This is a genomic window from Actinoplanes sp. NPDC049316, from assembly GCF_040677315.1.
Lineage (GTDB): Bacteria > Actinomycetota > Actinomycetes > Mycobacteriales > Micromonosporaceae > Actinoplanes.
The window spans coordinates 1-56,078 of sequence record NZ_JBFAQM010000023.1; the positions used below are offsets into that span (position 1 = coordinate 1).

Genomic DNA, 56,078 nt, shown 5'->3' on the forward strand with positions numbered 1-56,078 from the left:
GGTGGGCCTCGACCGGGGTCTCATCACCCACGTGATGCCCGAGTTCGCCGCCGCGCAGGGTGGCGCGACCGCCGCGCAGGCCGGCGCGACCGCCGCCGACGGTGACTTCGAGCTGCCCGTGGGCCGCCCGCCCCGCGCCCTCACCCTGCCCGCGCTCGTCGCGGAGCTGCGTACCGTCGTGGTCGCGCCCGATGCGACGCCCGCCCGGCGCCATGCCGCCGCGGCCGAGCTGGCCCGGCTCGCCCAGGCCGGGGTCCCGGGCGCCCACCCCGACGAGTGGTGGGGTCTGCGGCCGCTCTCCGACGACCGGCCGCTGGCCGACGATGGCGAGCCGGTCAAGGTGACGCCGTCCGCGATGGAGAGCGCGCTGCGCTGCAGCCTGCGCTGGCTGCTGGAACGTCATGGCGGTGCCGCGCCGGCCGGGCCCGCTCAGGGGGTCGGCAACCTGGTGCACGCCGCGGCGATGCTGGCCGAGGATGCGAACGCCGACCGGGAGCGGCTCGTCGAGTACGTGTCGGCGCGGTTCGACGCCATCGAGCTGGCGGCGCGCTGGCTGGCGGGGCCGGAGCAGGAGCGGGCCCAGGGCATGGTCGACAAGCTGTTGCGCTGGCTGGCGCGCAACCCGCGGCGGCTGCTGGCGATCGAGCACGAGTTCACCGTGCGGCTGGACGACCCGAAGCGGCCCATCCAGCTCACCGGGCGGGTCGACCGGCTGGAGGTGGACGAGCAGGGCCGGCTGGTCGTCATCGACCTGAAGACCGGCAAGAGCACCGCGGTCACCGCCAGTGAGGTGGAGGAGCACGCGCAGCTCGCCGGATATCAGGCCGCCGTGGACGCGGGCGCGTTCGACGACCTGGCCGAGGGCGCGGGCAGCGGCGGGGCGGCGCTCGTGCAGCTGGGTCCGGCCAAGGAGGCGCGCGAGCAGATGCAGGTGCCGCTGGCCGAGGCCGACGACCCGCAGTGGGCGTACGCGATGGTCCGCCGCACCGCCGACACCATGGCCGCGGCCACCTTCTCGGCCGTCGCGAACGCCAAGTGCCGGGTCTGTCCGGTCCGGACCAGCTGCCCGGTCAGCGGCCAGGGCCGTCAGGTCGTCGAGCCCGGCCCGCCGGCCGCGGACCAGCGAGGGTAGAAACCGTCCACGATGACCCAACCGAGCCTCTTCGCCGACGCCGAGCCCAGGCCGCGCCGGCGCGCCGACTCCGGTCCGCGCTACACCCCGCTGGAACTCGCCCGGCTCCTGCGTCTGCACGCGCCGACCCCGGAACAGGCCGCGATCATCGCGGCCCCCGTCGAACCCGTCCTGGTCGTCGCGGGGGCGGGGTCCGGCAAGACGGAGACGATGGCCTCGCGGGTGGTCTGGCTGGTCGCCAACGGGTACGCCCACCCGGACGAGATCCTGGGCCTGACGTTCACCCGCAAGGCCGCCGGGGAGCTGGCTCATCGGGTACGGACGCGGCTCGGTCAGCTGGTCCGCCGGCTGGGCCGGGAGGAGGCACTGACCGGGGAGCCGACGGTTGCCACCTACCACTCGTACGCGGCCCGCGTGGTCACCGAGCACGGTCTGCGAGCCGGGTACGAGCCGTCCGCGCGCCTGCTCACGGAGGCGGCCCGGTGGCAGATCGTGGACTCGCTGGTGCGCTCGTACACGGGGGAGATGGCGGGCCTGAACCGCGCGCCCGGCACGGTGACCGACGACGTGCTGGCGCTCTCGGGCGAGCTGGCCGAGCACCTCGTCGGCCCCGACGACCTGGCCGCCTGGACGGGACGGTTCTTCGCCGACGTGCAGTCGCTGCCCGGCCGGGTCTACAAGGACGTCGCCGACATGCTGCAGCGCCAGCGGCACCGGCTCACCCTGTTGCCCCTCGTACGCCTGTATGACCAGCGCAAACTCGACCTGGAGGCGATGGACTTCGGCGACCAGATGGCGCGCGCCGCCCTGGTGGCCCGCAACCATCCCGAGGTCGGCGTCATCGAGCGCGGCCGCTACAAGATCGTGCTGCTGGACGAGTACCAGGACACCAGCCACGCGCAGGTCGTGCTGCTCAACGCGCTGTTCGGCGGCGGCCACCCGGTGACCGCGGTCGGCGACCCGTGCCAGTCGATCTACGGCTGGCGCGGCGCGTCCGCGGGCACGCTGGACCGGTTTCCCGCCGAGTTCACCGGCCCGGGCGGACGCGAGGCGTGGGTGCTGAACCTGACCCGCAGCTGGCGCAACCGTCCGGAGATCCTGCTGGTCGCCAACTCGTTGTCGCGCCCGCTGCGGGCGGCCGGCGCCCGGGTGGCCGAGCTCGTGCCGGCCCAGCGGGTGGCCGATCGCGTCGGTGGCCACACGGTCGCGTGTGCACTGCTTTCCACGTACGCCGGGGAAGCGGAGTGGATCGCCGATTCGATGCTGGCGGCGTGGCGGGCGGCGGCCCGGCTGCCGGAGGCGGCCCCGGCCGACATCCCGTTGGAGAAGCGGCCGACCAGCGCGGTCCTGGTCCGGGTACGCAGCCAGATCCCGGCGATCGAGGAGGCGCTGCGCGCCCGCGGCCTGCCGGTCGAGGTGGTGGGTCTGGGCGGCCTCCTCGACACCCCGGAGGTACGCGACGTCGTCTGCACGCTGCGGGTGCTCGCCGACCCGACGGACGGCGCGGCGCTGCTGCGGCTGCTGACGGGTGCCCGCTGGCGGATCGGTCCCCGTGACCTGGTGGCGTTGCACCGCCGGGCTCGCGCGATCGCCTCCGCCCGCGCGGCGGCGACGACCGGCCCGGCACGCCCCGCGGACTCGCCGGCGGTGGGCGGCCCTCCGGCGGGGACCGGTTCGCCCGCGGCTGATCCCTCGGGGGCGGCCGGTTCCTCCGCCGGCCCTCCGGACGACGCGCAGCTGATCTTCGGGGACCGGCTGGAGGACGCCACCCTGATCGAGGCGATGGCCGACCTCGGTGCGCCCCAGCAGTACTCGCAGGAGGGCTACCTGCGGCTCCGCGCGTACAGCAGGGAGCTGGCGGAGTTGCGCCTGCGCCTCGACCAGCCGCTGCCGGACCTGGTCGCCGACATCGAACGCACCACCGGCCTGGACGTCGAGGTCGCGGTACGCGGCTGGGGCGCGGGCGACGCCGGCCTGGCCCGCGGCCACCTCGACGCCCTCGGCGACGTCGCCGCCCGGTACGCGGGCGAGACCGACGGCGGCACGCTCGCGGGGTTCCTCGCGTTCCTCGCCGCGGCCGAGGAGGAGGAACGCGGCCTCACCCCCGGCCAGGTGGACGTGGTCGAGGGCGCCGTGCAGATCCTGACCGCGCACGCCGCCAAGGGCCTGGAGTGGGACGTCGTCTCCGTGGCGGGTCTCACCAAGAGCGTGTGGCCCGGGCTCACCCGCGGTTCGGACAACTACCTGGGCGGCATCGGCGTCCTGCCGTTCCCGCTGCGCGGCGACTCCGGCGGGCTGCCGGAGCTCGACCTCACCGAGGCGGTCGACCAGAAGGACGTGGCCGCGGCGGTGACGGCGTTCGGACGGGCCTGGCGGGAGCACGACGAGCGGGAGGAGCGGCGGCTCGCGTACGTGGCCGTCACCCGGCCGCGGCGGCTCCTGCTGGCGTCCGGCTACTGGTGGGGCGAGGGTGTGAAGCGGCCCCGCGGCCCGTCGGTGTTCCTGACGGAGATCCGCGACACCTGCCTCGAGGGCGCCGGAGTGGTGGAGCACTGGGCGCCCGAGCCGCCCGGTGACGCCGCCAACCCCAGCGCCGAGGTCGTCGCGTCGGCGGAGTGGCCGTCGGACCCGCTGGGCGCGCGCCGCCCGGCCATGGCGGCCGCCGCCGACCTGATCCGGCGCATGATCGCCGCGCCGACCCCGGAGGCCGCGGTCGCGTTCGCCGAGCTCGCGGAGTCCGACGTCGAGGTGGGGGCGCGCGCGGAGGTGGCCGCCGACCTGGCCGGGCTAGCCCCGGGGCAGGACGATGCCGACATCTCGCGGTGGCGCGAGGAGGCCACTCTCCTGCTGGCCGAGCGGGACGAACGGGTCCGCCGCGACGGTCCGCTGGAGGTCGCCCTGCCGCCGCACCTCTCGGTCTCCCAGCTGGTCGTCCTGCGCCGCGATCCGCAGCTGCTGGCCCGCTCGCTGCGCCGGCCCCTGCCGCAGCGGCCGGCGCCCTACGCGCGGCGCGGCACGGCGTTCCACGCCTGGCTGGAGCAACGGTACGGGTCCGTACGCCTGCTCGACCTCGACGAGCTGCCCGGGGCGGCGGACGACGACGCGGCCGCGGACGAGGAGCTGGCGGCGCTGCAGGAGGCGTTCCTGGCGGGCGAGTGGGCCGACCGTACGCCGATCGAGGTCGAGGTCCCGTTCGCCACCACCGTGGCCGGCGTGGTGATCCGGGGCCGGATGGACGCCGTCTTCGCCGAGCCCGGCAACCGCTTCGACGTCATCGACTGGAAGACCGGCCGGCGCCCCGCCTCGGCCGACGCGGCGGCCGCCACGGTGCAGCTCGCGGCGTACCGGGTCGCGTGGGCGGCGCTGGCGGGTGTGCCGGTGTCACGGGTCCGGGCCGGCTTCCACTACGTCCGCGACGGCGTCACCGTACGCCCGGCCGACCTGCTGGACGCGGACGGCCTGGCGGCGCTCATCGCGGAGATCCCGGAGGCGGACCCGGGCCGGTGAGCCCCGGCCGCGGTCAGAGCCCGGCCGCGGTCAGAGCCCGGCCGCGGCCAGCAGGTGCAGGAGAGCCGACGCGTACGCCTCCTCCGGCGTCGCCGCGGCGAACGTGTGGTCCTCACCCAGCAGGGCGATGTCCACCTCGTAGCCGTCGTCGGTCCGGCGCAGCCTGCGGAAAGTCCCGCCGAGCAGGTCGCGCAGCTGGTCCTCCCGGGGCAGCCAGAGCGCCTCGTCGAGCTCCACGTCGTCGAGCGCCCACTCGGTGGTGCCGTTGAACCCGATGACGCGGCCCTCGGGCACCGAGTACACCTCGATCGTCATGTTGCTGAGCACGAAGACGTCGTCGTCGAGGTCCCGGTCGGGGATGGCGAAGCGGTCGCCCGGCGCCGGCTTCCACTCCAGCCCCGCCTCCCTGAGCTGTTGAGCCAGGTCTACGTCGATCACGAGCGGGCCCCCATCTCCGTGCTAGTCTCGTACGCGTTGTGTCAGTTTGGTTCCCAAGTACTCAGGAGCGCCTGTGGGGAAGTCTGCCCCAGGCGCTCTTTGTCGTAACCCGGGTTTCTCCGGTACGGGCGATCAGTACGGCGACACGAGTCCCGCGAAGTGCGGGACTTATTACCTCGTTCCCGTCCATAATGGTCGGGAGCGATCGACCGTCGAGGAGACGATCATGGTTACCGGCGTAGTGAAGTGGTTCAACGCGGACAAGGGCTTTGGGTTCATCACCCCGGACGACGGCGGCGCCGACGTCTTCGCCCACTTCTCCGCCATTCAGACTTCCGGCTACCGCAGCCTGGACGAGAACCAGCGGGTCGAGTTCGAGGTGACCCAGGGCCAGAAGGGCCCGCAGGCGGCCAACATCCGCCCGCTCTGATTCCAGCCCAGCGCTGACACATCGGCGCCGGTCCTCCGCAGGGAGGCCGGCGCCGACGTGCTTTCCGGGGCGGATCGCGCCCCCGAGTTGAATCCTCAGACACTTCCGCGGGACTCGGCCGAAAGCCCTCAAGCGTCGAGCAGCGCCGGGTGCCCGCGCCCTCAGGCGTCGAGCGGCGCGGGTTTGCCTGCGTTCTCAGGCGTCGAGCGGCGCGGGTTTGCCTGCGTTCTCAGGCGTCGAGCGGCGCGGGGTTGCCCGCGTCCTCGGGCCGGGGCGGATATCCCAGCTCCTCCGGCCGCGGCGCCGTGCCACCCAGGTGCGCCGGCAGCCACCAGCGGTCGTCCGGTCCGGACGGCTGCTCGGGGTAGTCCCGCTGTGCCCGGTCCAGCAGCGCGCTGAGCCGCTGCCGCAGCACGACCGTGGTCTCGTCCGCGGTGGCGCCGGCCGGCACGGCGATCGGCTCACCGATCCGGATGATGACCGGTACGTGACGCTTGGTCAGGTCTTTCTTGCGGCCCTTGGTCCACAGCCGGTGCGGGCCCCACACCGCCATCGGGATCAGCGGCACCTCGGCCACCTCGGCGAGCCGGGCCGCGCCGGACTTCAGGGCCTTCACCGTGAACGACTCGCTGATCGTCGCCTCCGGGAAGACGCCGACCACCTCGCCGTTGCGCAGCGCGGTCTCGGCCTCGTGGAACGCCGCCGTGCCGGCCTTGCGGTCGACGGAGATATGGCGCATGCCGCGCATCAGCGGACCGCTCACCTTGTGGTCGAAAACCGACTTCTTCGCCATGAACCGCACCAGGCGCTTGGCCGGCTGCGCGCCCAGCCCGCAGAAGATGAAATCGAGATAGCTGGCATGGTTGCTCGCCAGCACCGCCCCGCCGGTCGCTGGGATGTGGTGCGCGCCGTCGACCTGAATCCGCAGGTCGAGCACCCGGAACATCGTCTTGGCCAAGGCGATCACGGGGGGATACACGATTTCCATCCGGTTACGGTACCGGGGCTGCATGAACCTTTCCTGGGAGAGATGCAACCGATTTGCCGTCGGCAGCGTCTTACGTATGACTGCGCCGAGCCGCGCCGGGGTCCACGCTGACGGGGATCGTCCGGTCCGGCACTTCCCGGGAGGCCCCGCATGGAGACCGTGTCCGCACGCCGCGAGCTCGCGATCGTGGTGGCGCTGGCGGTCCTGGGCCTGTGCCTGGTGCTGGTGGTGGCCTTCGCCCCCTGGTATGCGTCGTCCGGTTACGACGGAGCAGGCGCCCGAGTCGTCGAGACAGTGCCCCCGAAGGCCGCGGCGGTCGCCGTCCGCTGACCCGGCCCCGTGTCCGCCGGGGCCGAGGCGATGACCCGTGACTCGGCCCTGTGGTGTTCACTGGGATGATGTCCGACGGCACGCCCACCCCCACCGCCTGGTCACGGCCGGGTGGCGCGTGGGCGTCCGGGACGGTCACCGCGTACGGCGTACCCCCGCTTCCGCCGCCGCCACCCGAGACCCCGCCCGAGCCGCCTCCCGGTGACGGGCCACGACGGCGCAGGCGGCAGATGATGATTTTCGGCGGCATCGCCGGCGCGATCCTCGCGATCGGTCTGACCGTCATCCTGATCGTGGCGCTGACCTCGGACGGTGACGCCTTCGGCGGCAAGAAGGCGTCGGGGCCCACCGACGTACGCCCACCGCTCGCGCAGATGTGCCCCGCGCCCACCGTGCGGCCGAGCGAGGGACCGACCGGCAAGCCGCAGCAGGTTCCCCCGCCGACCGGCGAACGCACCGTCGACACTGAAGCGGGCATCTCCTACCGCAAGTACGGCGCGCCGTGGGTGCCGTGGGACACGACCTGGCGGGCCGGCACGCTCGAGGTGCCGTACCGGGTGGGGCAGCATTTCGTCACGGAGACGTACAGCGGCGGCTCGTATCACGCGTCGATCCTGTCCGCGGCGGTGCCGGCGGCCGACAACGACGCCGTGACGCTCAACCTGGAGTGCGTGGGGCGGCAGGTGGCTGCGGACGTACGCGCCGAGTATTACCCGCAGCCGAACACGCTCGAGCCGTTGCGCGACGAGATGACCACGCTGGGCGGGCGGCCGGCGTACCTGAGCGAGTTCCGGTTGCACTTCAAGGCGGAGGGGTTGTCGGCGACCGACGAGCTGTCCGCGGTCGCGGTGATCGACGTCGGCAAGACCACCGCGGCGGTCCTGTACGTGTCCATCCCCGGAACCCACAAGCAGTTCGACTACGTGGTCGCCGACGTCCTCAAGTCCGTACGGCCCCTCTGAGCCGCCTCAGGAGCCGGTGAGGCCCCAGCGCTTGCGCAGCGCGTTGTCCGCGGCGTTGAAGAGCAGGTCGATCAGGATGCCGATCACCAGCACCACGGTGATGAAGCTGATGACCAGGCTCGACTCGTTGAGGTCGCGGGCCTGCTGCATCCGTACGCCGATCGACAGCGCACCCGGCACGATGACCAGCAGCTCGCCGGCCATCAGGCTGCGCCAGGAGAACGCCCAGCCCTGCTTGAGCCCGGAGATGAACGACGGCAGCGAGGCCGGCAGGATCAGGTGGCGGTACTTGGCGAAGCCGGTCATGCCCAGCACCTGCCCGACCCGCAGCCACGTCCGCGGCACGTAGTCGATGCCGCTGATCAGGCCGTTCGCCACCGACGGGGCGGCGCCGATGACGACGACGAACATGATGGCGCTCTCGCTGATCTGGAAGAGCAGGATCGCCAGCGGGAACCACATGATCGACGGCATGGTCTGCAGGCCGGTGATGAGCGAGCCGATGGCCGCCCGCAGCGGGGCGAACCGGGAGACCGCGGCGCCGACGATCGTGCCGATCAGCACGGCGAGCGCGAAGCCGGTGACGGCGCGGGTCATCGTCAGCCGTACGCCGTCCCAGAAGTCCCCTGTGGTGATCAGGGAGCCCAGGTCCTCGAAGACCGTCGCCGGCCCGGGCAGCACGTACGCCGGCTTCCACTCCGCCCAGACGACGGCCTGCCACGCGACCACCACGATGGCGACCGCGAGGAGCTTGGGCCAGGCGCTGCGCCAGACGCGCTTGCCCGGCGAATCCTTTTCACCCCGGCCGGCGAGCTCGAGCGCGTCGAGCCCGGTGACCCGGTCGGCGGCGCGGTCGGCTTCGGTGCGCTGGTCGGACACCTGGGTGGGGATCTCAGCCTGCATGACGGGCGACCTCCGCGCGGAGCCGGTCGGTGATCTCGGCGGCCTGCCCGGCCACCTCGGGGGAGTCGATGCGCCGCGGCCGCTGGTGGGTGACCGGGAAGTCCTCGATGACCCGGCCCGGGCGGCTGCTCAGCAGGATCACCCGGTCGCCCAGGCGGACCGCCTCGCGGACGTTGTGGGTGACGAACAGGACGGTGAGCTCCTGCTCGCGCCAGATGCGTTCGAGCTCGTCGTGCAGGATGTCGCGGGTCATCGCGTCCAGGGCGCCGAACGGCTCGTCCATCAGCAGGATGTCGGCGTCCTGGGCGAGGGCGCGGGCCAGCGCGACCCGCTGGCGCATGCCGCCGGAGAGCTCGTGCGGCCGCTTGTGGCCGAAGCCCTTGAGCCGCACGATCTCCAGCAGTTGCTCGGCGCGCTCCCTGCGGGTCGCGCGGGGGATGCCGCGCAGCCGCAGCGGAAGCTCGACGTTGCCGGCAACCGAGAGCCACGGGAAGAGCGCCGCCTCCTGGAACATCAGCGAGACGGCCCGGCCGCCGGTGTCCAGCGTGCCGCCACTGATCCGGTCGAGCCCGGCGACGAGCGAGAGCAGCGTGCTCTTGCCGCAGCCGGAGGCGCCCAGCAGGCAGACGAACTCGCCCTTGCCGACGCTCAGCGAGACCTTGTCCAGGGCGAGCAGGGCGTCGGCCCCGCTGCCGTACCGCTTCGAGACGCCGTCGAGGCTGACGACCGCCTGCTGGGTGCGCTGGTGGGTGGCTTCGAGAATGCTCATGTCGTGACTCCCGGTTGTCCGGCGGCGATCAGGCGGCGGGGGCGTCGCTGACCTCGGGCTCGCCGTCGGCCTTGAGCAGCTCGTTGAGCGGCCCGAGGTCGTAGATGCCCTTGAGGTCCACCGGCTTGAGCAGGCCGACGTCCTCGGCGTGCTTGGCGCTGGTGTAGAGCGAGGAGGCGATCGGGTCGTTCGTGAACGTCAGGTTCTTGAACGCGGCGGCGAGGATGTCGTCCTTGAGCGGCTTGCCGGACAGGGCGGCGAGCTGCTCGTTCGCGGCCTTCTGCGCGCCGGCGCCGCCGGAGGCGATGTACCTCTCCGCGGCGATGTGGCCCTGCAGGAGCTTCTTGACCGTGTCCGGGTGCTCCTTGAGGAACTCCTGCTTCACGATCAGGTGGGTGGTGACGAACTGCCCGTTCGGCCACAGGTCCTTCTCGTTGACGAGGATCTTGCCCTTGGACTCGAGCACCATCTTGCTGAGGTTGGGCTCGGGCACCCAGGCGCCGTCGATCGCGCCCTGGGCGAACGCCTGCACCGCGGTCGCGTTGTCCTGCGGCAGCACGGAGACGTCTCCGCCGCCCTGCTGGTCGGCGTTGAGACCGTTCTCCTTGAGCCACGCGCGCAGCGCGACGTCCTGGGTGTTGCCCAGCTGCGGCGTGGCGATCTTCTTGCCCTTGAGGTCGGCCGGGGCGTTGATGCCCTGCTTGACGACCAGGCCCGCGCCGCCCGACGTGCTGCCCGCGATGATCTTCAGCGCGGTGCCCTTGGAGGTCGCCCAGCCGTTGATGGCCGGGTTCGGCCCGATGTACGTCGCGTCGATCGCCCCGGAGAACAGCGCCTCGATGGCGGCCGGGCCGGCGTTGAAGGTCTTCGGCTCCAGCTTGGTGTCGCCCAGCGCCTGCTGGAACAGGCCGTTCTTGACGCCGACGAGTGCGGGCGCGTGGGTGATGTTCGGGAAGTATCCGAGCCGCAGGGTGTTCGCCTCGCCACCGGCGGCGTCGTCCCCGCCGCAGGCGGTCAGCGCGGAGGCGGACAGGAGGGCGGCGGCAACGGCGAGCGCACGAAGAGCGCGGGATTTCATTGTCACTCCTAAGCGGAGACGGTGAGTTGGGCGAGGGTGCGGTGGTTCACGACCCCCTCGATGGCCTCCTCCACCGCGAGCCAGACGTCCTTGAGGCCGGTCGCGACCCCGTGGTACGTCGTGGTCGTGGTGGGCAGGCCACGAACGGTGGTCAGCGCCCCGCCGACAGCCCGGACCACGTCGCCGACGGTGATGTCGCCGGCCGGCCGGGCCAGGGCGTACCCGCCGTCGACGCCGCGGTGGCTGTGCAGCAGCCCGGCGCGGCGCAGGTCGAGCAGGATGCCCTGCAGAAAGCTGAGCGGGATGTCCTGGTCGGCCGCGAGCGACGCTGCTTTGACCAGGTGGGGGTGGTCGGCGGCGATCGCGAGCATGGCCCGGACGGCGTAGTCGGTGCGTGCCGAGACGTACACGGGGGAATGTCCTCTCGGTCCGGCGGAGCAAACTCTGCTTTCTCTATCTGATGGATGGGAATAGTGGACGGGGTGCGGTATGGCCGTCAACCCCGAACCGCATCCTGGGATGTTTCTCTGCCGGTTTTGTAGGAAAAGCGCCCGTCCGGGTGACGCCGCGAGCGTCCGGAGCGCGGAAACGGGCACGGGCTGTGGGAGTATCTGCGCGTGTTCGCCGTGTCCGAGCGCCGTCGGACGTCACAGATGGTTCGCCTGGCGCCCGGGGTACGGGTCCGCGGGTCGATCGCGTACGTCCCGCGGAGAGATCACTTCTTCGCCCTCGACGCCCGCCACATGGCCGCCCTCCAGGGCCGTGCGGACGACGAGGACGCCATCCGCACGCTGGCCGAACTGGGCATCTGCGAGACCGAGCCGGCCACCGCGCGCCGCGCCTTCTTCGGCCGTTCCGTGGTCGGTCAGCTCGCCAAGCTGCCCGAGGTCACCGAGCCGCTGGTGATCAACTGCTTCTCGACCGCCTTCTGCCCGCTGCGCTGCCGGTACTGCCACGCCGACGACCTCATGACCCCCGGCTATCGGGAGCGGGAGGACGGCCGGGGCCTCGAGCAGGTGCTGCGGGTCGCCGGGGCCGTCCCCGCGATGGTCGGCGTGGTCACCGGCGGGGAGCCGCTGGCCCGGGCGGAGCGCACCGAACGGCTCGTGGAGCGGCTCGCGGCCACCGGCAAGGCGGTCGTGCTGGACACCTCGGGCGTCGGCGACTTCAGCCGCATCGTGCCCCTGCTGCAACGCCACCATGTGCACGTACGCGTCTCGCTCGACAGCGCCGACCCGGCCGTCAACGACGCGCTGCGCCCCGCCAACCGGCAGTTCGTGCCGCCGGGAACCAGCTCGGCGGTGTACGCCCGCGACGCGATCCGGCGGGCCGTACGCGCGGACGTGCCGTGCAGCGTGCAGACCGTGGTGACCCGGCGCAACGGGGATCTCCCCGGCCTGCTCGCCCTGCGGGACCACGTGGCGGCGCTGGGCGTGACCACCTGGGTGCTGCACGTCGTCGTACCGGTCGGCAAGGCCGCCGATCCCCGCCGGGCGGACCTGCTCGCACCCGACGGCGTGCAGGGCGTCGTGGAGGAGCTGGTCCGGCGCAGCGCCGCGGACGGCGTGGCCATGGACATCCGGCTCACCAGCACCCACCGGGCGCCGAACTCGACGCTGCTGATCAGCGCCGACGGCGAGCTCGCGGTGGAGGACGTGGTCAACGGCGGCAAGAAGACGTTCCGCCTGCCGAGGGTCGGGGTGCGTGCGGCGGTGCTGCGGCACTTCCGCGAGCAGGTCGACCTGGCGGGCCACGCCAGCCGCTACCTGAACGGCTCGCTGGCACCCTTCGAGAACGCGACGGGCGCTACCCTGCCGCGGGGCTGAGCGACCCGGCGGCGGCGGTCTCCAGCAGCGCCTTCACGCTGGTCTCGTCGCCCTCGGAGAGGCGCAGCACCCGGGCCGGCACGTAACCCTGCGGATCCATCTCGCGCAGCCACGCCGCGGCGAGCGCCGTCCGGTTGGCGGTCTCGAAGACGCTGACGATCTCGGCGGCCGCGGCGAGCCGCCGGCGCACCAGATAGCCGGGGCGGGTCGGCGCATCGAACCAGGACTCGAACTCAGCCACGCTCGCGGCCCCGGCGACGTACGCGGTGAGCTCCCGGCCGAGCACGGTGACGCACAGCTCCGCGTGGTCGTCGACGGTCGCGATGCGGTGCCCGACGCGTTCCACAACGGTGGCAGTCATGACTCGACGCTATCTCCGTACCGCCAAGACCGCGACCGCCGAACGGCCCGTCATCGCAGAAAGACATTTGTGACTCGCGCGGCGAGGTCGTCGAGGACCGGCTTGCCGTCCTCGATCGCGGCGACGAAGGCGGCCCACGAGTCCAGCGGGAAGTCGTCGGTCTCCGGCACCGGCTCGTGGTTGAGGTAGCCGGGCAGCAGCAGCGCGTTCTGGAACAGCCAGGGGATGTAGCTGCCCTCCGCGTCCCAGCCGGGCAGCTCCCGGGTCCGGTGCAGATGCCGGGTCAGCTCCTCCTGCGACGACCAGCGCAGCATGTGGGCGTCGTGTTTCAGGTTCCTGATGTACGGGTTGTAGAGGTGCCCCGGCCCGAACCCGAACGTCTGCCGCCACTGCGCCCACAGGATCGCCTCGTCGCGCCCGCCCAGCGTCATGACGTCGTTGGTCGTGCTCTCCAGAAGCATGCTGTTCAGGTACGGCCACAGCGTGAGCGGCGTCAGCAGGTTGCGCGCGTCCGTACGCAGCACGCCCTGCACGATGGGCCACGCGTTCTTCTCGAGCTCGTCCCACGACGTCAGGTTGGGCACGGCCTTCACCGCGGCCAGCAGGCTGTAGAGCGACGGGTTGTGCTCGCCGTAGAACATCCGCGCCACCGACCAGGGGTCCGTGGGACGCAGCAGCGACTCGGGGTTGCCGGCGGCTGGATACCGGGCGCCCCGGTCGAGGAACTCGGCGAGGCTGACGAACTCACGGACCGCGCCGTGGCCCGTGTGGTCGATCCAGCGGTCGAGGTCGTCGCGGAAGCCCGTCTGCGCCTCGCGGTCGCGCAACCCGACGTCGTCGATGCAGACCCGGACCTCCACGCCGAGGCGGGCGAGGGCGCCGGCCACGAACGCCTGCACCATGTGGATCACGGAGGCGCGGGGGCGCAGGCGTACGGGCCACAGCAGCCGGATCGGCTGGACTGTGCCGCGCTGCTGCGTCACCCAGCCGAAGCGGCGCTCGAGCTGGAGCAGCAGCCCCGGCACGTCCCGCGGCGGGCTGCTGTCCGGCTGGGAGACCAGCTGCCGCTCCCAGCTGTGGTGCCGGACCCGGTTCTTCAGCCCGGTGGCGCGTGGCGGCACGGCGACGCCGGCGCGTTCCGCGAGGGCCGGGAAGAGCCGTTCGGAGTCCACGCCGGGGAAGCACTCGACGGCCACCCCCGTGTTCTCACGCAGCCGCTCGGCCGCGCTCAGGGCGGTCGCCGCGTCCGGGTCGTTCAGCGCCCACAGCACCCGCATGGGACGGGTACGGGCCACCGCAGCGGTGATCGTCCCCGCCCAGTCGCTGCTGCCGATCACGCACACCGTGTCGCCGCGGATGAGGTCGGCGGTGGTGGCGACCAGGGGCGCGTTCTCCGCGATGTGCGCGGGGTCGTGCAGCAGCTGGGGTCCGCGTACGTGCAGCGTGGGCCGCCAGAAGCCGTGCAGGTGGAAGACGCGTACGGCGCCGTCCGAGCCGCCGGTGTGCCCGAAGGCGCCCGCCGAGTCCAGCGGCAGGCTGACCGCCCGGCCGCCCGCGTCGCGCATCGCGATCTCCAGCAGCGGGTCGAAGTTCGTGGTGAGCACCCGGTGGTCGAACGCCTCCGGGATGCGGGCCAGCAGGTGTCCGAGCGCCTGCACGCCGCGGGGAAGCTGCCAGGAGAAGCGGTCGTTCTCCACGCCCTCGCCGACCCCGCGCTCGAGGCGCTGCCCGAGCCCGTGCGTGGCCAGCGGGGACTCCATCGGGTCCGGGGCCGCGTACGCCTTCAGCACGGCCTGCTGCGCGATCACGTCGAACGCCCCGCCCGACACCCAGTCGGTGAAGACCCGCCGGTACGCCCGGTACACGTCGATCGGCCGCGCGCCGACGAGCTCCGCGCGGGCCTGGGCCAGCGCCCGCTCGAGCGCGCCGTCGTCGTTGCGTCCCGCGGCGTAGCTGTCGGCGATCTCCAGCACGCCCTGCACGCGGGGGATGGCGGTGGCCGTGACGCCCGAGCCGATCACCAGCGTGATCTGGTCGGCGTCCTGCAGGGCCGTCGCCAGCCGGTCGATGAGCAGCCGCTCACCCGGGCTGAGGCCGTCTCCGGCCGTCTCCGGCTCGGGCGTCGTCATCGGCCCGCCTGCAGGGACTGCCACAGCTCCCCGGGACGTTCGGTGAACACCTGGCGGGCGGTGTGCCGGCTCGCGACCAGCGCGCCGCGGTCGAGGTATTCCTCGAGCTCACCGGAGCGCCAGCCCAGGTAGCCGACGAACACCCGCATGGCGTCCACGCTGGCGGTCACGTCCTCCGGATTGCCCGAGAGGTGCAAGGTGCCGAGCCGGTCGCGTACGGGGGTGAACCGCAGCGGCTTCGGTGCGCCGGCCCGCAGCAGCGTCACGACGATGTAGCCGTCCTGGGCGACCGGGCCACCGTGGAACAGCATCACGGGATTGCGCAGCAGCCGCCGCCACGAGCCGGGGAAGTCGGCCGGCAGCTCGCCTTCCGGCTGGGTGATGCAGACGCCGAGCGCGCCCGTCTGGTTGTGCCGCAGCACCAGCATCGCCCGGCGTCCAAGGTCCTCGTCGACGAACCAGGGCGCCGCGTACAGCACCGTGCCGGCGAGGTTGTGCCGGGGCGCGGCCGGGTTGTGCACCAGCGCGATCTCGCCGCCGGCGTCGCGGGCGCGCAGTTCCGGACGCTCGAAGCCGCGGCGCAGCATCGCGCGGCGTACCGTGCGCCAGACGGTGTGGACGGTCAGAGCCGGCGGCGTCGGATCCGGCGGGGGAGGCCGCAGGCCGTCGCGCAGCAGCCGGATCAGCTCTCCGGTGAAGGCGGTGTGGACCTCGCCGCGCGGCGCCATCGCGGGCCGGTTGGCCGGCGCGGAGACCAGCAGGCAGGTCCCCTCGGTCTCGGCCTTGTCCGCGACCGCGTCGGTGCCGGTGCTGTCACCGCCGATCTCGGCGCCCGCGCGCCCGGAGTAGCAGCAGTCGAGGACGACGACGCGGCGGCGGGCGCGGGAGTCGGCCACCGCGCGGCGGACCCACTCGTACGGCACCCCGCGCTCGTAGGGCACCTCCGGGTCGCAGCCGGGCAGGCCGAGGATCAGCCGGTCGTCGTCCGGGTCGACGAGCCCGTGCCCGGCGAAGTACACCAGCAGCAGCCCGTCGCGCTCGGTCGCGGCCGCGGCCCGGCGGACCGCGCGGCTCACCTCGGCCGGATCCTCCGGATCCACCAGCACCTGGCAGTTGTCCGGCGGCACACCCCAGAGATCCTCGTGGGCCAGCAGGTCGCGCAGGTCGGTCACGTTGCGCCCGGCGGCGGGCAGGCCCGGGAGCCTCCGGTACGCCGCGACGCCGATCAGCACGACCTGCGAGGCGGCCGGGTCCGCGACGTCACTCATCGGTCCCTGCCGTCCGACCTCCGCTCGTCTCTTCCGGCTCCGCGCTCGCCTCTTCAACCTCCGCGCTCGTCTCTTCTTGCTCCGCGCTCGTCTTCTCCAGCTCAGCCAGGGCGGCGGTCAGCGTCCGGTGGTCCTCGGCCTCGATCCGGGTCGTCGAGCCGTCCGCCGCGGTGTGCACGATCGTCACCCGTGGCGCCGGCCTGCGCGAGTCCCGCCAGGACGCCACCGCGAGGGCGAGCTGGCCGGCGGACAACCCGCTGCCGATGACCAGCGTCAGCACGTCCAGCAGGGTGCCCATGGTCTGCGGGTCGTCGCTGCGGGCCCGGGCCAGCCGGCCGTCGACGCGTACGGCGTCCTCCCGGCGCAGCCACCGGTGCAGCGACTCGGCTTCCTCCGGCGACGGGCACTCCAGTCGGAGCTGAACCGGCATGAAAATCTCCCCGCGTGATATCGATGCACGTTTCTGGCGTCGCGGACACTGCTAGGCGAAGCTAGCATCGAGCGTCGACGTGGTGACCGGGCGTACCCGTCGGATGCCGCAGCGGCGGGATAGATTCTGGGAGTGGCCCGCACAGTGAAGATCCCCGCGACGAAATATCCGGTCGAACGATTCACCCTCGACAACGGCCTGCGGGTGGTCCTCACGCCCGACCGCAGCGCTCCCGTCGTCGGCGTGGCCGTCGTCTACGACGTCGGCATCCGGTCCGAACCGGAGGGTCGCACCGGCTTCGCCCACCTCTTCGAGCACCTGATGTTCCAAGGCTCGGAAAACCTCGAGAAGCTCGCCCACTTCCGGCATGTGCAGGGCGCCGGCGGCAGCTTCAACGGCTCCACCCACCTGGACTACACCGACTACTTCGAGGTGCTCCCGGCCGGCGCCCTGGAACGGGCGCTGTTCCTCGAGGCCGACCGGATGCGCGGCCCCCGGCTCACCGAGGAGAACCTGCGCAACCAGGTGGACGTGGTCAAGGAGGAGATCCGGGTCAACGTCCTCAACCGCCCGTACGGTGGCTTCCCCTGGTTGAAGCTGCCCCCGGTGATGTTCGAGACGTTCCCGAACGCCCACGACGGCTACGGCTCCTTCACCGACCTGGAGAGCGCCACCGTCGAGGACGCGCAGGAGTTCTTCGCCAAGTACTACGCCTCGGGCAACGCGACGCTCGCGGTCGCCGGTGACTTCGACGTGGCGGCCACCACCAAGCTCATCGAGGCGCACTTCGGCGACGTTCCGGCCCGGCCCCGGCCGCAGCTGCCGGACTTCGCCGAGGCCGGCCTGACCGCCGAGCGCCGGGAGAGCTACGTCGACCGGCTCGCGCCGCTGCCCGCGGTCGCGGCGGGCTACCGGGTGCCCGACCCCATCGCCGACTTCACCGGCTACCTGCCGTACGTCGTGCTCGCGGAGGTCCTCACCGACGGCGACGCGTCCCGTCTGGTCGAGCGGCTCGTGCAGCGCGACCGCATCGTCACCAGCATCGGTGGCTACATCGGCTTCATGGGCGACGAATACCAGGTGCGCAACCCGACCGCGCTGCTGCTGCAGGCGCACATGCCGCCCGGCGGCGACACCGGCAAGGTGCTGCGCGTGGTCGACGAGGAGCTCGACCGGCTGGCCACCGGCGGCCTTGCGCCCGGCGAGCTGGCCCGCACCCAGGCCCGGATGGCGACGCACCTGCTGCGCGACACCGACGCGGTGCTCGGCCGGGCCCTGCCGATGGCCGTGCTCGAACTGCAGCGCGGCAGGCCGGAGCTGCTCAACGAGCTGCCACGGCTCGTCGGCGAGGTCACCGAGGCGCAGGTCGTCGCGGCCGCCGCCACCCTGCGGCCCGAGGGCCGCGCCACCGTCGAGGTCGTCCCGGGAGCACACCAGTGAGCGTCAAGACCCTGCCGGACCTCGTGCCGGACTCGAAGATCAAGCTGCCCAAGCAGGCGGAGCGCACGCTCAGCAGCGGCCTGACCGTCATCGCGATCCGGCGCCCGGCGGTGCCCCTGGTCGAGCTGCGGCTGCGGGTGCCGTTCGGGCGTGCCCCGCTGGCCCGGGCCACCCTGCTGTCCCAGGCGCTGTTCACCGGAACGGCCACGATGTCCAGTATCGACATCGCCGCCGAGCTGCAGGCGGTCGGCGGCGGCCTCTCCGCGGGCCTCGACCCCGACCGGCTGCTCATCACCGGCAACTCGCTCGCCGCCGGGCTGGACCGGATGCTGGAGATCCTCGCCGCGGTGCTGACCGACCCGGCGTACCCGGCCGAGGAGGTGGGCACCGAGCGCGACCGGCTCGTCGACCACATCCAGGTGGCGCAGAGCCAGCCGGCGCACCTGGCCCGTACGGCGCTGCTCAAGCGGATGTACGGCAAGCACCCGTACGCGGTCCAGACCCCCGAGCCCGAGCAGGTCAAGGGCGTACGCCCGGGGCAGCTGCGCACCCTGCACGCCGACCGGGTCCGCCCGGAGGGTGCGGTGCTCGTGCTCGTCGGTGACATCAACGTCGAGAAGGCGATCGACGCGGCGGAGAAGGCGCTCGGCGGCTGGATCGGCTCGGGCCGCGACGGCACCGTGCCGCCGACGCCCGCGCTCGAGCCCGGCCCGCTGCTGCTGGTCGACCGGCCGGCATCGGTCCAGTCGTCGCTGCGGATGGCGTTGCCGGCCGTGCCGCGCACCGATCCCGACTACGCGGCGCTGCAGCTCGCGAACATGGTCTTCGGCGGCTACTTCTCCTCGCGGTGGGTGGAGAACATCCGGGAGGACAAGGGCTACACGTACGGCCCGCACACCGCCATCGAGCACTTCGTCGCCGGCTCCTCGCTGATCGTTGCGGCGGAGGTCGCCACCGAGGTGACCGGCCCGGCGCTGCTCGAGACGCTGTACGAGCTCGGCCGCATCGCCAGCCTGCCGCCGGGTGAGGAGGAGCTCGAGCAGGCCCGCCGGTACGCCCTCGGCACCCTGCGCCTCGGCATGTCCACGCAGGCCGGGCTCGCCGGGCTGGCCAGCATCTACGCCAGCTTCGGGCTGCGGCTGAACTACCTCACCGAGCACTCGGCGGCGCTGGCGGCGGCGACCCGCGAGCAGGTGGCCGAGGCGGCGGCCCGCTACCTCGCGCCGGCGCGGGCGGTGTCGGTCGTGCTCGGCGACGCGGAGAAGGTGGAGGGGCAGCTGTCCGCCCTGACGAGCGTGGAGCGCGGCGTCGCGTGACCGGCCCGGCGCACGAGGAACAGCCGGACGTCGGCGAGCAGCCCGGCCTCGACGGCCCGCCGCTGGCGCGGACCAGCCTGGACCGGGCCGCGCACCGCCGCAAGGACGAGGCCTGGCTCGCCGAGGCGTGGAAGAGCGGCCTCGTCCTGGTGATCGACATCGCCAAGGGCGGCCGGGCGCTGATCGCCGGCGCCGACGGGGAGAAGCCGTCGCTCGTGCTCGTCGGCGGTTCGGAGGCACCCGAGGGCGAGCGCCTCTTCCTCGGCGTCGACCCGGCCGGAGCGCCGATCTTCGCCGTCGATGCGCCGCTGCCCGAGACGGCCGGCGCCGAGGCCCGCAACCTGCGCGACATCGGGGACCGGCTCGACCCACGCGACGCCGGCATCTTCACCACGGCTGCGGCGCTGGGCAACTGGCACGCCACACACCGGTTCTCGCCCCGCTCCGGGCAGCCCACCCGGGTGGTGGAGGCCGGCTGGTCGCGCGTCGACGAGGACGGACGGCAGATGTGGCCGCGTACCGACCCCGCGATGATCGTGCTGGTGCACGACGGCGTCGCCGGGCCGGGCGGCCGCTGCCTGCTCGGCCACAACGCCGCCTGGCCGGCCGTCGACGGCGTCCGGCGGTTCTCCTGCCTGGCCGGCTACGTCGAGCCCGGCGAGTCGGCCGAGGCCGCCGTCGTCCGCGAGGTTCGGGAGGAGGTCGGCGTCCGGCTCCGCTCCGTGGTGTACGAGGGCAGCCAGGCGTGGCCCTTCCCGGGATCGCTGATGCTCGGGTACACCGCCGAGGCCGACCGGGAGCAGGCGCTCGCGCTCGACCCCGAGGAGATCGACGAGGCGCGGTGGTTCACCCGCACCGACATCGCCCGGATGATCGCCGGAGACTTCGCAGACGAGGCGAGCGGCGTACGGATGAATCTGCCCATGCGCGCCTCCATCGCTTTTTATCTGATTGAGCGATGGTTGGGGGATTCGGCCCGATAAGGGATTCACATTTCTCTAATCAGAAGGTTCTTCACACGGAATTAGCAACCATCGGGGCAGGCTCTCGCGTCTGGGAAGTCAGAAACGAGAGGTGGTAGTGGCATGTCGCTGCTTGCGGAGCAGACCTGGGCCCCGATGACCGCTGACGAGCGCGCGCAGTTCCAGCGCGACGGTTTCCTCGTCATTCCCGGTGTTCTCAACGAGGACGAGGTCGCGGTCGCGCGTACCGCGATTCTGCGTTCCAAGGAGAAAGCGGCGCGGGAAGGAGGTCTCGGGCCCACCGGCGCGCTGCACCAGCTGTCCGCGGTGACGAACAACCCCGAGCTGGCCTTCCTGCTCGACCACCCCAAGGCCTTCAAATACATCTGGTCGCTGCTCGGCTGGAACGTGCACGTGTACCACTCGCACGTCGACGTGCACCCGCAGATCCACGAGCGGCAGAAGGACTGGTGGCACTGGCACCAGGACGGTGGCCGGCAGAACCGCGAGCTCGAGACCGACCCGCGGCCGATGATGTCGGTGAAGCTCGCGTACTGGCTCTCGGACGTCTCGGAGACCGGCCGTGGCAACTTCACCGTGCTGCCGGGCAGCCACCTCACCAACTGGCTGCCGGGCCCGCCGTCGCGCGGCGTGCCGTGGCCGCAGCCCGAGGGCGCCCTGCAGATCACCGCCAACCCCGGCGACCTCGTCGTCTTCGACCGCCGGCTGTGGCACGCGCGCTCGGACAACTACTCGCCGATCACCCGGATGGGCGCCTTCTTCGGGTACACGTACCGCTGGGTCGCCGGCCGCGACGAGGTCGCCGACCTGCCGAACACGCCGGAGTGGGAGACGTTCAACCCGGTGCAGCGGCAGCTGCTCGGCGGCGCGGGTGACGGCAGCGGCGACCACGCCTGGGGGCACTACCCGGAGACCACCCCGCTGTACGTGGAGCTGAAGCGGCAGGGCCTGCTCGACTCGAGCATCCCCGCGCTCATCCCCTGACCCGGGGCGGGCCGGCCGGCTCTCTCCCCGCCGAGCCCGCTCCGCCATGTGTCCCCGCACCTCGCCCGCCGCCCCGGACGGGGTGCGGGGCGCCGAACCACAGACCACCGGCCCTCGCCCGCCGCCACGGGCGGGGCGCCGGTACGGACAGAAGCGGGCCGCCCTCGGGTTCCGGGAGCGGCCCGCTTCGTCGCCGTCAGGCGGACAGGCTCGCCAGGTGCTGCTTGACCTGGACGATCGACGGGTTGGTCATCGCGGTGCCGTCGACGAATCGCATCGTCGGGACCGTCTGGTTGCCGCCGTTCACGCTCATCACGTAGTCGGCCGCCTCCGGATCCTGTTCGATGTCGATCACCTCGTACGCGATGCCCTCTCGGTCGAGCTGCGACTTGAGCCGGTGGCAGTAGCCGCACCAGGGCGTCGAGTACATGGTCAGCATCGGTATGGTCCCTTCGCAGAGGTCACATGGCACTACGCCATCCGACGAAACGTCGGACCCGGGTGCCATGATTCCCGGTTGTGACAGCGGAACGCGTTCTTGCCGGGCTCGACCCCGATCAGCGCCGGGCGGTCACCGCTCCCGCGGGACCGGTGTGCATCCTGGCCGGGGCCGGCACCGGTAAGACCAGAGCGATTACCCACCGCATCGCATATCGAACGCTTTCCGGCGAAATCGACCCCCGGCACGTCCTCGCCGTCACTTTCACCGCCCGGGCCGCCGCCGAGATGCGCGCGCGCCTCACCGGGCTCGGCGCCGGCCGGGTGCAGGCCCGCACCTTCCACGCCGCCGCGCTGCGGCAGGTGCGCTACTTCGCCCCGCGGCTGCTCGAGGGCCGGGCGATGCCCGAGCTCGTGGAGAGCAAAGCCCGGTTGGTCGCCCTCGCGGCCGCCAGGGCCGGCGTGCGGGCCGACCGCACCGCCGCGCGCGACCTGGCGAGCGAGATCGAATGGGCCAAGTCGTCCCTCGTCGAGCCGGGTGAGTACGTCGTCGCCGCCACCAAGGCGCTGCGCGAGCCGCCGTACGAGGCCGCCAAGGTGGCCGAGGTGTTCGCCGCGTACGAGTCGCTCAAGCGGCGGCAGGGCGTCATCGACTTCGAGGACATGCTGCGCGCCGCGGTCTGGGGCATCGAGGAGCACCCGGACGTCGCCGACCAGGTCCGCTCGCAGTACAGGCACTTCGTCGTCGACGAGTACCAGGACGTCAACCCGCTGCAGCAGCGGTTGCTGGAGGCCTGGCTCGGCGGCCGCGACGACCTGACCGTGGTGGGCGACGCCAGCCAGACCATCTACTCGTTCACCGGGGCCACCTCGTCGTACCTGGTCGACTTCCCCCGTCAGCGCCGCGAGGCCGTCGTGGTGCGCCTGGTCCGCGACTACCGCTCCACCCCGCAGGTGGTCGGCCTCGCCAACGCGGTGATCCGGCAGGCCCGCGGCACCGAGGCCAAGCTGCGGCTCGAGCTGATCGGGCAGCGGCCGCCCGGCGCCGAGCCCGACCTCAAGATCTTCCCGGACGAGTCGGCCGAGGCGGTCGCCGTCGCCAAGCGCTGCCGGGAGCTCATCGCCGCCGGCACCCCGCCGCGGGAGATCGCGGTGCTGTTCCGCACCAACGCGCAGTCCGAGACCTACGAGAAGGCGCTGGCCGAGGCCGAGGTGCCGTACGTGGTCCGCGGCGCCGAACGCTTCTTCGAGCGCGCCGAGGTGCGCCAGGCCATGATCGCCCTGCGCGCGGCCGTGCGCTCCACGCCGGGCGAGACCCCGCTGGTCCAGGCCGTCGTCGACGCGCTCTCCGCCACCGGCTGGGCCCGCGACCGGCCCCCGCCGGGCGGCGCGCAACGCGAGCAGTGGGAGGCGCTCGCCGCGATCGTCACCCTCGCCGAGGAGTACGAGCGCAGCCCCGACGTGCTGCCGATCGGCCAGGCCGGGGCGGTGCAACGCGACGTGTCGCTGTCCGCGTTCAACGACGAGCTGGCCCGGCGCGCCGAGCAGCAGCACGCCCCGGCCGTGGAGGGCGTCACCCTGGCGTCTCTGCATTCCGCGAAGGGCCTCGAATGGGACGCGGTGTTCCTCGTGGGGCTCGCCGACGGCACGCTGCCCACCACGTACGCGAAAACCCCCGAGCAGTTGGAGGAAGAGCGGCGCCTGCTCTACGTCGGCGTCACCCGGGCACGGCAGTGGCTCTGGCTCTCGTACGGTCAATCCCGCTCGTCGGGCGGCCGCAGCCGGCGCCCCTGTCGTTTCCTGCCGCAGCTAACCGACACGCGGCACCGCACGTTCGAGAAGGCCGGAGGGGGCAGTCGGAAACCCGTCACCCGGCGCGCGCAGGTGGTTTCCTGTCGCATCTGCGGGGCCACCCTCCTCGCCGGCGCCGACCGCAAACTGGGCCGCTGCCCGACGTGCCCGTCCGACATCGACGAGGAGCTGTTCGAGCGGCTCCAGGCCTGGCGCGCGCAGACCGCCGCCGAGCAGAAAGTCCCTGCGTACGTGGTGTTCACCGACGCCACGATCGTCGCCATCGCGGAACGCCGGCCCAGCACCCCGCCCGAGCTCCTCGCCATCGCCGGCATCGGCCCCCGCAAGCTCGGCCAGTACGGCGCCGCCGTGTTCGCTCTGGTCGCCGGCGCGGACCCCGCCGAGGTGTCTCCGGAGGGGTCCTCAGAAAACTTTGAAAACTAGTGCGTTAATTCGTTTGCCCTCGCTTGCGAGGACGGCATAGCCTCAGGTCACACCTTGGCGAGCGGCATGCTCAACGGGGTTTCACCACGAGTGCAAGGCGATGGAGGAGGTGGCACCGATGAAGCTCAACTACACGATCGAGCGACCGTCGACGCTGCCTGCTGTCTGCACTCCGTCCGCTTCCTGGCTGCCCGTCTCCGCGTCCGTGGCGAAGTCCGTCCTTGCGACGGAATCCGTCACCGTGGCGGCGCCGGCTGTCGAGCGGGCCCCGGCTTCGCAGGCGCACCAGGTCCAGATCCAGGCCGAGCTGGTCCGGATCCTGGCGTCCGTCGATGGAAGCTACGGGACCACTGGGTTCGTGGGCAGCAACGGCATGAAGCGTCGTCTGACGGATGGTGCCGACGGTGTCCCGCCTCGAGGAAGGCCGGTCTGAGCGATCAGACCTCCGGCTCACCTCGAGGCCGCGGAACCCGTAACCGGGATCCGCGGCCTACTTTTTTGCCGGCTCACCGGCCGGTGCGCGACCAGCATCACGATCCAGAAGATCGAGAAAAGAGAGAGGTGACCGGGCTTTATGAGTCTGGCGCTGGCCCCCCTCGACGTGAGCGTCGAGATGGAGGCAAACCTGCCCTGTCGGAAGTTCGACCCGGACCTGTGGTTCTCGGACTCCCCGGCCCAGCTGGAACTGGCCAAGTCGCTCTGCGGGGACTGCCCGCTGCGCGTCGAGTGCCTGGCCGGCGCGGTCGAGCGAGCGGAGCCCTGGGGTGTCTGGGGCGGCGAGATCTTCGAGCGCGGCGCGGTCGTCCCCCGCAAGCGGCCCCGTGGCCGTCCGCGGAAGGTCGACGTGGCCCGCGACGCCGAACTCGCGGTCGAAGTGGAGGAGCGGCTCGCTGCCAGCGGCGTCGAGACCCGCAACTCGGTCCGGCTGGCGGCCTGACATGACCACCCTCACCACCCCCTACCGGAAGACGGAAGACGTAGCCATGAGCCCGAACGGAGCCCCGAAGGTGAAACTCATCCAAGAAGCGCTCTCCCGAGCACGAATGCGTCGGCCTCAGGCCGACCAGCACCCTGAGGCGCACCGTCCCGCACGTCAGATCGCCATCACCGCCCGCCACCGCGCGGCGCGGGAACTGGGTGGACGCCTCTGACGCGACGAGGACCCCTACGACGGCCCCGCCCGCAGCCACCGGCTGCGGGCGGGGCCATTTCTATATCCACTCCTGTGCGGTGCGCGCGTCGGCGTCGGGCTCCGGGCCGACTGGGGCGCGTCGTTTCCACACCTGTGCTGTGCGGTTTACTTCACGACGGCAGGATTGGCTGTGATGCGTGACCGCACCGCGTCGCGCCGCTATTCCGTCGCGCGGGATGAGTTTCGCCGGAACCACGCACGTCGTCGCGCGTGTGGGTTGGTCCAAAGAAACGATTCGAAGCTGCGCCGCCAGCACGGCGACCTTGGCGCCGACCGGCCGGCGGACGTGCGCAGCCCGCGACGCCCGATGCCACACCGGACCCCATCGGCATCAGGGCAAGGCCCGGCGATGGCCTCTCACCGGATGAGGGCGGCTGCCGCGGAGGGTGCGCAGGTGCGTGTCCGGATGCGCGTCTGCGCTAGAGATCACGCAGGTGGCGGCAGTACGCGGCTCCGCCTCGTCCGATTCAGGAGCCGAGCGGGATGTCGCCGGCAGGGCAGGGCGGGCAGCTGAGCGGGACGTTCGTCGGCAGGGGCGGGGTGTCGGCAGCTGAGCGGGCAGCGCGTCCCGGGCGTCAACGCGGCCGAGTCGGTCGCGTCTCTGATGGCGGCGCAAGAAAGCGATATCAGCCAACGTCCTGCACGGGTCAATGAAAAAGTCTCTATTCCGCACGCTTCCCCCTCGTACGCGTTCTTCTGGGGCGGGTTTCGCGTCCACCGTACGAAGCAGCGCGGTGTCGCGCGCCGTTTCGGATAGCAGTGCGGAAACGGAATCGGGGCGGCGGGTCGGCCAACGCGATGTTCGGCTATGTCCTGTTGCGTCGGGGTCGTGTCACGGCACCGGGGCGAAGCCGGGCAGCCACTTCTGCAGGATCGACCGGTACGGCGCCTTCGCCTCGAGTTGGCAGAGCACGCCGATGGAACCCAGCGTGACCCGGTGGATGAGCAGGTACGACGGCGGCAGGTTGAGTTTGCGGCTCAGCTGGAAGGCGGGCGAGCGGGGGTTCGAGAGGCGGGCGGCCTCGGAGCGGATCCAGCTGCGGGTGAAACGGAACTCGTCGACCGCTACCGGCTCGATCATCGGGCGCAGGAAGTCGAGGACCCCCTGGGCGTCCAGTTCGTCGTCCGGCTTGATGAAGCCCTCGTCGCGCAGGCCGTCGGCGACCGCCTGGGCGTCGCCGTCGAGGGCGAGGCGGACCAGGCGGCCGATCGGCTCGGGGTGGCCGTCGGGGAGGCGGGCCACCGCGCCGAAGTCGATCACGCCGAGGCGCCCGTCGGGCAGGATGCGGAAGTTGCCCGGGTGGGGGTCGGCGTGCAGGAGGCCCGCGCGGGCCGGGGCGGAGAAGTGCAGGATGGCCATGAGGCGGCCGGCTTCGTCGCGTTCCGGCTCCGTGCCGTCGCTGATGATGCGGGACAGCGGCGTGCCGTCGACCCACTCGGTGACCAGCACCGTCGGCGCCGACGCGACGACGCGCGGGACGAAGATCTCCGGGTCGTTCGCGTACGCCGCCGCGAAGGCCTTCTGGGTCTCGGCCTCCATCGCGTAGTCGAGTTCCTCGGTGATCCGTTCGCGCAACTCCGCGAGCAGCGGCTTCATGTCCATGCCGGGCTGGATGATTTTGAACATGCCGGCCAGCCGGCCCAGCTGCTTGAGGTCCGCGAGCAGCGCTTCGCCGGCCCCCGGATACTGCACCTTGACGGCCACGGGCAGCGTCTTGGGCCGGGCGCCCTTGCGCGCCGGCGGAAGCTTCCAGACTGCCCGGTGCACCTGCCCGATGCTGGCGGCCGCGGCCGGACTGTCGTCGAACTCGGCGAATTTGTCCCGCCAGTCCGCACCGAGCTGTTCTGCCAGGACCCGGTGCACGCTCGCCACCGGCATCGGCGGAGCGGCCTCCTGCAGCTTGGTGAGAGCCTGCCGGTAGGGACCCGCCATCTCCTCCGGCATCGCCGCCTCGAAGACCGACAGCGCCTGCCCGAATTTCATGGCACCGCCCTTGAGCTGCCCCAGGACGCTGAAGAGCTGCTCGGCGGTGCGCTGCTGGATGTCGGCGGAGATGACGTCGGTGGCGATCCCGGTCACCCGCTTGCCGAGCCCCAGCACCGTACGGCCGGCGAAGCCGAGGGGGAGGGCGGCGAGCTTGGCTGTGCGGGACGCCGCACGGCGCGGGATGTCGGTCACCAGATCATTGTGACCGAGAAAAAGCCGATCGACCGCCCTGGACGGGTGGCCCGGCCCTGGACGTGCGTACCGGCGACCGCCTCGGCGTGCAGAAACAGGCGGGATGAGAGGTCCAGCTCCGGCGGCGGATCCCGCCGGGGGAGCTGATCTCGATCTCCGCACCGAGCGTCGTGGGAGGGTCGCCGTCGACGAAGGCGAGGACCTCACCGACGGCGTAGCCGGTGGCGGCCAGCAGGGTCGCGACGGCGCACGGTTCCGCGGATCCCGCCTGATGCGCCCAGGGGATGGGGCCGGCCGTGACGGGGCTGCCCGGAGTGGCAGGACCGACGGAAAGGGCCTGGCCGCCGGCGACAGCGGGGCCGTCCGCGGACCATGGCCTGGTCGCAGGAGGTGGGCTGGCCGATGGGGGTGGGCTGGCGGCAGGGGGTGGGCCGGCGGCGGGAGGGCCGGCGGTAGGCAGTCTGCTGGCCGCTGGGGCCGGGTCGGGGAACGGTTGCGGACTTTCGGCGACTCTCGGGTTGTGGCCGAGGGCTGTCTGGGCTTCGCGGTCTCGGCGGTGCAGGTCCAAGCAGTTCAGGCAGGGAACGCCCGGTGCGGGGACGAGCGGGCCGATGATCGGGACCGCCTCGCGGATGGCGACCGGCAGGTACGGCTGGCGCCGCTGGGCGTAGCCGGCGGCCAGGAGGGCTACCGGTTGGTCGTACTCGAGCTGGATGACCAGGGAGGCGCCGCCGCGGCGTACCGGTCGGGTCTCCGTTGTCGGGGCGGCCCGGCGGATGGCTGCCGCGATGGCCTCGGCGCGCGGGTGGCCGAGGTCGGTGTCGCGGAGTGGGCTGCCGGGGCGGTCGTGGTGGGTGACCGTTCCGGGTACGTCGGCGTGGACGTGGCCGATGCCGGCTTCGGCCAGGGCGACCGCGATGCCGGCGGCGAGCCGGCCGCGGCCGGTGACGACGACCCGGGCGGCCCGGCGGCGGCGCAATACGCCGGCCGGAGTCATGGGGCCGGCGCCGGGTGGGGCGGCCGGCGGTGTGCACGGGCCTGTGGTGGGCGAGGCGGCGGATGAGGTAGCGGACGGCGTGCGCGGGCGGGCGTTGGGCGAGGCGGGTGCGGATCGGGCGGTCAGCGGCGGGGGAGGTGACGTGGCTGGGAGTCGCGGCGTGGGGCGGAGGGCGAGGGCGGCGGCCTCGCCGGCGAGGCGCCGACGGGTGTCGTCATCGAGGGCGGCCGGGTACAGGGTGGGTGCCGGCAGAAGGAGGCCCGCTTCGTGGAGCGCGTCGAGGAGGGCCAGGGCTTCGTCGGGGGAGATGCCGAGGGCTCCGGCGTGGCGCAGGATCGAGCGTTCCGGGCGGGAGCCGTCGAGGAGGTCGAGCAGCGCCGCGGCCGAAGGATCGGGGAGGTCCAGCAGGAAGGCGCGATTGGGATGGGTGCCCAGTTGCACGGTCCGGGCGTCCCGCCAGATGCGGCGCAGGCCCGGCACGAGGGTGGGGCGGGGCAGCGGAGAACGCCGTGGGGCCGAGCGGGGCGTCAAGGGCTGAGGCGTCGGCAGCAGGGGGCGGCTCATGCGTGACAGGGTGTCACGGTGCCTGCGCGGAGGGATGTGGTTGTCCACAGGGCCGCGATCGATCGTGCTCGGCTGTCCACAAGCTGGGGCGAGTTATCCACAGGGATGGTTCACGCGTGGATAACTACTCAACGTTGTGGCGCAAACACGGTTATGCCCCTCCCGGGTGAGTCACGGGCCGGGACGACGGTGGGGGCGGCCGTGTGGCCGCCCCCACCGTCGAGCGCGTCCGGTCAGGCCTTGGCCTTGCCCAGGATGCGGTTCACCGTGGTGCCGCAGACCGGGCACTTGCCCTTGGCCATGTTCATGCCGGTCTTCGAGACCTCGACAGTCCCCTGGAAGTCGCGCTTCTCCTTGCACTTCACGCAATAGCCGTTGTACGTGTTGTCGGCCACGGTTCCTCCTCGTCATGTTGTCGGCCGGGTCGGCCCGCTGGTCCCGGCGCGGTCAGGTCCTCACGACCTGGACCCGCCGGGGTCCCTGCTCGCGGCGGCAGGCCGCGATCTGTGTTCGGCGCTGGACCGCTCCGCGACCACGTGGATGTGGCCACCCGCTCGGGGCGGTCACTACCCAGGTCCGGCCATTTCCATGTCAGCGCGGCGTCGACGGTGTCGTCGCCGTCGTGAGTCTGCCGGTCAGAATGCTTCTTTTCCGGAACATTCAGGCAGACACGCCGACGAAGCTCTCGGAAACGTAGAAAACAGACAGTCAGGCACGAGGTGCCCCGGGAGAAGCATGAGATGGCGATCCGGTGGCCGGGAAGCTCGGGGCTACGAGGAGGGCTGACGAATCCCCGGTGAGGACGAGAGCTCGTACGAGATCGTCGGGGTTCGGAGGTTTCGGGGGTGCCTGTGGTGGTGACACTGGGGGTGTATAGCGTGGGGTGACTCCGGGCTGCATGGTGCAGGCTTGCAAAATATTTTCGGATTATCTGGGGCGAAGCTCACATTTTGGGTGCGTGTCGTTTGCCGTACCCTTGCGGCCACCTGGCCCTGACGGATTAACGTCGCAATGTGAACCCCAGTCTGGGCTGCGCAGGCCGGTAATGGCCAGGACGCGCAAGCCTGTCGTCGAAGTGCGGCGCAGCCAGCGCCGTCGTCGCACGGTGTCTGCGTACCGCGAGGGCGAGCGCGTCGTCGTCCTGATTCCCGACCGGTTCTCGCGTGCCGAGGAGACCGAGTGGGTCGCGCGGATGCTGGAGCGGCTGGCCGCCCGTGAGGAGCGCGTTCAGCGTACGGACGGGGAGCTGCTCGCCCGCGCGCAGCGGCTCACCGCGCGATATCTCTCCGACCATGCGCGGCTCGTGGTCCCGGCCAGTGTGCGGTGGGTCACCAACCAGAACGGTCGCTGGGGCTCGTGTACGCCGGACGACGGCACGATCCGCATCTCGCACCGCATCCAGGAGATGCCGGACTGGGTCATCGACTACGTGCTGCTGCACGAGCTCGCGCACCTGGTCGTGCCGAGCCACAACGCCACCTTCTGGGAGCTGGTCAACCGCTATCCGAAGGCCGAACGGGCGCGGGGCTACCTCGAGGGCATCTCTGCCGCCACCGGCTTGGTCCTCGCCGACGACTAGTTACGCGGTGCGGGAAGACGGCTGATGGGGCGGGAGCGGCGAGAGTTCGCGCACGGTGGCGACTAGTCTGCGGGCGTGACCAGACGCGTCGTGGTGGCCCTGCTCAACCCGGTGACCTGGAGCCCGCCCGGCGTCGAGCTCAGCAGGTGGCGCGCCGCCCTCGCCGAGGACGTCGTCGACCTTCTCGCGCGGCTGGCGCAGGCCGAGCCCGCCGTCGCGGCCGTCGCCGAGGACATGGACCTCGCGCGGGAGATCGCCTGGCCCGGGATGCCGATCTACGAGGTTCCGACCGCGACGGTGCTGACGGTGCTGCGGCGGGCGGCCGATGACGGGTACGAGCAGGGCGCCGTCCTGGCCGCGGATGCTGCCGACGTGCCGGGGATGATCCTGGGAAAGCTGCTGCGGCCGCTGGGCAGCAAGCCGGTGGCCGTGGCACCGGCCGGACCGGGAGGCGGGGTGCTGGCGGTCGCCGCGGCGCTGCCTGTGCCGGAGTGGCTGGCGGATACCGACCTGGACGACGCCACGCCGATGACGCTGCGCCGGACGGCTCCGCAGCCGAGCCTGGTCGAGTCGACGCCCGAGTGGCGCCGGCTGCGCGGGCCGGCCGACCTGGCCACGCTCGACATGGGCCTGGAGGGCTGGGACAACACCCGGATGCTGCTCGGAGGTTGATCTTCACCACTCACGCAGAATGAAGGGGCCAGGGCCAGCGGATGCTGGGCCCCGGCCCCGGCCTCGACGGGAGTTGCGGTCCGCACCACCCACCGAGATACGACATCAGGAATTTGACTCTTCGCCGTCGTCCTTGCCGAGGTTGTCGAGCTCGGAGATGTCCCAGTCGAGCCGGCTGGCGGCGAACTTCTGCGGGTCGGCGAAGTCCTCGTCGGTGGGCAGCAGGTCCGGGTGGTCCCACAGGGCGTCGCGGCCCTGCACGCCGCGGGCCTCCGTGACGGCCGCCCACAGTGCGCCCGCCTCGCGGAGGCGGCGCGGACGCAGCTCGAGGCCCACCAGCGCCGCGAAGGTCTGCTCGGCCGGGCCGCCGGCCGCGCGGCGGCGCCGGAACGCCTCGCTGAGCGCCGCGACGGAGGGCAGACGGTCGCCGGCCGCCGAGTCGACGACGTGGCCGACCCAGCCCTCGATGAGCGCGAGCGCCGTCTCGAGGCGGGCGAGGCTCGCCTTCTGCTGCGGCGTGTCCTCCGGCGTGAAGATGCCCTCGAGCGCCATGGCCTGCATCGATTCCGGGTCGGTCGGGTCGACGCGGCTCATCGCCTCCTCGATCGCCTCCCGGTTGACCGTGATGCCGTTCGCGTACGTCTCCACCGCGCTGAGCACGTGCGCGCGCAGCCACGGCACGTGTTGGAACAGTCGCTGGTGGGCCGCCTCGCGCAGCGCCACGTAGAGCCGGACCTGGTCCTCGGGAATCTCGAGGCCGTCGCCGTACGTCTTGATGTTGGACGGGATGAGCGCGGCGGTGCCGGCGGGGCCGAGCGGCAGGCCGATGTCGCCGGCCGACAGCACCTCCGCGGCGAGCTGGCCCAGCGCCTGGCCGAGCTGGCCGCCGAAGAGCGCGCCGCCGAGCGTGGCGACCATCGACTGCATCGGCCCGAGCTGGGCGCGGGCCTCCTCGGGAACGAGGTCACCCATGGCGCCGACCATGCGGCCCGCGATGGGGTCGCACAGCTTCTTCCACACGTCGAGGGTGTTGTACACCCACTCGTTCCTGTTCCAGGCGGTCGCGTCGCGGATGCCCGAGGGCAGCGCGGACGCCGGGTCGAGCCACAGGTCGGCGAGGCGCAGGGCCTCGGAGACGGCGTTGTGCTCGTACATGTTCACCGACGGGTCACCGGTCGCGCTCAGCTGGCTGGCGGCCACCTGGCGCGCCAGATCCCAGTTGACCGGGCCACTTCCGGGCGCGGCGAACATCTGCTGCAGCTGATTCATGAACTGCTGCATCTGCTGCGGGTCGGAGGGATCGGGCGGCTGGGCGCCCGGCAGGCTGAAGCCGAACGGGATATCAGGCACGTCCTCAACGGTACGCGCGTCAAGGCCCGGTGGGACCAATGCCGGTGTCAGCTCAGAGAGAACTCAGGGTCGGTTGGTACGGTCACGCGCATGAGACGTCGCGGTGTCACGGTCATCCTCGGCGCCCTGATCACCGCACTGCTGGCAGTCGGAGTCATGGCCTTTCCCCTGCCGTACGTGGTTCTCAAGCCCGGACCGACCGTGAACACCCTCGGATCGGACAACGGCAAAGAAGTCATCCAGGTGACGAAGGCCCCCACCTCGACCAGTAAGGGTCAGCTCCGGCTGACCACCGTAGGGGTGCAGCCCAGCGTGGAACTGGTCTGGGCGATCCGTGGCTGGTTCAGCGACGAGCAAGCCGTCGTGCCGCGCGACCTCATCTACCCGCCGGACCGCAGCGAGCAGCAGGTGGAACAGCAGAACGCCGAGGAGTTCAAGTCCTCGCAGACGAGCGCCGAGACCGTCGCGCTGCGCAAGCTCGGGTATCCGGTGCAGACGTACGTGACGCAGGTGACGCAGGGCGGGCCGTCGAAGGGGCGGTTGCAGAAGGACGACGTGATCACCTCGGTCGACGGCGTGGCGGTGACCGGACCGGCGAAGCTGACCGAGCTCATCCAGTCCAAGCCCGCCGGCACCAGCCTGACCATCGGCTACACCCGGGACGGCAAGGCCGGGACTGTGAAGATCGTCTCGGAGAATCTGGAGAGCGGGCAGAAGCCGCGCATCGGCGTCGGCATCGACCAGCGCCAGCCGCACCCCTTCACCGTGACCATCGACCTCGACGAGATCGGCGGCCCGAGCGCGGGGCTGATGTTCACCCTCGGCATCATCGACAAGCTCAAGCCCGAGGACCTCACGGGCGGCAAGATCATCGCGGGTACCGGCACGATCGACGACGAGGGCGACGTGGGCCCCATCGGCGGCATCCCGCAGAAGCTCGTCGGCGCCAAGGAGGCCGGCGCCCAGCTCTTCCTGGTCCCGATCGACAACTGTGCCGAGGCGCTGCGTAACGCGGTGCCGGGCCTGCCGATGGCGGAGGTCGCGACTGTGGATGACGCCCTCACCGCCTTGCAGACGTTCACCAGCGGCGGTACACCCAAGCCGTGCACGGCCAAATGACTTGTCCACAGGCACCCAGAGCGGAACGACGCAACACCCTAAAGTGAAGAACCGGTCTTGAAAACTTAGTGGGGTTCACGGTGGTCATGCGTAACAGTCCTCTACCGAGGATGAGCCGGCGCGGTCGCGTGACCGTCGGCGTCCTGGTAGGGGTTTTCCTTCTCTTTACGCTGCTCGGCTGGGGCATCGACGCGTACACCGACTATCTGTGGTACGACGAGGTCAAGTTCACGGAGGTCTTCACCGGCGTCCTGGTGACCCGGCTGTTGCTCTTCCTCGCGATCGGCCTCGCCATGGCGCTGATCATCGCGGGCAACCTCTATCTGGCGTACCGGCTGCGGCCGCTGCTGCGACCGCACTCGGCCGAGCAGGCCACCCTCGAGCGCTACCGCATGGTCATCCAGCCGCGGCTGGGCACATGGATCGCGGTCGTCGCCATCGTCATCGGGTTCTTCTCCGGCCTGTCCGCGCAGAGCCGCTGGAAGGACTGGATGCTCTTCCAGAACTCCCAGCCCTTCGGCGTACGGGACCCCCAGTTCAACGTGGACATCGGCTTCTACGTCTTCGACTACCCGCTGCTGCGCTACCTGCTCGGCGTGGGCTTCACCGCGGTCGTGCTGTCGGTGATCGGCGCGCTCGCCGTGCACTACGTCTTCGGCGGCGTGCGGCTGCAGGGCGTCGGCGACCGGATGACCTCGGCCGCGCGGGCCCACCTGACCACGCTGGTGGCGGTGTTCGTGCTGTTGAAGGCGGTCGCGTACATCCTCGACCGGCGGGCGCTGCTGCTCGAGCAGCACGTGTCGCCCGGCCTCTACGGCGCCGGCTACACCGACGTCAACGCGCTGCTGCCCGCCAAGGAGATCCTGGCGTACATCTCGATCGTGGTCGCCATCGCGATCATCGTGTTCTCCAACGCGGTCATGCGGAACCTCGTCTGGCCCGGCGTCTCGCTGGCGCTGCTGGCGATCTCCGCGGTGGCGATCGGCGGCATCTACCCGCTGGCGGTGCAGAACTTCCAGGTCCAGCCGAGCCTGGCGGACAAGGAGGCGCCGTACATCGCGCGGTCGATCCAGGCCACGCGTGCCGCGTTCGGGCTCGGCGACACGCAGGTGACCCCGTACGGCGCGCAGAGCGTCGTGCCACCGGCCGCGCTGGCGACCAACTCCAGCGCGCAGAACATCCGGGTCATCGACCCGCAGCTGGTCTCCGAGGCGTTCACGCAGTCGCAGCAGGTCCGCGGCTTCTACGACTTCGGCCCCAAGCTGGACGTGGACCGCTACACGGTGGCCGACAAGACGCAGGACTACGTCGTCGGCGTCCGTGAGATCAACGACCGCGCGCTCACCCAGCAGCAGCAGAACTGGCTCAACCGCCACACCGTCTTCACCCACGGGTACGGGCTGGTCGCGGCGCCCGCCAACCAGTCCTGCGGCGGGCTGCCGTACTTCGTCTCCGGCTTCCTCGGTGGCGGCGCGCAGACCGCCAACTGCTCGTCGCCGACCGAGCAGATCAAGGTGGACCAGCCGCGCATCTACTACGGCGAGCAGTCCACGGAGTACGCGATCGTCGGTCAGACCGACAAGGACAAGAACGTCGAGTTCGACCGGCCGCAGCCCACGGACAGCAACGCCGAGCAGCGCTACACCTACGACGGGCAGGGCGGCGTGCCGATCGGCTCGTTCTTCCGCCGGCTGGTCTTCGCGATCAAGAACACCGAGAGCAACTTCCTGCTCTCGGACGCGGTCAACAACGAGTCGCGGCTCATGTACGTCCGCGACCCGCGCTCGCGCGTCGAGAAGGTCGCGCCGTTCCTGACCATCGACGGGGACCCGTACCCGGCCGTCGTCGACGGGCGGATCAAGTGGATCCTCGACGGGTACACGACCGCGGCGACGTACCCGTACGCCCAGCGGATCAACTTGCAGGAGGAGACGCAGGACGAGCTCACCAACCGGGGCACGTTCGCGCTCGCCCGTGACAACGTCAACTACATGCGCAACTCGGTCAAGGCGACCGTCGACGCGTACGACGGCACGGTCACGCTCTACGAGTTCGACGACCAGGACCCCGTGCTGAAGGCGTGGAACAAGGCGTTCGGCGGCGACCTGATCACCCCGAAGGCGCAGATCCCGGCGTCGCTGGAGGCGCACTTCCGCTACCCGGCGGACCTGTTCAAGGTGCAGCGCAACCTGCTGACCCGCTTCCACGTCACCGACCCCGCGGACTTCTTCACCGGCAACGACTTCTGGGCGGTGCCCAACACGCCGGACGGCTCCGAGCAGAAGAAGCAGCCACCGTTCTACCTCAACGTGCAGCTGCCGGGGCAGGACGCCACCCGGTTCCAGCTCACCTCGGCGGTCACCCCGAGCAACCGGGAGAACCTGGCGGCGATGATCTCGGGCTCGTACGTCGACGGCAAACCCCGGCTGGAGATCCTCGAACTGCCGGACGAGACCGCGATCCCGGGCCCGGCGCAGGTCCATCAACGGATGGCGAACAACAACACCGTGCGTCCGGAACTGAACCTGATGCAGACGAACAACCAGGCCCAGGTGCTGTACGGCAACCTCATCTCGCTGCCGGTCGGCCAGGGCATGCTCTACGTCGAACCGGTGTACGTGAAGAGCGGCCAGCAGGCCAACGCGGCCCCGCTGCTGCAGAAGGTCCTGATGTCGTACGGCGACGGCAACACGTACGTCGTGCTCGCCAACAACCTCCAGGACGGCCTGAAAGCGCTCGTGGCGCAGGGCAAGAATCAGCAGCCCCCGGCCTCCTCACAGAACACCAATCCGCCGTCCGGAACGCAGCCACCGGCCACCAGCAGCCAGCTGACCCAGGCGGCGGCGGACCTCGACAAGGCCATCGCGGACGTCAAGGCGGCCCAGCAGTCCGGCGACTTCGCCCGGTACGGCCAGGCGCTCCAGGCCCTCGACACGGCGATGACCAACTTCCAGAACGCGCAGAAGGCGGCCAACCCGGCGGTGGCGCCGTCGGCCGGACCTTCCGCGCCGTCGTCGACGCCGGCCTCGACGCCACCTTCAGCGGCGGCGCCTACGCCCAGTGGTGGGTGACGGTTTCTGGTTGTACGCGGCCCGCCGGGGGTTCTCCCGGCGGGCCGCTTCCGTTTCGGGGGTCGTGCTTCGGCGGGCGTGCGGGGGTTCCTTTGGTTCCGGGCTCTTGGGTTGGCGGGCGTGCCGCGGCGTTTTCGGTGGGCGCTTCCGTTTCGGGCTCTTCGGTTTGGGGGCGTGCCGGCGTTTCGGCGGGCGCTTCCTTCCGGGCTCTTGGGTTGGCGGCGTGTCGGTATCCGGCGGGGCGCCGGGAGGTGTGGGGAGCGTTACGGGGGGTCGTTTTGCAGGTGGCGGGGGCGCACGCTAGGGTTGAGCTACCGACGCGGGGTGGAGCAGCTCGGTAGCTCGCTGGGCTCATAACCCAGAGGTCGCAGGTTCAAATCCTGTCCCCGCTACGAAGTGCGAACGGCCGGTCCTCGGTTCTGAGGGCCGGCCTTCGTCGTACGCGCGCTGTGTCACCTGCGCGGCTACCTGTGCAACTGCCGGAGTCGGCTGTTGGTTGACGGCGTGGCCCGTGGGCGGCCGGCGGCACGGTGTGGCGCGACCGGTCCCGGCGCCGGCCCGCGGTGGTGGTCCGGCAAGGAGCCTGCGGGCAAGATGGCGTCCCTACGGATCTCGTCCAGGGTCGGCGGGGTGATGGCTTGGGTGCGTCGCGGGTGATCAGGCGCCGGCTTTCGGGTCGGGAGCCAGGGCCCGGCGCCGGGGCGCCTCGCGCTTTCGCCCCTCGCGCTTTCGCCCCTCGCGCGCGTTGCGCCCCGCGCGTTGCGCCCCGCGCCTCATCCGTCAGCGCTCCGCGCGTTGCGCCCCGCGCCTCATCCGTCAGCGCCCCGCGCTTCAGCCGTCAGCGCGCCGCAGAGTCGGCATCCTCGGCGTGCCCCGGTGCGGCCAGCATTCCGAGCAGGTGGATTGCGTCCGCGTCGCGGGTGTTCGGTTCCGCTCGGTAGACGATGAGCTGCTGACCTGATGTGCCTCGGACGTCGAAGGTGCGGTAGGCCAGCGTCAGTTGTCCCACCGCGCTGTGCCGGAACGTCTTCGTCTCCCTGGTCTTGCCGCGTACGTCGTGCCGGGCCCAAAGGCGGCGGAAGCCGGCGTCGGCGGCCGTCAGTTCGTCGATCAGCGCGCGGGTTTGTCGTTGCTCGGCGTGGTAGCCCGCGGCCAGGCGCAGGGCCGCCACGCAGGCCTCCGCGGCGCGGTCCCAGGCGGCGAAGAAGGTGTGGGCCACCGGGTCCAGGAACGTCATGCGGGCCAAGTTGTCGGCCGTGGCGAAGTCGGAGTAGAGCGCGTCCGCGATCGGGTTGCGGGCCAGGAGGTCGAGCCGGCGGTTGATGACGACGGCCGGGAGGTGCGGCCATTCGGCGAGCAGCCGGCGCAGGTCGTCGTCGACGCGGTCGGTGAGCGGGGCGCGGTCGCCGGGCGGGACGTCGGCGAGGCGGAACAGGTGGTCGCGGGCTTCCGGACCGAGGTCGAGGGCGCGGGCGATGCCGTCCAGGACCGCGGTGGACGGGCTTCGCTCCCGGCCCTGTTCGAGCCGGGTGTAGTAGTCGGCGCTCAGCCCGGCGAGCACCGCCACCTCTTCCCGGCGCAGACCCGCGACCCGGCGCCGGCCGTGCGGGACGAGGCCCACGTCGTCCGGGGTCAGCCGGGCGCGGCGGGCGACGAGGAAGCTGCCGAGGTCGGTGACGGGCATGTGCCCAGGCTAAGCACCGTCATCGCGGGTAACCAGGGTGTGCCGCTCCCAGGAGAACCCCGCCCTGGTTACGGGTGGCCGCGGCGCCGACCGTGGGATTCGTGATTTCTTCGAGAATCGACAGCGCCGCCCTGGCTCGGGCGTCCGGGCCGCTGCTGTTCGTCAACGCGACGATCCACACGCTGGACCCGGCGATCGCCGATCTGGAGGGCGCCGACCTGTTGCTCGCCGGGGACAGGATCGCCGGCGTCGGGGTCGGGCTGCGCACTGCGGCCGGTGACGACGGCGCCACCGTGGTCGACTGCACCGGGCTGAGCGTCGTACCGATCGCGGGGCTCAGCACGCTGGCGCCGGGCAGCCCGGCCACCTTCGCCGTGATCGACGCCGACGGCCGGAACGCCTGGGAGTACGTCATCTGGCGCCCGGAGCACGCCGTGCTGGTGGTGGTCGACGGAAAGCCCCGCGGAACCGGGTCACCGACGACCGTCCCCGACCTCGCCCAGGTGCCTGCGGGCGGGCCGTACATCGGGATGTGGGTCGACGAGTCGGGCTTCCTGCACCAGGAGCTCGCCGCCGACGGCCGCTACGACGAGACCCGCGGCGGGCGCCCGCACGCGTACCAGGGTTCCTTCTGGATCGACGGCGACCGCATCGTCTACCTCGACGACCTGGGGTTCTGGGCGTACGGCGAATTTCTCGGCGGCGTGCTGCACCACGCCGGCTACGTGCTGCACCGCGTACCCGGGGAGCGGTCGTGAGCATGCTCTTCGCCGGCGGGGCCGTCGTCACGATGGACCCGGCCGTGGGTGACCTGCCGAGCGGTGACGTCCTGGTCGACGGCGAGCGGATCGCTGCCGTCGGAGCCGATCTGCGCGACCATCCGCTGGCCAGGGGCGCGGAGATCGTCGACACCGCGGGCAAGATCGTGAGCCCTGGCTTCGTCGACACGCACCGGCACGCCTGGGAGGCGCAGCTGCGGCGCAGCATTCCCGACGTGACGGACCTCGGTGCATACGTCGAACACACGCTCGCCCGCATCGCCCCCGTTTACCGGGAACACGACATGTACGTCGGCACCCGCCGCGCGGCCTTGTCGGCGCTGGATGCGGGCATCACCACGATGCTCGACTTCTCGCACAACTCGCGCAGCGCAGGGCACTCCGATGCCGCTATCCAGGCGCTGGCCGACACCGGCATCCGGGGCGTGCATGCCTCGATGGCCCCGCACTTCGGCGACTGGGACGGGCAGTGGCCACGGGATGTCGGGAGATTGCACGCGGCACATCGTTCGGGACTTGTCACGGTGCGGCTCGCGGCGCTGGCCACCGAGGACATCGCCGGACCGCTGATCGCGTACGGGCCGCAGCTCGCAGCGGTGGCCCGGGACCTGGGCGTCGGGGTCAGCATCGACGCGGTGTTCGGCGCGTCCTCGTCGGCGGCGATCCTGGACTGGGCGCGGGACGGGTTGCTGGGCCCGCACGTCACGCTCATTCACGCCACCGGATTGACCGCGGAGGCGTGGCGGGCCATCGGGGACACCGGCGCGACCATTTCGCTGGCGCCGACCTCCGACGCGCAGATCGGCCTGGGCAACGCGGTGCCGGCCGTGGACGAGGCGCTGGCCGCCGGCGTACGGCCAGGGCTCGGCATCGACGTGGAGGTGGCGCTGGCGAGCGACATGTTCACCCAGATGCGGGCGCTGCACACGATCCAGCGGATGCGAGCGGTCAACGGCGCGTACGGCAGCGGCGCCGTACCGAACCGCATCACCACCCGCGACGTGCTGGACTTCGCGACGCTGCAGGGTGCGCGGACCATCGGGTTGGACGCGGTCACCGGCTCCCTCACGCCGGGCAAGCAGGCGGACCTGCTGGTCGTGGACGCCGGCGAGGTGAACACCATGCCGCTCAACGACGCGGTGGGCACGCTGGTGCTCGGCGCCGATCCGCGCAACGTCGAGACGGTGCTGGTGGCGGGCGTGGTCCGCAAGTCCGGCGGCCGGCTGGTCGGCGTCGACGTGGCGGAGCTGCGCGAGCAGGTTCTCGCCTCCCGCGACGCGATCCTCGCCGCCGCGGCGGCCTCGTGACAGAGCCCGCGGTGGGCGGGTGACGGACCCCGCGGCGGCCTGGTGGTGGAGGCCGCGGTGGGCTGGGTGGTGGAAGCCCGCGGTGGGCTGGTGGAGGCCGCGGTGGGCTGGTGGTGGAGGCCGCGGTGGGCTGGTGGTGGAGGCCGCGGTGGGCTGGTGGTGGAGCCCGGAACCCGTGGCATGGCCACGACCGAACCCGAGCCGGGCGGCGGTGACCTCAGCGGGGCGCCGGTGGCCGCCGGATGGACCGTACGTTCGCGTCCACCGGCTGGCTTTCGGTCGCCACGCGCATGCCGTTGAGGTAGCCGTCCGTCTCCCGCTGCTCGCCGTACTCCGCGAGGCGTTCGCTGAGGATCTGCCATTCCCGTTCGCGGTCCGCTGCGAGTTCCGTGCGTACCTCGTTCAGCAGGTTCCTCATCTGCTCCGCATTCATCGTCTCAGGGTTTTCCGGGGAGATGCTGCTGAGGATCTGGTCGCGCGAGAAGGCGACGAGGACGGCGAGCCAGGCGAGGACGAACACGCCGGTCACCACGACGAGGACCGCGACGCCCTGGTAGTTCGGCGGTGGGCCCGGCACGACGCCCGGGATGCCCGGCGGGGGGCCGGGGCGTTCGGGGAAACCGACGATGAGGGTGAGGACCAGGGCGCCGGTGGCGGCGACCGCGACGGTGAGGCAGGAGACCAGGAGTTTGCTCATCCGGAGGTGCAGCCCGCTCACGGTGGGTCCGTGGCCGGCTTCGGCCCGCGCTGTCATGATGCCGAGCCTACGGATGTCGGGCGCGTGACGCGAATGACAGTCACGCCGTACGGCGGCGGCGGAGCACCTTCCGGTAGGGGTCGATCATCCGATCGAGGACCGTCTCGAGGGCCCGGCGGTCCTCCGCCGGGATCGGGGAGTCGTCGGCGAGCATGCGGGCCAGCTCGTGGACCAGCGGATGCGTCGCCGGCGGCTGCGGCGGTGGGCCACCCACCCGATCCGGGTACGCCGCCAGCACCAGCTCGTTGATGCTCCGGCCGAGCACGGGCGCGATCCGCTCGATGGACCGGATCGTGGGCCGCTGCTCCCCGCTGAGCCAGCGCAACACCACCGACGGATCCATGCCGACGGCGCGGGCGAAGTGGGTGGGCGTGGGGAAGCGGGCGGCCTGAATCGCTTCCTTGAGGTAGCCGCCGAAGCTCATCGGAACAGCATAAGCCGCATGCGACACCGCTCGGCGATTGGTTGAAGGGCAACGTACTGATAGCGTCGTTGGTTGGAAAGCCAACGGACCGGGCCGCCACCCGCCGCTGCACGCCCGAGAGAGAGGTCGTGTCTTCGTGGTGCAGGTAACGATCATCATGCTCGCCCTGGTGGGCTTGGCGGCGATGACCGCTCTGAGGCTGCTGCAGGCTCGTGCGCGGCGGTCGCAGCACGATACGCCACCTGCTGCGACGCGGCCCGACGGGCCGGCCGGCGCGATCGCCGCGACGCGACCGGCACCTCGTCCGCACCTGCCCGCGGTGGCGGCCGCGGCAGGTGCGGGTCCCGCCCCTGTCGTCCGCCCGGCTCCGGCTTGGACGCCCGCGCGACCCGACTCACCCGAACGGGTGAACGCGGCGGAGGCGCCGAGGACTCGGATCAGCCCGGCTGTCCGGCGGGCTGCCGCGAACAGTGGCGCCGGCAAATTCGGCGCCGCCCGGGGGATGAGCGTCGCCCGCCAGCGGTAGGTGGAACGCGGCGTGGGGCCGCCGGTGAGTCAGGCCGGTCGCCCGCGGACGCCAGGCCGCGAGAGCGCCGAATTGTGCGAGAGCGCTGGGCCGCGCAAAGACAGCCGGACCGCAGAGACGCCGAGCCGCGAGAGCCCCCGGCCGCGGAGCCCCCGGGCCGCGGAGATGCCGGGCCGCGAAAGCGCCGGGCCCCGCAGAGACTTCGGGCGGCGCAGAAAGGTCGCCGGGCCGCGCAGCGGCAGGCCGAGCGAGACGCCGGGTCATGCAGAAGACGACGGGTCCTGCGAAAGCGGGGAAGCGTTATTGGTAGGGGCGGAAAGGCGGAAGGCCGGTTCTCGAGTGGAGAACCGGCCTTCCGTGTTTCGTAGCGGGGACAGGATTTGAACCTGCGACCTCTGGGTTATGAGCCCAGCGAGCTACCGAGCTGCTCCACCCCGCGTCGGCCCGGCAACGTTAGCACGGCCGCCCGGACGGCCCGTTCGCCAGGTCCCATCGGAGGGCCGTGCCGAGTCTCGGAAGTGGTCGGACTGACGCCGGAGTCCGGTCGAGCGTCGCGCTGAGGCGGCCAGGGGGCCACACCGGGCCCAGGAGCTCCGGTGTGGCCGGGTGGTCGACAACCGGGCCCGGGAGGCCCGGTGTGGCCGGGTGGTCGACAGCGGGCCCGGCAGGTCAGCGCCTGGGTGATCAACCGCGCTCGAGGCGCAGCGACAACGAACGGACAACGCGGCTCCCGGCCGGGGGCGGGCCGGGAGCCGCGTCGGGTCCAGTGCGGTCAGCAGTACGTGACGCCGCTGCCCTTGCCCCACTTGCAGGAGTCGATGGACTTGCCGGAGGACGTGCGCAGGTACGCCGTGTCGCCGCCGTTGTTCCAGACGTAGCCGGTGCGGTACCAGTAGCGGTGCTTCGAGTCGGGCTTGCCGTTCGTGCCCTTGCCGGTGTGGACGTACATGTACTTGCCCGCGCCGAGGCGGTAGTCGCTGCTGAAGGTGTAGACGTGGCCCGCCTTGTCGCGGACCGTCCAGCCCTTGAGGTTGATGGTGGCCCGGGTCTTGTTGGTCAGGCGTACCCATTCATTGTTGAGGCTGGTGTTGCTGCCGGTGTCCCTGCCCGGGGAGTTGTATTGGATCTTGGAGAACTGGACGTCGCCGGCCTTGACGGACGGGGTGGACGGCTTCGGGGTCGGCTTCGGCGTGGTGGGCTTGGGGGCGGTCGGGGTCTCGCCGCCGCCGCTGCCCGTGCCGTTGCCGACGTTGATCGCGACCGTCTCGGTCTGGCCCTTGAGGAGGTTGTTCTCGGTGTCGGCGTCGATCACGGCGCGGTAGTACTTGGTGCCGCTGCCCTGGCCGGTGAGCGTGGCGCCGTAGATGGCGGCCGGGTCCGAGGTGTAGCCGCTCGCGACGTCGGTCCAGACGCCGCTCGCGCCGCGCTGGATGTGGACGCGCAGGTGCGGCTGGGCCGGGTTGGCCGAGACGTTGACGTTCACGGTGCCGTTCTGCGCGGTCAGCGTCATCGACGGCACGATGCCCATGGCGACCGAGATGCGGCGGGACTCGACGCCGTTGACCTTCACGTAGAAGCGGAAGCCGGAGTCGAGGAGCCGGTTGATCGACCAGGTGCCGGAGCCGCTGGCCTTCGTGGTGACGTAGCCGCCGTTCGCGTAGTCGGGCGACGGGTAGAAGTCGTTGAAGATGTACGCCGACTCGTACAGTTCGACGGTGGCGCCGGCGGTGGCCGTGCCGGTGAGGGTGATCGTTCCGTAGCCCTGACGGCTCGCCGGCGCCGAGATCGTGGGCGCGTCGGCGGCCGCCGCGGGGGCGGCAAGGCCGAGGGCGGCGGCGCAGCCCAGAGCGGCGAACAGGGCCGTCTTGCGTGCACGCATCAGCAGGTTCTCCTTGAGCGGTCGGGTGCGGTCACCGAAGCGTAGTGAGAATGACTGTGCGTAGTCACCCGTACGGACGGTCCTGGTTATTGGCTGGTCGGACGAGCGTGACGGCAACTGAGAGTTACTTTCGGTCACTGCAGCCGGTCGCGGCAGGTAAGGGGTGAATCGGGCTAAGGTGGTGCGGGTCCCAGGGGAGGAGTGCGATGACAGAGCTCGTGTTGCGCGCGGACTGCAGCCGGTGCGCGGGTCTGTGCTGCGTCGCGCCGGCGTTCGCCAAGTCGTCGGATTTCGCCATCGACAAGCCGGCCGGGCGCGCCTGCCCCAACCTCGGTGACGACTTCCGCTGCGGCATTCACGACCGGTTGCCGGAGAAGGGTTTCCCCGGCTGCGTCGTCTTCGACTGCTTCGGCGCCGGGCAGCACGTCACCCAGGTGACGTTCGGCGGCGGCGACTGGCGGCGTACGCCCGGCATCGCCGGCCCGATGTTCGCGGTCCTGCCGGTCATGCGGCAGCTGCACGAGCTTCTCTGGTACGTCACGCAGGCGCTGGAACTGCCCGCTGCGCGCCGGGTGCACCCGCGGCTGCGGGCGGCGTTGGCGGAGACGGTCGAGCTCACCAGGGGTACGCCGGAAGAACTGCTCGCGCTGGACGTGGACGCGCGGCGGGCGAAGGTGAACCCGCTGCTGCAGAAGGCCAGCGAGCTCGCCCGGGCCCAGGCCGGCGGCCGGCGGCCGGATCATCGGGGCGCCAACCTGATCGGCCGCCGGATGCGCGGCGCCGCGTTGCGGGGTGCGAGCCTGCGGGGTGCGCTGCTGATCGGCGCGGACCTGCGCGACGCCGACCTGCGCCTAGCCGACTTCACCGGCGCCGACCTGCGCGGCACGGACCTGCGCGGAGCCGATCTGACCGGGGCCCTGTTCCTCACGCAGTCGCAGCTGACGGCCGCGGTGACCGACGAGACGACGCGGTTGCCTCAGCCCGCGGTGTCCTCGAGCCGGTAGTAGCGGTCGGTGTCGGGCCACAGCGGCGACGGGCTCGGCGCCGCGGAGGCCTGCCGCCGCCGACGGATCAGCCACCAGGCCGCCGTCGCGCCGGCGACCACGACGACGGCGGCCGAGGCCAGGGCCGCCCATAGCCACCAGGCGGGACCACTCTTCACCGGGGTGAGCGCCTGGGCCGGCGCCGGCTCCGCAATGGTCACGGTGGGCAGCGGCCCGGTCTGGACGCCCACCCCCTCCGCGTCCGCCGGGAGCTGGAGGATCCACCCGGGCAGGATCGCTTCCGGCTTGGTCAGCCGCAGGCCGTCGGGTTGGAGCCGGCCCCGGTTGAGGGCGAAGATCTCGTCGTTGCGGTCGCCGGAGCCGAGGAAGCGCTGGGCGATCTCGAACAGGAACTCCGGCTCGCCGTTGAACTGGTTGCGCACCACGTAGTACTTCACGGACGCGGCGGCCGGTTCCGCCGAGGGCGAGGGCGCGGCATGAGCCGCCGCAGCCGCCGGGACGGCGGCGGCCGGGACCCCGGCCGCCGCGAGGGCGGTGAGCAGCAGGGCGGGGAGCAGGCGGCGAAGCATCGACCGTCCTTGATGGGAGGTGGCTGATGAGGCGAGCGTACGGTCGCCCCGGCCGCGCCGGCCTGCTTTCTTCCCGGACGCACCAGCGAAACGCGCCCGTGCGCACCAACCCCTAGGATGGAGCCCGTCGATCGGCCGAGACCTGGAGCGTGCCGTCATGCAGGTGCCGGGGCTCGTCTGGACGTTGACCGTGGCCGGGATCGTCGGCCTGGTCCTCTTCGACTTCTACTTCCACGTCCGCCGCGCGCACATCCCGTCGCTGCGCGAGGCCACGGTCTGGTCATCGGTGTACGTCGGCATCGCCGTCGTCTTCGGGCTCGGCGTCCTGCTGTTCGGCGGCCGAGACATGGGCGCCGAGTACTTCGCCGGCTGGGTGACGGAGAAGGCGCTGTCGGTCGACAACCTTTTCGTCTTCCTCATCCTGCTGGGCAGCTTCAAGGTGCCGCGCGCCGACCAGCAGAAGGTGCTGCTCTTCGGCATCGTCGTCTCGCTGGTCGCCCGTACCGGTTTCATCTTCCTCGGCGCGGCGCTGATCAACTCGTTCGCCTGGGTCTTCTACCTGTTCGGGCTGGTCCTGCTGATCACGGCCGGCAACCTGCTGCGCCCGGATCAGAGCGAGGGACGCTCGGCCGACAACGTCGTCATCCGGCTGGCGAGGCGGTTCCTGCGGACGTCCGACGAGTACGACGGTGACAAGCTCTTCACCGTGCGCGACGGCCGCCGCGTCATGACGCCGATGCTGCTCGTCATGGTGGCCCTCGGCGGCACCGACATCCTGTTCGCGCTCGACTCCATCCCGGCGATCTTCGGCCTCACCCAGAGCGTGTACCTGGTCTTCACGGCGACGGCGTTCTCCCTGCTGGGGCTGCGGCAGCTCTACTTCCTGCTGGACGGGCTGCTCGACCGGCTCATCTACCTGTCGTACGGGCTCGCGGCGATCCTGGCCTTCATCGGCGTGAAGCTGGTCCTGCACGCGCTGCACGAGAACAACGTGCCGTTCATCAACGATGGCGAGCCCGTCGAAGTGGTGGAGATCAGCACGGTGGTATCGCTGGGCGTGATCATCGGGGTCCTGGTCGTCACCGTCATCGTGTCGCTGCTGAGCCCGAAGGGCCGGGCACAGACGTACGTGGCCGCGGCGCGCCGGCATGCCCTCGAGTATCTCGACATCGAGACGGATCCGGCGTACTGCGACGAGATCTTCCACAAGCTCGCGGTCGAGGAGGAGCACATCAGAGGGCTGCCGGAGAAGTACCGGGCCCGGATCCGTCAGGAGCAGGACCTGATGAACCTGCTCCAGCGCACGCACCGGCTGCACGAGGAGCGGGTGGCGGCCGGGGTCTGCTTCGTGCCCGCGACCGTGGGCACCGCCTAGCGGCGCGGGCCCTGGGTGGTGCCGGGCTCGCGCTCCGGGCGGCGCACGGTCGCCTTGCCCTTCGCGGAGTTCGCCGTGAATCGGGCGCTTGCGCGGCGGACGCGTTCCGCGCGCGCCGACAGGTCCCGTGTGGGCTGGTCCGAGCGGTCCACCTCCTCGGCGCCGGACACGAGGTTGGCCACGCGGGCGGCCAGCTCGGCGGCACGTGTCGCCAGGTCGGGGTAGGCCTGGTGGGCGGCCTCCTCGGCCGCGGCGGCCTGCTGGGCTCGGGCCTCATCCGCGGCCAGGCCGGGCCGGCGACCCGGCAGGCGCACCGTCCCGGCGGAGTCGGCCGCATGCCGCGCGGCCGGCTCGGAAACGGCGGCCGGCGGCGGGAAAGCGGCCGGCTCGGAAACGGCGGCCGGCGGCGGGAAAGCGGCCCGTTCGGAAACGGCGGCCGGCGGCGGGAAAGCGGCCGGCTCGGGAACGGCGGCCGGCGACCACCCAGCCGGCGACGGCGCGGTGGTCGCGGCAGGCCGGTCGGCGGCGGCGATGTCGGAGGCCGGGGTGAGGCCCGCGGCCAGTGCCGGGTCCACGTACAGGTCGGCGACCTGGTCGGGCTCGGCGGGCGTTGCCGGGCGGGGCACCGGGAGCGCGCCGAGCAGCGAGACCGTCTGGCCGTCGCCGCCGTGCAGGCTGGTGAATTCCGGGCCGATCAGCAGGCGCGACAGCATCCGGGCCTGCGGGATGGACAGGCCGAGCTTCTCCGCGTTGTCGACGCGGAAGCGGGCGATCGCGTGCCGGATGACGTTCGCGAGGCGGTCGGCTTCGCGGACCTCGGTCACGTCGCCGCCGGCGAAGACCAGGGCGGGGAAGGAGCCGTCCGCGCCGCCGCAGACGAGCTGGACCTGGGTGGCCACCGCGGGGCGGCCGGGGGTGCGGGAGCCGGGCTGCACGCGCAGGTGCTGCGGGTAGAGCCAGCGCAGCTCGCCGGAGGTGATCTCGAGGTCGTCGGGGGAGTCGGAGGAGGTGTGGGCGTACTCGATGCGGCGGTCGGTGACGAGGACCTCGGTCGACTCCGGAAGCGTCCATCGGGGGAGCGAGGCCGCTTCGTCGAAGGCGTACTCCGCGACGGCGCAGCGTCCGCGCCAGAGCTCACGCTCGCCGCCCTGCAGGGGCCCGAAGATGTCGGGCGCGGGGTGTGCGGCCGCGGGCTGGTGGGCCGGGAAGGTCGGTTCCAGCATGCCCTCGATTAGATCGAGACCCGGGCGGCCCGACAAGTCGTGGAACTGTCAAATTGCCGCATGCCTCAACGACGGCCTGCGCGTGCTGAATCGGTTGAACTATCGGCTCACGCGAGCCGTACTCGGATTCAGGGCCGTGCGCCGAACAACCCCTCCGGCGGGGGCGGGGACGCCACGGCGTCGGCGTCCGTGGCCGGTCGGCGGCCGCCGGTGAATCGATCCAGGTCGGTCTCCACCCGTCCCGGGAACCAGTCGCCGGCCGTGCGCCGGCTCAGCTCGGCGACCGGGGGCGGGGTCCGCCCGGCGAGCACGACCAGGTTGCCGAAGCGGCGGCCGCGCAGGACGGCGGCGTCGGCGACGAGGCAGGCCTGCGGCAGCGCGGACCGGATCGTCGCGACCTGGGTCCGTGCGTACGCCAGCGGCGGCCCGTCCGCGACGTTCGCGATCAGCCACCCGGCCGGGGCGAGCACCCGCGCCACCTCCCGCGCGAACTCGGCGGACGCCAGGTGGGCCGGGGTGCGCGCGCCCGCGAACACGTCGACGATCACGATGTCGTACCCGGCGTCGCGCATGCCCGTGACGGCCTCGCGCGCGTCGCCGACGCGTACCCGGATCTTGGCTTTGGGGTCCCACGGCAGCGCGGCGCGCACCAGCTCGACCAGCGGGCCGTCGATCTCGACCACCCGCTGCGGCGAGCCAGGCCGGGTCGCCGCGAGGTAGCGGGGCAGCGTCAGCGCGCCGCCGCCGAGGTGCAGCACCCGCAGCGGCGCGCCCGGCGGCGCGATCAGGTCGATCGCCGCGGCCATCCGGCGGATGTACTCGAACTCGAGGTGCGTGGGGTCGGTCAGGTCGACGTGCGACTGCGGGGCGCCGTCGAGCAGCAGCGTCCAGCCGTCCGGGCGGTCGGGGTCGGGCGCGAGCTCGGCGACCCCCGAGCCGACCGTCTCGACCCGCCGCTCACCCCGCCTGCGCTGCGCCACGGCTGCACAGTATGCCGGTTGCGGTTGGGGAGCACGGCTGCCGGAATGCGACGGACGCGGCTCGAGTGGCCGACGACGGTGGATGTGACGGCTACGGACTTCCTGCCCGCTGACCCGTTGCTGCATCTGCTGCGCCGCGCCACGTACGGTCCGACCCCGGCCTCGACCGCCGAGATCCGCCGCCTCGGGGCGGGCGCGTGGCTGGAGCGGCAGCTCAAGCCCGCCTCGATCGCCGACCCCGTCGCCGACGACCTGGTCGCGCGTCTGCCGCTGAGCCGGCTCAGCGTCGGCAGCGTGCGCTCGAAGGTCCGCGCCGGCGCGTTCAAGATGTACGGCTGGGAGCCCATGTTCGAGCTGGGCTACGCCGCCGTGGCCCGCGCGGTGTGGAGCGAGCGGCAGCTCCTCGAGGTGATGGTCGACTTCTGGTCGAACCACCTCAACGTGGCGAACCCCTCCGGCGACGTGTGGGACAGCCGCCCCGACTACGACCGCAGCGTGATCCGGCCGTACGCGCTGGGCCGCTTCGCCGACATGCTGAAGGCGAGCGCGAGGCACCCGGCGATGCTGACGTACCTGGACAATCGCTTCTCCACCCGCGCCGCGCCGAACGAGAACTACGGCCGTGAGCTGCTGGAGCTGCACACGGTCGGGCTCGGCTACACCGAGGCGGACGTCAAGGGCGCCGCCCGGCTGTTCACCGGCATGACGGTCAGCTGGGACACCGGCCGCTACCGGTACGACGCCGGCCGGCACGCCACCGGTGCGGTGAAGGTGATGGGTTTCCGCCACGCGAACACGACCGCGTCCGGGGGCCAGTCCGCCGCGATGGCCCTGCTCGAACATCTCGCGCTGCACCCGGCGACGGCGAAGCGGATCGCCAGGAAGCTGTGCGTACGCTTCGTGGCCGACGAGCCGCCCGCCACGCTGGTGACCAGGCTCGCCAAGGTCTACCTCGACAACCGCACCGCGATCGCCCCGGTGCTGCGCGCGCTGTTCACCTCGCCGGAGTTCGCCGCGTCGGTGGGTGCGAAGACGCGGACCCCGTACGAGGACATCGTCGCCACGGTCCGCACCCTCGGGTACGCGCCGGAGAAGTCCGGCACGAAGGCGCTGCAGGCGCTGTACTGGATCACCGAGGCGGCCGGGCAGGCGCCGATGGCGTGGACCCCGCCGAACGGCTACCCGGACGTGGCGAGCGCCTGGGCCTCGCCGTCGGGCCAGGTCACCCGCTGGAACGCGCACCTGAACATCACCGCGGGATGGTGGCCGAACACGCTGCAACGGCCGGAGTCCATCGTGAAGGCCTTCGCCGGCGACACCCTGCCGGCCACGTACGGCGCCCTCGTCGACGCCGTCGCCACCCGCCTGCTGGGGCGCACGCCGGCCGCCGAGCACACCACCGCGCTCGCCGCCTTCTACGGCAAGAAGCCCGCCAGTCCGCTCAAGGCGAGCGACGCCGCGGCGGGGTGGGCGTTCCCGTACCTGCCCGCGCTGCTGCTCAACTCTCCCTACTTCGCGCTGAGGTGACCGTGACGACGACGACCGAGAACTGCGGCTGCCCGGTCAGCCGGCGCAAGCTCCTGGCGGCGGGCGCGGCCGGGGTCTTCGCGGGCCTCGCCGGTGAGCAGCTCAGCACCCAGCTGGCGTTCGCGTCCCCGGCGTACGCGGGAGATGTCTTCGTCCTGCTCTCGCTGCGCGGCGGCTTCGACGGGCTGTCCGCGGTCGTGCCGGCCGGGGACGCCGCGTACTACGCCGCCCGGCCCGGGATCGCGGTGCCGAAGCGGCAGCTCATCGGCGGTGACGCGTACTTCGGGCTGAACCCCGCGCTGGCGCCGCTGCTGCCGTACTGGAAGGCCGGAACGCTGGGCGCGGTGCAGGCCGTGGGGCAGCCCGCGCCGAACCGCTCGCACTTCTCCGCGATGGAGGAGCTGGAGCGGGCGGCGCCGGGCACGTCGATCCGTACGGGCTGGCTGGACCGCATGATGGGCGGGCTCGGCGCGGCCGGCGCGTTCGACGCCGTGTCGATGGGCAGCTCGATGCCGGCCCGGGTGCTCGCCGGTCCGGCCCCCGACCTGGGGCTGCACGCCGTCGACTCGTTCGTGCTCAACGGCGAGGACAAGAACCGCCCGATGGCGGCCACCATGGCGGCCCTGTACGCCGGGGCCCCGCCGGCCCTCGCCGCCACCACGGCGATGACCACGTCCGCGCTGGCCACCACGGCGAAGCTGAAGGCCGCCGGGTACACCCCCGCGAACGGCGCCGCGTACCCGGACACCGAGCTCGGCAAGGCGCTGAAGGACGTGGCCCGGCTGATCAAGGCGGACGTGGGCCTGACGAGCGCATGCGTCGACTCCGGCGACTGGGACATGCACGAGAACCTCGGCACCGCCGTGCCCGGCAAGCGCATGTACGACCACCTCAACGCCCTCGCCTCGGCGCTCGCCGCGTTCGCCCGCGACCTCGGCCCCGCCGGCCTGGGCCGGGTCACGCTGGTCACGATCAGTGAGTTCGGCCGCCGGGTCGCGCAGAACGGCTCCGGCGGCCTGGACCACGGCTACGGCAACGCCATGCTCGTGCTCGGCGGTGGCGTCCGCGGCGGCAAGGTGCACGGCAAGTGGCCGGGCCTCGCCGCGAACCGGCTGGTCGACGGCGACCTGGCCGTGACCACCGACTACCGGGCGGTGATCGGTGAGATCCTGCGCGGGCGCTGCGGTGTCACGGACGTGTCGAAGGTGTTCCCGGGAGTGCGGCCGTCCACGCTGGGGCTGGTGAAGACGCGGTAGGAGCGGTGCGCCGCACGGCGAAGCGCGCGTACGTGAAGCCGTCGTCGCGGTGGATCGACAGCGAGTCGCACAACTGCTGGATGAGCCACAATCCCATGCCGCCGACGGTCGTCGGGTCGGGCAGCAGATAGCCGGCCAGCGGCTGCGGTGAGCCGGGGCCGTCGTCGACGATCTCGCCGACCACCGCGTCGGACAACACCCAGATGCGCAGCTCCCGGCGTTCGCCGCCGTGCCGGATCCCGTTGGTGGCCAGCTCGCTGACCGCGAGGGCCAGCAGCTCCGCGCGGTCGGCCGGGAGCCAGCCCTCGTCCGCCGCGCGCCGGCGGACCGCGGCGCGCAGCTCCGCCACCGTCTCGGCGATGGGCAGAGCGACGAGCGGGTCGCCCGAGACCGGCCAGGGCGGTTCGCGCGTGAGAGTGAGGACCTGCTCGGGGGATTCGTACCCGGCGCTGTCGCGCCAGTCGCCGTCGTGCAGGCGGGGGTGGGTGCGTCCGGCGGCGGCCAGGACGGCCGTCGGCAGGTGGGAGCGATCGTACGGGCACAGCAGATGACCGTGGAGCTCGGCGAGGCTCCGGTTGAGTGCCGCCTCGAACCGTACCCACGAGTCGGGCCGGTCGGCGTACGGGATCTCCCCGATGAGCCGCGTGTACGGCCGGCCGTCCTCGGCCGCGGACCGCAGGATGCTCGCCCAGCCCGCGATCGTGCGTACGGGGCGCACGTACCACTCGTCGGCGGGCAGGAAGCGGACGGCCTTGGCGTCGTCCGCCAGGGTGTCGCGCAGGAGGCCGAGCCGGCTCGGGGGAGCGGCCACCGCGACCGCCTCGCCGCGCTCCAGACCGTCCCGGACGAATCCGGACAAAGTAGAGGCGTAGGTGGCGTCGCCGTCATAGAGGAACGCGGAGTGGGTGAAAACCACCTGGTCACCTCCGAGCACCGCTGATCGACCACGGTAACACTGCCGGGATCCCGGCCGGGCAGCCGATGGCCGCCGGAGCACCGCTGCGGGTGAAAGCCGGGGCTCGGAAACGTGAAACGCGCCTGCGGCTCCGGCGCCGCGGTCCACACTGGGCGCGATCGACGAATGCGGAGGTGAGTGGTGTCGGGTACGGGCAGCGCACTGGCCGAGATCATCGGCGACGGGCCGGGGCGGGCGTCCGGGCCGCCGGCCACCGCCGACATGACGGCGATCCTCGCGGCCGCCCAGCACCGGTCCGGCCCGCCGCTGAAGATCCGGCGGCAGGAGTCGGACGAGGGCCCGGCCTACTGGCGCTGGGACTGCGGAAACTGCGGTGAGTACGGCGGCGGCCGGCACCACTCGGACGCCATGAGCCGCGCGATGCGGCACTGCGCGGAGCACCCGGAACACCGCTCGTCGCTGCTCCCGCCGGCGCGCTGCCGGGAACGGGACCACCGGCTGGCCGTGCACCCGATGCTGTTCGCCCTCGACGACGACCCGGGGCCCCCGCCGCTCGCCGTCTGAGCGGACGGGCGAGCCGTCCTGAGGCGAGCCGGCGGGGCCGGGTCACGCGGTCACTGCTGGGTGTCGCCCTGACCGGTACGCGCCTGCGCCTGGTCGACGCCCTTGTCGATCTGGTCCGAGTACTTGTTGCCGGTGCGCTGGTCGACCTGGTCACCGGCCTTGTCGATGCCCTGGTCGACCTGCTCGTCGTGCTTGTCGGCGAAGTCCTTGGCCTTGTCCAGGAAGCTCATGGCGTCGTCCTCTCCTCGGTGTTCGCCATTGAGCTTCCCGGGCAGGGGCGGGGGAAACCTCAGGGCCGGGTGTCGCCGTCGCCCGTACGCTTCTGCGCCTCGTCCACGCCGCGGTCGATCTGCGAGGTGTACTTGTGCCCGGTGCGCTTGTCGACCTCGTCGCCGAGCTTCTCCAGCACCTGGTCGACCTGCTCGTCGTGCTTGTCGGCGAACTCCTTGGCCTTGTCCAGGAAACTCATCGGGATCTCCTCGCGCTCAGCACCTCGGCCACCCGCGCCACCCGCGGGTCCTCCCCGATATTCTCCAACGCCGTGCGCAGCGGCATCCGCCAGTTGGGGTACTCGTCCGTGGTGCCGGGCAGGTTGGGCTGGTCGAGCTCGCCCAGCACGTCATAGAGCGAGGCCGTGACGAAGCGGGACGGCGTACGGGCCAGGAACTCGTGCATCGCGACGACGATCTCCTCGGGCGTGCTCTCCGCCGTGATCAGCCCCTCCTCGGTGAGGCGGGCCAGCAGCTGCGCACGATCCTTGTCCGCATTCGCGCGTTCCTGCTCGACCGGGCCGGCGAGCTGGCCGAGCTCGGCGCGGACCTTCACCTGCTCGCCGGCGAGGAAGCCCGCCGCGGTCGGCAGGTCGTGAGTGGAGATCGTCGCCAGCGCGTTGCGCTTGTACCGCGCCGCGGGCAGGTAGCCCTCGTCCGGGTCGTCCTCGTAGTCGCGGGTGAACCACAGCACCGCCGAGCCGAGCATGTTCATGTCCTCGAGCGTCTCGGTGACCACCGGGAGCACGGTGCCGAGGTCCTCGCCGACCACCACCGCGCCGGCCCGTCCGGCCTCCAGCGCGAGGATGCCGAGCATCGCGTCGGGGTCGTAGTGCACGTACGTGCCCTCGGCGGGTCCCATGCCCGGCGGCACCCACCAGAGCCGCCACAGCCCGGCCACGTGGTCCACGCGCAGGCCGCCCGCGTGCCGGAAGATGCGCCGCAGCATGTCGCGGTACGCCGCGTACCCGGTGGCGATGAGCTGGTCGGGCCGCCACGCCGCGAGCCCCCAGTCCTGTCCGAGCTGGTTGAACGCGTCCGGTGGCGCGCCCGCGTGCACGCCGGCGGCCAGCACGTCCTGCAGCAGCCAGCCGTCCGCGCCGCTCGGGTCGATGCCGACGGCGAGGTCGTGCACGATGCCGACGGGCATGCCGTGCGCCCGGGCCGCCTCGTTGGCGGCGTCGAGCTGGGCGTTGAGCAGGTCCTGCAGCCAGACGTGGAAGGCGACCCGCTCGCTCTTGCGGGCCTCCTGAGCCTGCGGCGTGTCGGGCCGGCGCAGCTCCTCGGGCCAGTCGTGCCAGTTGGGGCCGTGCTCCTCGGCCAGCGCGCAGAAGGTGGCGAAGTCCGTCAGGCCCGGGTCGGCGTCCACGTCGATCTCGCCGGCCAGCGGCCAGAGCAGCTCCAGGGCCGCCCGCTTGGCCTCCCACACCGCGCTGTAGTCGATCAGACCGTCCGCGGTGGGACCCGGCCGCAACGCGTCGACCCGCGCCTGGAGCTCCGCGCCGGCCCGCCGGTACGCGTCGGTGTCGGCCACCCGCAGGTACAGCGGGTTGGCGAAGCGCCGGCTCGACGGCGAGTACGGCGACGTCTGCACGGGCGTGGTGGGCGTGATGGCGTGCAGCGGGTTCAGCAGGATCAGGTCGGCGCCGTGGCTGTGCTCGACCAACGTCCGCAGGTCGCCGAGGTCGCCCATGCCCCAGGAGGCGGCGGAGTGCAGCGCGTACAGCTGGATCATCCAGCCCCAGGCCTCGGGCGGCTCGGGCAGGCGCCGGGGCACGACGACCAGCGTGACCTCCTGGTCGCCCACGCTCAGCCGGTGCCAGCCCAGCGGCAGGTCCGCGGTGATCCCGGTGACCTCGAGCGTGGTGCCGTCCTCCTGGACGACGCGGCCGGGTCCGGGCAGCGGCCGGGTCTCCCCCTGCCGCACCACGATCGTGCCGGGCAGCCGCTGCTGCTCCTCGGCGGCCCGGATGGCGGCGAGCTCGCGCTTGATCGACGCCGGGGAGGACGCGTCGACGCCGAGCAGGGCGAGCACCCCGATCACCGACTCGGACGAGACGTCCCTGCGCTCGCGGTGCCAGTCCTCGTACCAGGTCGCGACCCCGTGCGCCTCGGCCAGCGCGGTCAGCTCAGCGTCCAACTTCGCCCCCTATCTGAAGTTCCTGCTGCATACCCTGCCCTGTCCCGGCTATGCCGGGGTACCCACCCGGCCGGTCTTGCGGAGATCCGCCAGACTGGGTGCCATGTCTTCTGCAGCGAAGTGGTGGGCCCGGTTGAGCGCGGCAGTGACGGGCGTGGCCCTGACGCTCGTGGTGCCCGTGCACGCCTGGGCCGCGAGCAAGGGCGTCGACGGGGTCGTCGTCGAGGCG

Annotated in this window: 51 protein-coding genes and 2 tRNA genes (1 of these 53 running past the window's edge); 26 read left to right on the forward strand and 27 right to left on the reverse strand. The window is 72.0% G+C overall.

Translation table 11 applies throughout. From position 1 onward, the window contains the following. Together AB0K03_RS28495 and AB0K03_RS28500 are read left to right on the forward strand one after the other, a co-directional pair. Positions 1-1,132: PD-(D/E)XK nuclease family protein (locus AB0K03_RS28495; protein WP_364690729.1), on the forward strand; the 1,132-nt coding region annotated here is incomplete at its 5' end. 12 nt (positions 1,133-1,144) lie between these two features. Next, the gene (locus AB0K03_RS28500) at positions 1,145-4,639 is read left to right on the forward strand and encodes an ATP-dependent DNA helicase (RefSeq protein WP_364690732.1); all 3,495 of its coding nucleotides are present in this window, start codon (positions 1,145-1,147) and stop codon (positions 4,637-4,639) included. Between the two features lie 30 nt (positions 4,640-4,669). Here the strand turns inward: AB0K03_RS28500 and AB0K03_RS28505 are convergent, their stop codons facing one another. Beyond that, positions 4,670-5,077 (reverse strand): pilus assembly protein CpaE, encoded by a 408-nt coding sequence (locus AB0K03_RS28505; protein WP_364690735.1) that lies wholly within the window; start codon positions 5,075-5,077, stop codon positions 4,670-4,672. 226 nt (positions 5,078-5,303) lie between these two features. Between AB0K03_RS28505 and AB0K03_RS28510 the strand changes: the two genes are divergently transcribed. After that, entirely contained in the window at positions 5,304-5,507 is a 204-nt protein-coding gene (locus AB0K03_RS28510) for a cold-shock protein (protein WP_015625344.1), read from the forward strand. 229 nt (positions 5,508-5,736) lie between these two features. Here AB0K03_RS28510 and AB0K03_RS28515 read toward each other — a convergent pair whose 3' ends face one another. Further along, complete coding sequence (locus tag AB0K03_RS28515) at positions 5,737-6,495, reverse strand: lysophospholipid acyltransferase family protein (protein ID WP_364690737.1); 759 nt, start codon at positions 6,493-6,495, stop codon at positions 5,737-5,739. A gap of 150 nt (positions 6,496-6,645) precedes the next feature. Between AB0K03_RS28515 and AB0K03_RS28520 the strand changes: the two genes are divergently transcribed. Together AB0K03_RS28520 and AB0K03_RS28525 are read left to right on the forward strand one after the other, a co-directional pair. After that, positions 6,646-6,825: a hypothetical protein gene (locus AB0K03_RS28520; protein ID WP_364690740.1), complete on the forward strand. Its 180-nt coding sequence runs from the start codon at positions 6,646-6,648 to the stop codon at positions 6,823-6,825. A 68-nt stretch (positions 6,826-6,893) separates the two neighbouring features. Beyond that, positions 6,894-7,787, forward strand: a complete 894-nt coding sequence (locus AB0K03_RS28525) for a hypothetical protein (RefSeq protein WP_364690743.1) — start codon at positions 6,894-6,896, stop codon at positions 7,785-7,787. A 6-nt stretch (positions 7,788-7,793) separates the two neighbouring features. Here AB0K03_RS28525 and AB0K03_RS28530 read toward each other — a convergent pair whose 3' ends face one another. Genes AB0K03_RS28530 through AB0K03_RS28545 form a run of 4 tightly spaced genes read right to left on the reverse strand, consistent with a single transcriptional unit; the run spans position 7,794 to position 10,947 of the window. Then, positions 7,794-8,690 (reverse strand): ABC transporter permease, encoded by an 897-nt coding sequence (locus tag AB0K03_RS28530; RefSeq protein ID WP_364690746.1) that lies wholly within the window; start codon positions 8,688-8,690, stop codon positions 7,794-7,796. Next, entirely contained in the window at positions 8,680-9,459 is a 780-nt protein-coding gene (locus tag AB0K03_RS28535; protein ID WP_364690749.1) for an ABC transporter ATP-binding protein, read from the reverse strand. Before AB0K03_RS28535 ends, AB0K03_RS28530 begins: the two co-directional genes overlap by 11 nt. Before the next feature lie 28 nt (positions 9,460-9,487). Next, complete coding sequence (locus AB0K03_RS28540; protein WP_364690752.1) at positions 9,488-10,537, reverse strand: ABC transporter substrate-binding protein; 1,050 nt, start codon at positions 10,535-10,537, stop codon at positions 9,488-9,490. An 8-nt stretch (positions 10,538-10,545) separates the two neighbouring features. Beyond that, positions 10,546-10,947: an Rrf2 family transcriptional regulator gene (locus tag AB0K03_RS28545; protein WP_364690755.1), complete on the reverse strand. Its 402-nt coding sequence runs from the start codon at positions 10,945-10,947 to the stop codon at positions 10,546-10,548. A 243-nt stretch (positions 10,948-11,190) separates the two neighbouring features. Between AB0K03_RS28545 and AB0K03_RS28550 the strand changes: the two genes are divergently transcribed. Then, positions 11,191-12,363 (forward strand): radical SAM protein, encoded by a 1,173-nt coding sequence (locus tag AB0K03_RS28550; protein ID WP_364690758.1) that lies wholly within the window; start codon positions 11,191-11,193, stop codon positions 12,361-12,363. Here the strand turns inward: AB0K03_RS28550 and AB0K03_RS28555 are convergent. The 4 genes from AB0K03_RS28555 to AB0K03_RS28570 are packed head-to-tail and all read right to left on the reverse strand — an operon-like array spanning position 12,344 to position 16,551. After that, positions 12,344-12,724 (reverse strand): hypothetical protein, encoded by a 381-nt coding sequence (locus tag AB0K03_RS28555; protein ID WP_364690761.1) that lies wholly within the window; start codon positions 12,722-12,724, stop codon positions 12,344-12,346. The two genes, AB0K03_RS28550 and AB0K03_RS28555, sit on opposite strands and share 20 nt — an antisense overlap. Before the next feature lie 50 nt (positions 12,725-12,774). Then, the gene (locus AB0K03_RS28560; RefSeq protein WP_364690764.1) at positions 12,775-14,853 is read right to left on the reverse strand and encodes an SIR2 family protein; all 2,079 of its coding nucleotides are present in this window, start codon (positions 14,851-14,853) and stop codon (positions 12,775-12,777) included. Next, a complete protein-coding gene (locus tag AB0K03_RS28565) occupies positions 14,850-16,121 on the reverse strand; it encodes a YqgE/AlgH family protein (protein ID WP_364690767.1) in 1,272 nt (423 codons plus the stop codon). Before AB0K03_RS28565 ends, AB0K03_RS28560 begins: the two co-directional genes overlap by 4 nt. Beyond that, positions 16,114-16,551: an effector-associated constant component EACC1 gene (locus AB0K03_RS28570; protein ID WP_364690769.1), complete on the reverse strand. Its 438-nt coding sequence runs from the start codon at positions 16,549-16,551 to the stop codon at positions 16,114-16,116. Before AB0K03_RS28570 ends, AB0K03_RS28565 begins: the two co-directional genes overlap by 8 nt. 132 nt (positions 16,552-16,683) lie before the next feature. Here AB0K03_RS28570 and AB0K03_RS28575 point away from each other — a divergent pair, with 132 nt between their 5' ends. From AB0K03_RS28575 to AB0K03_RS28590, 4 genes are all read left to right on the forward strand, one after another. Then, a complete protein-coding gene (locus AB0K03_RS28575; RefSeq protein WP_364690772.1) occupies positions 16,684-17,991 on the forward strand; it encodes a pitrilysin family protein in 1,308 nt (435 codons plus the stop codon). Further along, on the forward strand, positions 17,988-19,307 hold the full coding sequence (locus AB0K03_RS28580; protein WP_364690775.1) for a pitrilysin family protein: 1,320 nt from the start codon (positions 17,988-17,990) through the stop codon (positions 19,305-19,307). Before AB0K03_RS28575 ends, AB0K03_RS28580 begins: the two co-directional genes overlap by 4 nt. Next, entirely contained in the window at positions 19,304-20,290 is a 987-nt protein-coding gene (gene nudC / locus AB0K03_RS28585) for an NAD(+) diphosphatase (RefSeq protein ID WP_364690778.1), read from the forward strand. Before AB0K03_RS28580 ends, nudC begins: the two co-directional genes overlap by 4 nt. Positions 20,291-20,392: 102 nt before the next feature. Then, a complete protein-coding gene (locus AB0K03_RS28590; protein WP_364690780.1) occupies positions 20,393-21,274 on the forward strand; it encodes a phytanoyl-CoA dioxygenase family protein in 882 nt (293 codons plus the stop codon). A gap of 196 nt (positions 21,275-21,470) precedes the next feature. Here the strand turns inward: AB0K03_RS28590 and AB0K03_RS28595 are convergent, their stop codons facing one another. Continuing rightward, positions 21,471-21,713 carry a mycoredoxin gene (locus AB0K03_RS28595; RefSeq protein WP_364690782.1) on the reverse strand — a complete coding sequence of 81 codons (243 nt, stop codon included), beginning with the start codon at positions 21,711-21,713 and terminating at the stop codon, positions 21,471-21,473. An 80-nt stretch (positions 21,714-21,793) separates the two neighbouring features. Between AB0K03_RS28595 and AB0K03_RS28600 the strand changes: the two genes are divergently transcribed. The 3 genes from AB0K03_RS28600 (at position 21,794) to AB0K03_RS28610 (ending at position 24,884) form a co-directional block, all read left to right on the forward strand. Continuing rightward, positions 21,794-23,947 (forward strand): ATP-dependent DNA helicase UvrD2, encoded by a 2,154-nt coding sequence (locus tag AB0K03_RS28600; protein ID WP_364690785.1) that lies wholly within the window; start codon positions 21,794-21,796, stop codon positions 23,945-23,947. Between the two features lie 118 nt (positions 23,948-24,065). Further along, positions 24,066-24,380 carry a hypothetical protein gene (locus tag AB0K03_RS28605; protein ID WP_364690788.1) on the forward strand — a complete coding sequence of 105 codons (315 nt, stop codon included), beginning with the start codon at positions 24,066-24,068 and terminating at the stop codon, positions 24,378-24,380. 141 nt (positions 24,381-24,521) lie between these two features. Then, a complete protein-coding gene (locus AB0K03_RS28610; RefSeq protein WP_199511532.1) occupies positions 24,522-24,884 on the forward strand; it encodes a WhiB family transcriptional regulator in 363 nt (120 codons plus the stop codon). A gap of 1,087 nt (positions 24,885-25,971) precedes the next feature. On the opposite strand, the gene AB0K03_RS28615 is transcribed toward AB0K03_RS28610, so the two are convergent. From AB0K03_RS28615 to AB0K03_RS28625, 3 genes are all read right to left on the reverse strand, one after another. Beyond that, positions 25,972-27,318 carry an AarF/ABC1/UbiB kinase family protein gene (locus AB0K03_RS28615; RefSeq protein WP_364690792.1) on the reverse strand — a complete coding sequence of 449 codons (1,347 nt, stop codon included), beginning with the start codon at positions 27,316-27,318 and terminating at the stop codon, positions 25,972-25,974. Positions 27,319-27,322: 4 nt separating this feature from the next. Then, complete coding sequence (locus AB0K03_RS28620; protein WP_364690795.1) at positions 27,323-28,879, reverse strand: PqqD family protein; 1,557 nt, start codon at positions 28,877-28,879, stop codon at positions 27,323-27,325. Between the two features lie 233 nt (positions 28,880-29,112). Then, a complete protein-coding gene (locus tag AB0K03_RS28625; RefSeq protein ID WP_015625326.1) occupies positions 29,113-29,274 on the reverse strand; it encodes a DUF5679 domain-containing protein in 162 nt (53 codons plus the stop codon). A 650-nt stretch (positions 29,275-29,924) separates the two neighbouring features. Here AB0K03_RS28625 and AB0K03_RS28630 point away from each other — a divergent pair. Both AB0K03_RS28630 and AB0K03_RS28635 read left to right on the forward strand, forming a co-directional pair. Next, the gene (locus AB0K03_RS28630) at positions 29,925-30,458 is read left to right on the forward strand and encodes a M48 family metallopeptidase (protein WP_364690798.1); all 534 of its coding nucleotides are present in this window, start codon (positions 29,925-29,927) and stop codon (positions 30,456-30,458) included. Between the two features lie 75 nt (positions 30,459-30,533). Further along, positions 30,534-31,130 (forward strand): hypothetical protein, encoded by a 597-nt coding sequence (locus AB0K03_RS28635; RefSeq protein WP_364690801.1) that lies wholly within the window; start codon positions 30,534-30,536, stop codon positions 31,128-31,130. A 105-nt stretch (positions 31,131-31,235) separates the two neighbouring features. Here the strand turns inward: AB0K03_RS28635 and AB0K03_RS28640 are convergent, their stop codons facing one another. Further along, positions 31,236-32,480 (reverse strand): zinc-dependent metalloprotease, encoded by a 1,245-nt coding sequence (locus AB0K03_RS28640; protein WP_364690804.1) that lies wholly within the window; start codon positions 32,478-32,480, stop codon positions 31,236-31,238. A 90-nt stretch (positions 32,481-32,570) separates the two neighbouring features. Here AB0K03_RS28640 and AB0K03_RS28645 point away from each other — a divergent pair, with 90 nt between their 5' ends. From AB0K03_RS28645 to AB0K03_RS28655, 3 genes are all read left to right on the forward strand, one after another. Further along, positions 32,571-33,599 carry a PDZ domain-containing protein gene (locus AB0K03_RS28645; RefSeq protein WP_364690807.1) on the forward strand — a complete coding sequence of 343 codons (1,029 nt, stop codon included), beginning with the start codon at positions 32,571-32,573 and terminating at the stop codon, positions 33,597-33,599. 110 nt (positions 33,600-33,709) lie between these two features. Beyond that, positions 33,710-36,670, forward strand: coding sequence for a UPF0182 family protein (locus AB0K03_RS28650; RefSeq protein ID WP_364690810.1), 2,961 nt, complete (start codon positions 33,710-33,712; stop codon positions 36,668-36,670). Between the two features lie 318 nt (positions 36,671-36,988). Beyond that, positions 36,989-37,062: transfer RNA gene (locus AB0K03_RS28655), tRNA-Met, on the forward strand. Between the two features lie 446 nt (positions 37,063-37,508). Here AB0K03_RS28655 and AB0K03_RS28660 read toward each other — a convergent pair. Further along, positions 37,509-38,354, reverse strand: a complete 846-nt coding sequence (locus AB0K03_RS28660; RefSeq protein WP_364690812.1) for a helix-turn-helix transcriptional regulator — start codon at positions 38,352-38,354, stop codon at positions 37,509-37,511. A 101-nt stretch (positions 38,355-38,455) separates the two neighbouring features. Here AB0K03_RS28660 and AB0K03_RS28665 point away from each other — a divergent pair, with 101 nt between their 5' ends. Together AB0K03_RS28665 and AB0K03_RS28670 are read left to right on the forward strand one after the other, a co-directional pair. Then, positions 38,456-39,112 (forward strand): Atu4866 domain-containing protein, encoded by a 657-nt coding sequence (locus AB0K03_RS28665; protein ID WP_364690815.1) that lies wholly within the window; start codon positions 38,456-38,458, stop codon positions 39,110-39,112. A 2-nt stretch (positions 39,113-39,114) separates the two neighbouring features. Further along, positions 39,115-40,440, forward strand: a complete 1,326-nt coding sequence (locus tag AB0K03_RS28670; protein ID WP_364691037.1) for an amidohydrolase family protein — start codon at positions 39,115-39,117, stop codon at positions 40,438-40,440. A 217-nt stretch (positions 40,441-40,657) separates the two neighbouring features. Here AB0K03_RS28670 and AB0K03_RS28675 read toward each other — a convergent pair whose 3' ends face one another. The 4 genes from AB0K03_RS28675 to AB0K03_RS28690 all read right to left on the reverse strand — a co-directional run bounded on the left by AB0K03_RS28675 (position 40,658) and on the right by AB0K03_RS28690 (position 44,026). Continuing rightward, a complete protein-coding gene (locus AB0K03_RS28675) occupies positions 40,658-41,194 on the reverse strand; it encodes a hypothetical protein (protein WP_364690818.1) in 537 nt (178 codons plus the stop codon). A 43-nt stretch (positions 41,195-41,237) separates the two neighbouring features. Continuing rightward, entirely contained in the window at positions 41,238-41,621 is a 384-nt protein-coding gene (locus AB0K03_RS28680) for a helix-turn-helix domain-containing protein (protein ID WP_249611148.1), read from the reverse strand. Positions 41,622-42,512: 891 nt separating this feature from the next. Further along, positions 42,513-42,586 (reverse strand) — tRNA-Met (locus tag AB0K03_RS28685). Positions 42,587-42,919: 333 nt separating this feature from the next. Continuing rightward, positions 42,920-44,026, reverse strand: a complete 1,107-nt coding sequence (locus tag AB0K03_RS28690; protein ID WP_364690821.1) for a lamin tail domain-containing protein — start codon at positions 44,024-44,026, stop codon at positions 42,920-42,922. 206 nt (positions 44,027-44,232) lie between these two features. Between AB0K03_RS28690 and AB0K03_RS28695 the strand changes: the two genes are divergently transcribed. After that, on the forward strand, positions 44,233-45,030 hold the full coding sequence (locus tag AB0K03_RS28695) for a pentapeptide repeat-containing protein (RefSeq protein WP_364690824.1): 798 nt from the start codon (positions 44,233-44,235) through the stop codon (positions 45,028-45,030). On the opposite strand, the gene AB0K03_RS28700 is transcribed toward AB0K03_RS28695, so the two are convergent. Continuing rightward, on the reverse strand, positions 45,003-45,599 hold the full coding sequence (locus tag AB0K03_RS28700) for a hypothetical protein (protein WP_364690827.1): 597 nt from the start codon (positions 45,597-45,599) through the stop codon (positions 45,003-45,005). The genes AB0K03_RS28695 and AB0K03_RS28700 overlap by 28 nt on opposite strands. A gap of 157 nt (positions 45,600-45,756) precedes the next feature. On the opposite strand from AB0K03_RS28700, the gene AB0K03_RS28705 reads away from it, so the two are divergent. Next, positions 45,757-46,974, forward strand: a complete 1,218-nt coding sequence (locus AB0K03_RS28705) for a TerC family protein (RefSeq protein WP_364690829.1) — start codon at positions 45,757-45,759, stop codon at positions 46,972-46,974. Here the strand turns inward: AB0K03_RS28705 and AB0K03_RS28710 are convergent. Beyond that, positions 46,971-48,197 carry a translation initiation factor 2 gene (locus tag AB0K03_RS28710; RefSeq protein ID WP_364690832.1) on the reverse strand — a complete coding sequence of 409 codons (1,227 nt, stop codon included), beginning with the start codon at positions 48,195-48,197 and terminating at the stop codon, positions 46,971-46,973. The two genes, AB0K03_RS28705 and AB0K03_RS28710, sit on opposite strands and share 4 nt — an antisense overlap. A 128-nt stretch (positions 48,198-48,325) precedes the next feature. Beyond that, positions 48,326-49,177, reverse strand: coding sequence for a fused MFS/spermidine synthase (locus tag AB0K03_RS28715; protein WP_364690835.1), 852 nt, complete (start codon positions 49,175-49,177; stop codon positions 48,326-48,328). 45 nt (positions 49,178-49,222) lie between these two features. Between AB0K03_RS28715 and AB0K03_RS28720 the strand changes: the two genes are divergently transcribed. After that, positions 49,223-50,704 (forward strand): DUF1800 domain-containing protein, encoded by a 1,482-nt coding sequence (locus tag AB0K03_RS28720; protein ID WP_364690837.1) that lies wholly within the window; start codon positions 49,223-49,225, stop codon positions 50,702-50,704. 2 nt (positions 50,705-50,706) lie between these two features. Next, the gene (locus tag AB0K03_RS28725; protein ID WP_364690840.1) at positions 50,707-51,960 is read left to right on the forward strand and encodes a DUF1501 domain-containing protein; all 1,254 of its coding nucleotides are present in this window, start codon (positions 50,707-50,709) and stop codon (positions 51,958-51,960) included. On the opposite strand, the gene AB0K03_RS28730 is transcribed toward AB0K03_RS28725, so the two are convergent. Then, positions 51,893-52,876, reverse strand: a complete 984-nt coding sequence (locus AB0K03_RS28730; protein WP_364690843.1) for an anti-sigma factor RsbA family regulatory protein — start codon at positions 52,874-52,876, stop codon at positions 51,893-51,895. The genes AB0K03_RS28725 and AB0K03_RS28730 overlap by 68 nt on opposite strands. A gap of 180 nt (positions 52,877-53,056) precedes the next feature. Here AB0K03_RS28730 and AB0K03_RS28735 point away from each other — a divergent pair, with 180 nt between their 5' ends. Continuing rightward, positions 53,057-53,440, forward strand: a complete 384-nt coding sequence (locus AB0K03_RS28735) for a hypothetical protein (RefSeq protein WP_364690846.1) — start codon at positions 53,057-53,059, stop codon at positions 53,438-53,440. Between the two features lie 50 nt (positions 53,441-53,490). Here AB0K03_RS28735 and AB0K03_RS28740 read toward each other — a convergent pair whose 3' ends face one another. Genes AB0K03_RS28740 through malQ form a run of 3 tightly spaced genes read right to left on the reverse strand, consistent with a single transcriptional unit; the run spans position 53,491 to position 55,849 of the window. Beyond that, complete coding sequence (locus tag AB0K03_RS28740; RefSeq protein WP_364690849.1) at positions 53,491-53,670, reverse strand: antitoxin; 180 nt, start codon at positions 53,668-53,670, stop codon at positions 53,491-53,493. A 59-nt stretch (positions 53,671-53,729) separates the two neighbouring features. Then, positions 53,730-53,909 (reverse strand): antitoxin, encoded by a 180-nt coding sequence (locus AB0K03_RS28745; protein ID WP_364690852.1) that lies wholly within the window; start codon positions 53,907-53,909, stop codon positions 53,730-53,732. After that, the gene (gene malQ / locus AB0K03_RS28750; protein WP_364690854.1) at positions 53,906-55,849 is read right to left on the reverse strand and encodes a 4-alpha-glucanotransferase; all 1,944 of its coding nucleotides are present in this window, start codon (positions 55,847-55,849) and stop codon (positions 53,906-53,908) included. The genes AB0K03_RS28745 and malQ overlap by 4 nt, the downstream gene beginning before the upstream one ends. A gap of 103 nt (positions 55,850-55,952) precedes the next feature. On the opposite strand from malQ, the gene AB0K03_RS28755 reads away from it, so the two are divergent. Then, positions 55,953-56,078, forward strand: partial view of a hypothetical protein gene (locus tag AB0K03_RS28755; protein ID WP_364690857.1) — the 5' end (the start) only. Its footprint extends 129 nt past the window's final position; only the first 126 of its 255 coding nucleotides appear in the window; its start codon is at positions 55,953-55,955; its stop codon lies off the right edge, out of view.

Excerpts from the sequence above, each read along its gene's own strand:
- AB0K03_RS28695 (WP_364690824.1), top strand. The coding sequence starts at position 44,233 with ATGACAGAGCTCGTGTTGCGCGCGGACTGCAGCCGGTGCGCGGGTCTG.
- AB0K03_RS28670 (WP_364691037.1), top strand. The coding sequence starts at position 39,115 with ATGCTCTTCGCCGGCGGGGCCGTCGTCACGATGGACCCGGCCGTGGGT.
- AB0K03_RS28565 (WP_364690767.1), bottom strand. The coding sequence starts at position 16,121 with ATGAGTGACGTCGCGGACCCGGCCGCCTCGCAGGTCGTGCTGATCGGC.
- AB0K03_RS28570 (WP_364690769.1), bottom strand. The coding sequence starts at position 16,551 with ATGCCGGTTCAGCTCCGACTGGAGTGCCCGTCGCCGGAGGAAGCCGAG.
- AB0K03_RS28680 (WP_249611148.1), bottom strand. The coding sequence starts at position 41,621 with ATGAGCTTCGGCGGCTACCTCAAGGAAGCGATTCAGGCCGCCCGCTTC.
- AB0K03_RS28740 (WP_364690849.1), bottom strand. The coding sequence starts at position 53,670 with ATGAGCTTCCTGGACAAGGCCAAGGACTTCGCCGACAAGCACGACGAG.
- AB0K03_RS28610 (WP_199511532.1), top strand. The coding sequence starts at position 24,522 with ATGAGTCTGGCGCTGGCCCCCCTCGACGTGAGCGTCGAGATGGAGGCA.
- AB0K03_RS28630 (WP_364690798.1), top strand. The coding sequence starts at position 29,925 with ATGGCCAGGACGCGCAAGCCTGTCGTCGAAGTGCGGCGCAGCCAGCGC.
- AB0K03_RS28650 (WP_364690810.1), top strand. The coding sequence starts at position 33,710 with ATGAGCCGGCGCGGTCGCGTGACCGTCGGCGTCCTGGTAGGGGTTTTC.
- AB0K03_RS28675 (WP_364690818.1), bottom strand. The coding sequence starts at position 41,194 with ATGACAGCGCGGGCCGAAGCCGGCCACGGACCCACCGTGAGCGGGCTG.
- AB0K03_RS28705 (WP_364690829.1), top strand. The coding sequence starts at position 45,757 with ATGCAGGTGCCGGGGCTCGTCTGGACGTTGACCGTGGCCGGGATCGTC.
- AB0K03_RS28515 (WP_364690737.1), bottom strand. The coding sequence starts at position 6,495 with ATGGAAATCGTGTATCCCCCCGTGATCGCCTTGGCCAAGACGATGTTC.
- AB0K03_RS28720 (WP_364690837.1), top strand. The coding sequence starts at position 49,223 with ATGCGACGGACGCGGCTCGAGTGGCCGACGACGGTGGATGTGACGGCT.
- AB0K03_RS28530 (WP_364690746.1), bottom strand. The coding sequence starts at position 8,690 with ATGCAGGCTGAGATCCCCACCCAGGTGTCCGACCAGCGCACCGAAGCC.
- AB0K03_RS28535 (WP_364690749.1), bottom strand. The coding sequence starts at position 9,459 with ATGAGCATTCTCGAAGCCACCCACCAGCGCACCCAGCAGGCGGTCGTC.
- AB0K03_RS28555 (WP_364690761.1), bottom strand. The coding sequence starts at position 12,724 with ATGACTGCCACCGTTGTGGAACGCGTCGGGCACCGCATCGCGACCGTC.
- AB0K03_RS28510 (WP_015625344.1), top strand. The coding sequence starts at position 5,304 with ATGGTTACCGGCGTAGTGAAGTGGTTCAACGCGGACAAGGGCTTTGGG.
- AB0K03_RS28595 (WP_364690782.1), bottom strand. The coding sequence starts at position 21,713 with ATGCTGACCATGTACTCGACGCCCTGGTGCGGCTACTGCCACCGGCTC.
- AB0K03_RS28550 (WP_364690758.1), top strand. The coding sequence starts at position 11,191 with ATGGTTCGCCTGGCGCCCGGGGTACGGGTCCGCGGGTCGATCGCGTAC.
- AB0K03_RS28690 (WP_364690821.1), bottom strand. The coding sequence starts at position 44,026 with ATGCGTGCACGCAAGACGGCCCTGTTCGCCGCTCTGGGCTGCGCCGCC.
- AB0K03_RS28660 (WP_364690812.1), bottom strand. The coding sequence starts at position 38,354 with ATGCCCGTCACCGACCTCGGCAGCTTCCTCGTCGCCCGCCGCGCCCGG.
- AB0K03_RS28590 (WP_364690780.1), top strand. The coding sequence starts at position 20,393 with ATGTCGCTGCTTGCGGAGCAGACCTGGGCCCCGATGACCGCTGACGAG.
- AB0K03_RS28560 (WP_364690764.1), bottom strand. The coding sequence starts at position 14,853 with ATGACGACGCCCGAGCCGGAGACGGCCGGAGACGGCCTCAGCCCGGGT.
- AB0K03_RS28745 (WP_364690852.1), bottom strand. The coding sequence starts at position 53,909 with ATGAGTTTCCTGGACAAGGCCAAGGAGTTCGCCGACAAGCACGACGAG.
- AB0K03_RS28700 (WP_364690827.1), bottom strand. The coding sequence starts at position 45,599 with ATGCTTCGCCGCCTGCTCCCCGCCCTGCTGCTCACCGCCCTCGCGGCG.
- AB0K03_RS28605 (WP_364690788.1), top strand. The coding sequence starts at position 24,066 with ATGAAGCTCAACTACACGATCGAGCGACCGTCGACGCTGCCTGCTGTC.
- AB0K03_RS28500 (WP_364690732.1), top strand. The coding sequence starts at position 1,145 with ATGACCCAACCGAGCCTCTTCGCCGACGCCGAGCCCAGGCCGCGCCGG.
- AB0K03_RS28525 (WP_364690743.1), top strand. The coding sequence starts at position 6,894 with ATGTCCGACGGCACGCCCACCCCCACCGCCTGGTCACGGCCGGGTGGC.
- AB0K03_RS28520 (WP_364690740.1), top strand. The coding sequence starts at position 6,646 with ATGGAGACCGTGTCCGCACGCCGCGAGCTCGCGATCGTGGTGGCGCTG.
- AB0K03_RS28645 (WP_364690807.1), top strand. The coding sequence starts at position 32,571 with ATGAGACGTCGCGGTGTCACGGTCATCCTCGGCGCCCTGATCACCGCA.
- AB0K03_RS28540 (WP_364690752.1), bottom strand. The coding sequence starts at position 10,537 with ATGAAATCCCGCGCTCTTCGTGCGCTCGCCGTTGCCGCCGCCCTCCTG.
- AB0K03_RS28620 (WP_364690795.1), bottom strand. The coding sequence starts at position 28,879 with ATGAGCCGCCCCCTGCTGCCGACGCCTCAGCCCTTGACGCCCCGCTCG.
- AB0K03_RS28710 (WP_364690832.1), bottom strand. The coding sequence starts at position 48,197 with ATGCTGGAACCGACCTTCCCGGCCCACCAGCCCGCGGCCGCACACCCC.